This window comes from Gordonia sp. YY1 (assembly GCF_009872315.1).
Taxonomy (GTDB): domain Bacteria; phylum Actinomycetota; class Actinomycetes; order Mycobacteriales; family Mycobacteriaceae; genus Gordonia; species Gordonia amicalis.
The window spans coordinates 158765-216435 of the sequence record NZ_WXYI01000006.1 but is presented as its reverse complement, the minus strand read 5'-3'; the positions used below and the strand labels follow the sequence as shown (position 1 = coordinate 216435).

49 protein-coding genes and 1 tRNA gene (1 of these 50 cut by a window edge) are annotated in these 57671 nt (G+C 68.2%); 27 read left to right on the top strand and 23 right to left on the bottom strand.

Annotation, left to right across the window (positions count from 1 at the left end; all coding sequences use genetic code 11):
• Positions 1 to 211, bottom strand: the beginning of a protein-coding gene (locus BPODLACK_RS11045; protein ID WP_024498108.1) for a DUF6328 family protein. 356 nt of this gene lie to the left of the window's left edge; 211 of the gene's 567 nt are visible here — the first part of the coding sequence; the start codon lies at positions 209 to 211; its stop codon lies beyond the left edge, outside the window.
• A 109-nt stretch (positions 212 to 320) separates the two neighbouring features.
• On the opposite strand from BPODLACK_RS11045, the gene BPODLACK_RS11040 reads away from it, so the two are divergent.
• A complete protein-coding gene (locus BPODLACK_RS11040) occupies positions 321 to 1094 on the top strand; it encodes a DUF427 domain-containing protein (protein WP_159405285.1) in 774 nt (257 codons plus the stop codon).
• 1 nt (position 1095) lies between these two features.
• On the opposite strand, the gene BPODLACK_RS11035 is transcribed toward BPODLACK_RS11040, so the two are convergent.
• A complete protein-coding gene (locus BPODLACK_RS11035) occupies positions 1096 to 1695 on the bottom strand; it encodes a mycothiol-dependent nitroreductase Rv2466c family protein (protein WP_159405284.1) in 600 nt (199 codons plus the stop codon).
• A gap of 43 nt (positions 1696 to 1738) precedes the next feature.
• A complete protein-coding gene (locus BPODLACK_RS11030; protein WP_191835031.1) occupies positions 1739 to 2977 on the bottom strand; it encodes a cytochrome P450 in 1239 nt (412 codons plus the stop codon).
• A 116-nt stretch (positions 2978 to 3093) separates the two neighbouring features.
• Between BPODLACK_RS11030 and BPODLACK_RS11025 the strand changes: the two genes are divergently transcribed.
• Complete coding sequence (locus tag BPODLACK_RS11025) at positions 3094 to 3480, top strand: DUF2784 domain-containing protein (protein WP_159405283.1); 387 nt, start codon at positions 3094 to 3096, stop codon at positions 3478 to 3480.
• A gap of 15 nt (positions 3481 to 3495) precedes the next feature.
• Here the strand turns inward: BPODLACK_RS11025 and BPODLACK_RS11020 are convergent, their stop codons facing one another.
• Positions 3496 to 4776: a lipase family alpha/beta hydrolase gene (locus tag BPODLACK_RS11020; protein WP_159405282.1), complete on the bottom strand. Its 1281-nt coding sequence runs from the start codon at positions 4774 to 4776 to the stop codon at positions 3496 to 3498.
• A 178-nt stretch (positions 4777 to 4954) separates the two neighbouring features.
• Between BPODLACK_RS11020 and BPODLACK_RS11015 the strand changes: the two genes are divergently transcribed.
• A complete protein-coding gene (locus tag BPODLACK_RS11015) occupies positions 4955 to 6364 on the top strand; it encodes a wax ester/triacylglycerol synthase family O-acyltransferase (protein WP_024498114.1) in 1410 nt (469 codons plus the stop codon).
• Positions 6365 to 6610: 246 nt separating this feature from the next.
• A complete protein-coding gene (gene clpB, locus BPODLACK_RS11010; RefSeq protein WP_024498116.1) occupies positions 6611 to 9163 on the top strand; it encodes an ATP-dependent chaperone ClpB in 2553 nt (850 codons plus the stop codon).
• Between the two features lie 267 nt (positions 9164 to 9430).
• On the opposite strand, the gene selB is transcribed toward clpB, so the two are convergent.
• From selB to BPODLACK_RS10990, 4 genes are all read right to left on the bottom strand, one after another.
• Positions 9431 to 11248 carry a selenocysteine-specific translation elongation factor gene (gene selB, locus BPODLACK_RS11005; protein ID WP_159405281.1) on the bottom strand — a complete coding sequence of 606 codons (1818 nt, stop codon included), beginning with the start codon at positions 11246 to 11248 and terminating at the stop codon, positions 9431 to 9433.
• Positions 11245 to 12564: an L-seryl-tRNA(Sec) selenium transferase gene (gene selA / locus BPODLACK_RS11000; RefSeq protein WP_159405280.1), complete on the bottom strand. Its 1320-nt coding sequence runs from the start codon at positions 12562 to 12564 to the stop codon at positions 11245 to 11247. Before selA ends, selB begins: the two co-directional genes overlap by 4 nt.
• 181 nt (positions 12565 to 12745) lie before the next feature.
• Positions 12746 to 12840 (bottom strand) — tRNA-Sec (locus BPODLACK_RS10995).
• Between the two features lie 38 nt (positions 12841 to 12878).
• Positions 12879 to 13169 carry a hypothetical protein gene (locus BPODLACK_RS10990; protein ID WP_024498119.1) on the bottom strand — a complete coding sequence of 97 codons (291 nt, stop codon included), beginning with the start codon at positions 13167 to 13169 and terminating at the stop codon, positions 12879 to 12881.
• A gap of 66 nt (positions 13170 to 13235) precedes the next feature.
• On the opposite strand from BPODLACK_RS10990, the gene selD reads away from it, so the two are divergent.
• Positions 13236 to 14231, top strand: coding sequence for a selenide, water dikinase SelD (gene selD, locus BPODLACK_RS10985; protein WP_159405279.1), 996 nt, complete (start codon positions 13236 to 13238; stop codon positions 14229 to 14231).
• Here selD and nrfD read toward each other — a convergent pair.
• Genes nrfD through fdh form a run of 3 tightly spaced genes read right to left on the bottom strand, consistent with a single transcriptional unit; the run spans position 14218 to position 19832 of the window.
• On the bottom strand, positions 14218 to 15336 hold the full coding sequence (gene nrfD / locus BPODLACK_RS10980) for an NrfD/PsrC family molybdoenzyme membrane anchor subunit (protein ID WP_159405278.1): 1119 nt from the start codon (positions 15334 to 15336) through the stop codon (positions 14218 to 14220). The two genes, selD and nrfD, sit on opposite strands and share 14 nt — an antisense overlap.
• The gene (locus tag BPODLACK_RS10975; protein WP_159405277.1) at positions 15333 to 16526 is read right to left on the bottom strand and encodes a 4Fe-4S dicluster domain-containing protein; all 1194 of its coding nucleotides are present in this window, start codon (positions 16524 to 16526) and stop codon (positions 15333 to 15335) included. The genes nrfD and BPODLACK_RS10975 overlap by 4 nt, the downstream gene beginning before the upstream one ends.
• Entirely contained in the window at positions 16527 to 19832 is a 3306-nt protein-coding gene (fdh, locus tag BPODLACK_RS10970) for a formate dehydrogenase (RefSeq protein WP_236577656.1), read from the bottom strand.
• A 104-nt stretch (positions 19833 to 19936) separates the two neighbouring features.
• On the opposite strand from fdh, the gene BPODLACK_RS10960 reads away from it, so the two are divergent.
• Positions 19937 to 21028 carry a GIY-YIG nuclease family protein gene (locus BPODLACK_RS10960; RefSeq protein ID WP_159405297.1) on the top strand — a complete coding sequence of 364 codons (1092 nt, stop codon included), beginning with the start codon at positions 19937 to 19939 and terminating at the stop codon, positions 21026 to 21028.
• A 151-nt stretch (positions 21029 to 21179) separates the two neighbouring features.
• Here BPODLACK_RS10960 and sigK read toward each other — a convergent pair whose 3' ends face one another.
• Entirely contained in the window at positions 21180 to 21740 is a 561-nt protein-coding gene (gene sigK, locus BPODLACK_RS10955; RefSeq protein WP_159405276.1) for an ECF RNA polymerase sigma factor SigK, read from the bottom strand.
• A gap of 223 nt (positions 21741 to 21963) precedes the next feature.
• On the opposite strand from sigK, the gene BPODLACK_RS10950 reads away from it, so the two are divergent.
• Genes BPODLACK_RS10950 through BPODLACK_RS10935 form a run of 4 tightly spaced genes read left to right on the top strand, consistent with a single transcriptional unit; the run spans position 21964 to position 24654 of the window.
• The gene (locus BPODLACK_RS10950) at positions 21964 to 22557 is read left to right on the top strand and encodes a DNA-3-methyladenine glycosylase I (protein ID WP_006438130.1); all 594 of its coding nucleotides are present in this window, start codon (positions 21964 to 21966) and stop codon (positions 22555 to 22557) included.
• A gap of 29 nt (positions 22558 to 22586) precedes the next feature.
• The gene (locus tag BPODLACK_RS10945) at positions 22587 to 23333 is read left to right on the top strand and encodes a maleate cis-trans isomerase family protein (RefSeq protein ID WP_159405275.1); all 747 of its coding nucleotides are present in this window, start codon (positions 22587 to 22589) and stop codon (positions 23331 to 23333) included.
• Positions 23330 to 23728, top strand: a complete 399-nt coding sequence (locus BPODLACK_RS10940) for a PPOX class F420-dependent oxidoreductase (RefSeq protein ID WP_024498129.1) — start codon at positions 23330 to 23332, stop codon at positions 23726 to 23728. Before BPODLACK_RS10945 ends, BPODLACK_RS10940 begins: the two co-directional genes overlap by 4 nt.
• Before the next feature lie 8 nt (positions 23729 to 23736).
• A complete protein-coding gene (locus BPODLACK_RS10935; protein ID WP_159405296.1) occupies positions 23737 to 24654 on the top strand; it encodes an aminoglycoside phosphotransferase family protein in 918 nt (305 codons plus the stop codon).
• Between the two features lie 3 nt (positions 24655 to 24657).
• Here the strand turns inward: BPODLACK_RS10935 and BPODLACK_RS10930 are convergent, their stop codons facing one another.
• Positions 24658 to 25383 carry a maleate cis-trans isomerase family protein gene (locus tag BPODLACK_RS10930; protein WP_159405274.1) on the bottom strand — a complete coding sequence of 242 codons (726 nt, stop codon included), beginning with the start codon at positions 25381 to 25383 and terminating at the stop codon, positions 24658 to 24660.
• Positions 25384 to 25442: 59 nt separating this feature from the next.
• On the opposite strand from BPODLACK_RS10930, the gene BPODLACK_RS10925 reads away from it, so the two are divergent.
• The 4 genes from BPODLACK_RS10925 to BPODLACK_RS10910 all read left to right on the top strand — a co-directional run bounded on the left by BPODLACK_RS10925 (position 25443) and on the right by BPODLACK_RS10910 (position 29667).
• On the top strand, positions 25443 to 26849 hold the full coding sequence (locus BPODLACK_RS10925; RefSeq protein WP_159405273.1) for an amidase: 1407 nt from the start codon (positions 25443 to 25445) through the stop codon (positions 26847 to 26849).
• Positions 26846 to 27358, top strand: coding sequence for a DUF3830 family protein (locus BPODLACK_RS10920; protein WP_159405272.1), 513 nt, complete (start codon positions 26846 to 26848; stop codon positions 27356 to 27358). Before BPODLACK_RS10925 ends, BPODLACK_RS10920 begins: the two co-directional genes overlap by 4 nt.
• A gap of 10 nt (positions 27359 to 27368) precedes the next feature.
• Complete coding sequence (locus BPODLACK_RS10915) at positions 27369 to 28157, top strand: GntR family transcriptional regulator (RefSeq protein WP_159405271.1); 789 nt, start codon at positions 27369 to 27371, stop codon at positions 28155 to 28157.
• Between the two features lie 124 nt (positions 28158 to 28281).
• On the top strand, positions 28282 to 29667 hold the full coding sequence (locus tag BPODLACK_RS10910; RefSeq protein WP_159405270.1) for an MFS transporter: 1386 nt from the start codon (positions 28282 to 28284) through the stop codon (positions 29665 to 29667).
• 109 nt (positions 29668 to 29776) lie between these two features.
• Here the strand turns inward: BPODLACK_RS10910 and BPODLACK_RS10905 are convergent, their stop codons facing one another.
• From BPODLACK_RS10905 to BPODLACK_RS10880, 6 genes are all read right to left on the bottom strand, one after another.
• Positions 29777 to 30988, bottom strand: a complete 1212-nt coding sequence (locus BPODLACK_RS10905) for a M20 family metallopeptidase (protein WP_159405269.1) — start codon at positions 30986 to 30988, stop codon at positions 29777 to 29779.
• Positions 30985 to 32226 (bottom strand): aminotransferase-like domain-containing protein, encoded by a 1242-nt coding sequence (locus BPODLACK_RS10900; RefSeq protein WP_159405268.1) that lies wholly within the window; start codon positions 32224 to 32226, stop codon positions 30985 to 30987. Before BPODLACK_RS10900 ends, BPODLACK_RS10905 begins: the two co-directional genes overlap by 4 nt.
• Before the next feature lie 255 nt (positions 32227 to 32481).
• A complete protein-coding gene (locus BPODLACK_RS10895) occupies positions 32482 to 33675 on the bottom strand; it encodes a M24 family metallopeptidase (protein ID WP_159405267.1) in 1194 nt (397 codons plus the stop codon).
• Positions 33676 to 33747: 72 nt separating this feature from the next.
• The gene (locus BPODLACK_RS10890; RefSeq protein ID WP_159405266.1) at positions 33748 to 35253 is read right to left on the bottom strand and encodes an NAD-dependent succinate-semialdehyde dehydrogenase; all 1506 of its coding nucleotides are present in this window, start codon (positions 35251 to 35253) and stop codon (positions 33748 to 33750) included.
• The gene (locus BPODLACK_RS10885; RefSeq protein ID WP_159405265.1) at positions 35250 to 38327 is read right to left on the bottom strand and encodes an FAD-binding and (Fe-S)-binding domain-containing protein; all 3078 of its coding nucleotides are present in this window, start codon (positions 38325 to 38327) and stop codon (positions 35250 to 35252) included. Before BPODLACK_RS10885 ends, BPODLACK_RS10890 begins: the two co-directional genes overlap by 4 nt.
• Complete coding sequence (locus BPODLACK_RS10880; protein WP_159405264.1) at positions 38311 to 39618, bottom strand: aspartate aminotransferase family protein; 1308 nt, start codon at positions 39616 to 39618, stop codon at positions 38311 to 38313. Before BPODLACK_RS10880 ends, BPODLACK_RS10885 begins: the two co-directional genes overlap by 17 nt.
• 749 nt (positions 39619 to 40367) lie before the next feature.
• On the opposite strand from BPODLACK_RS10880, the gene BPODLACK_RS10875 reads away from it, so the two are divergent.
• The 4 genes from BPODLACK_RS10875 (at position 40368) to BPODLACK_RS10860 (ending at position 43708) form a co-directional block, all read left to right on the top strand.
• Positions 40368 to 41393 (top strand): D-2-hydroxyacid dehydrogenase, encoded by a 1026-nt coding sequence (locus tag BPODLACK_RS10875; protein WP_159405263.1) that lies wholly within the window; start codon positions 40368 to 40370, stop codon positions 41391 to 41393.
• Positions 41394 to 41430: 37 nt separating this feature from the next.
• Positions 41431 to 42348, top strand: a complete 918-nt coding sequence (locus tag BPODLACK_RS10870; protein ID WP_159405262.1) for a hypothetical protein — start codon at positions 41431 to 41433, stop codon at positions 42346 to 42348.
• 99 nt (positions 42349 to 42447) lie between these two features.
• A complete protein-coding gene (gene pyrE / locus BPODLACK_RS10865) occupies positions 42448 to 43029 on the top strand; it encodes an orotate phosphoribosyltransferase (protein WP_159405261.1) in 582 nt (193 codons plus the stop codon).
• Positions 43022 to 43708, top strand: coding sequence for a TrmH family RNA methyltransferase (locus BPODLACK_RS10860; RefSeq protein WP_159405260.1), 687 nt, complete (start codon positions 43022 to 43024; stop codon positions 43706 to 43708). Before pyrE ends, BPODLACK_RS10860 begins: the two co-directional genes overlap by 8 nt.
• 38 nt (positions 43709 to 43746) lie before the next feature.
• Here BPODLACK_RS10860 and BPODLACK_RS10855 read toward each other — a convergent pair whose 3' ends face one another.
• Positions 43747 to 44478 carry a VTT domain-containing protein gene (locus BPODLACK_RS10855; RefSeq protein WP_006438111.1) on the bottom strand — a complete coding sequence of 244 codons (732 nt, stop codon included), beginning with the start codon at positions 44476 to 44478 and terminating at the stop codon, positions 43747 to 43749.
• 169 nt (positions 44479 to 44647) lie between these two features.
• Here BPODLACK_RS10855 and BPODLACK_RS10850 point away from each other — a divergent pair, with 169 nt between their 5' ends.
• From BPODLACK_RS10850 to fbaA, 3 genes are all read left to right on the top strand, one after another.
• Positions 44648 to 46297 (top strand): GMC oxidoreductase, encoded by a 1650-nt coding sequence (locus BPODLACK_RS10850; RefSeq protein ID WP_159405259.1) that lies wholly within the window; start codon positions 44648 to 44650, stop codon positions 46295 to 46297.
• Positions 46294 to 46746 carry a hypothetical protein gene (locus BPODLACK_RS10845; RefSeq protein ID WP_159405258.1) on the top strand — a complete coding sequence of 151 codons (453 nt, stop codon included), beginning with the start codon at positions 46294 to 46296 and terminating at the stop codon, positions 46744 to 46746. The genes BPODLACK_RS10850 and BPODLACK_RS10845 overlap by 4 nt, the downstream gene beginning before the upstream one ends.
• Positions 46747 to 46915: 169 nt before the next feature.
• A complete protein-coding gene (fbaA, locus tag BPODLACK_RS10840) occupies positions 46916 to 47953 on the top strand; it encodes a class II fructose-bisphosphate aldolase (RefSeq protein WP_006360991.1) in 1038 nt (345 codons plus the stop codon).
• 93 nt (positions 47954 to 48046) lie between these two features.
• Here the strand turns inward: fbaA and BPODLACK_RS10835 are convergent, their stop codons facing one another.
• Together BPODLACK_RS10835 and BPODLACK_RS10830 are read right to left on the bottom strand one after the other, a co-directional pair.
• A complete protein-coding gene (locus tag BPODLACK_RS10835; protein ID WP_159405257.1) occupies positions 48047 to 48367 on the bottom strand; it encodes a hypothetical protein in 321 nt (106 codons plus the stop codon).
• Positions 48364 to 50079 (bottom strand): Rv0361 family membrane protein, encoded by a 1716-nt coding sequence (locus BPODLACK_RS10830; protein WP_316249305.1) that lies wholly within the window; start codon positions 50077 to 50079, stop codon positions 48364 to 48366. Before BPODLACK_RS10830 ends, BPODLACK_RS10835 begins: the two co-directional genes overlap by 4 nt.
• Before the next feature lie 424 nt (positions 50080 to 50503).
• On the opposite strand from BPODLACK_RS10830, the gene BPODLACK_RS10825 reads away from it, so the two are divergent.
• From BPODLACK_RS10825 to BPODLACK_RS10805, 5 genes are all read left to right on the top strand, one after another.
• The gene (locus tag BPODLACK_RS10825; RefSeq protein ID WP_005197899.1) at positions 50504 to 50950 is read left to right on the top strand and encodes a DUF3151 domain-containing protein; all 447 of its coding nucleotides are present in this window, start codon (positions 50504 to 50506) and stop codon (positions 50948 to 50950) included.
• 19 nt (positions 50951 to 50969) lie between these two features.
• Positions 50970 to 52091: an FUSC family protein gene (locus BPODLACK_RS10820; RefSeq protein WP_159405255.1), complete on the top strand. Its 1122-nt coding sequence runs from the start codon at positions 50970 to 50972 to the stop codon at positions 52089 to 52091.
• Between the two features lie 66 nt (positions 52092 to 52157).
• The gene (locus tag BPODLACK_RS10815; protein ID WP_159405254.1) at positions 52158 to 53072 is read left to right on the top strand and encodes a cation diffusion facilitator family transporter; all 915 of its coding nucleotides are present in this window, start codon (positions 52158 to 52160) and stop codon (positions 53070 to 53072) included.
• 48 nt (positions 53073 to 53120) lie between these two features.
• Positions 53121 to 53948 (top strand): polysaccharide deacetylase family protein, encoded by an 828-nt coding sequence (locus tag BPODLACK_RS10810; protein ID WP_159405253.1) that lies wholly within the window; start codon positions 53121 to 53123, stop codon positions 53946 to 53948.
• Between the two features lie 105 nt (positions 53949 to 54053).
• Positions 54054 to 55448: an MFS transporter gene (locus BPODLACK_RS10805; protein ID WP_159405252.1), complete on the top strand. Its 1395-nt coding sequence runs from the start codon at positions 54054 to 54056 to the stop codon at positions 55446 to 55448.
• Between the two features lie 9 nt (positions 55449 to 55457).
• Here the strand turns inward: BPODLACK_RS10805 and BPODLACK_RS10800 are convergent, their stop codons facing one another.
• Complete coding sequence (locus tag BPODLACK_RS10800) at positions 55458 to 56114, bottom strand: hypothetical protein (protein ID WP_159405251.1); 657 nt, start codon at positions 56112 to 56114, stop codon at positions 55458 to 55460.
• Positions 56115 to 56205: 91 nt separating this feature from the next.
• On the opposite strand from BPODLACK_RS10800, the gene BPODLACK_RS10795 reads away from it, so the two are divergent.
• Positions 56206 to 57492 carry an adenylosuccinate synthase gene (locus BPODLACK_RS10795; protein WP_159405250.1) on the top strand — a complete coding sequence of 429 codons (1287 nt, stop codon included), beginning with the start codon at positions 56206 to 56208 and terminating at the stop codon, positions 57490 to 57492.
• Positions 57493 to 57671 lie beyond the last annotated feature (179 nt).

Below are 57671 nucleotides of genomic sequence, written 5' to 3'. Positions count from 1 at the left end.
GGTCCTCGAAGCGGCTCTGGAACGGCATGGTCAGCAGAAACCCGGTCAGGATCTGCACGCCGGTCTGCACGACACGCAGCTCTTGTAGCAGGGAATTCCAGTTGCGGTCGAGGCGCTGGGTCTCGGTTTCGTCGCGTTCAGCGCGGTTCCACGCGGCATCGTCGGCGCCGGGATGTCCGGTGGGAGGTTCGGTGTCCGTTGGATGGGCCACTGTCTCATCCTCGCATCAGCGGGGACGAGAACCGAGTCGGTTGAGCTGCAGTGCCGATTACTTGCCGTGATCCCTGGCAAAAGGCCACGAGGCGGAGGACCATCGGTCCATGGCCACGTCCCTGGATGAAGTCACGAAGTCTCAGGTGGGTTTGCTGCGGTGGACCGACATGCACCGACGGGTCCGCGCGTTTGTCGACGGTCAGGTGGTCGTCGACTCGGCCGAACCGATCCAGGTCTGGGAGCCGTATCGGGTGGTCGGGTGCTACGCGGTGCGAACCGCGGACATCGCCGCCCCACTCGAGCATCACGTACCGACGATGCCGGGCGCTGATCACCCCCCGATCCTGACGCCGGCGCATCCGTTTTCGATGCACACCGCGCCCGGCGCGGCCTACGACATCGGGGCCGACACGCGGACGCTGGTCGGAGCTGGGTTTCGGCTCGACGACCCTGATCTCGCCGACTATGTACTCCTCGACTGGGACGCGTTCGACGAATGGCGCGAGGAAGAACAGATCGCGATGGGTCATGCGCACGACCCGTACAAACGAATCGACTGCCTCGCCACCAGCAGGCACATCGTCGTGCGCATCGGGGACACCGTGCTGGCGGAGAGTCACAACCCGACGCTCCTGCTGGAAACACACCTCCCGGCGCGGCACTACATCCCGCGCGAGGACGTCCGGATGGATGTCCTGCAACGCTCCGACACCGTCACCGTGTGTGCGTACAAAGGTCAGGCGACGTACTGGTCGGCGGTGGTCGGCGACGAGGTCGTTCCCGACGTCGCCTGGACCTACACCGATCCGCTGCCCGACGCCGAACCGGTGCGGGACCTGATCTGCTTCTACGACGAGCGGGTCGACGTGCAGATCGACTGACTCACGCGGTGAAGGTCGGCGGATCGGCCGGCCGTTTCATCTGCGCGAACGTCGTGCCGGCGATGGCGACGAGCGAGGTGTACAGGGTCTCGGCCTCATCGCCGGTCGGGATGTCGGCGAGCACCGGTCCGAAGAAGTAGGTGCCGTCGATGCCGAGGATCGGGCTGCCGCCGTCCTCGCCGAGCGATTCTTGGCTGCGTTCGTGGGACGCGCGCACCGCGTCGTCGAAGGAGGCGTCGTCCATGGCGTCGGCCAGCTCGGCCGGGAGTCCTGCCTCGGCCAGCGCCTCGGCGACGACCGTCGGGGTCACCTCGTCGCCCGCGAAGTGGATACGTCTGCCGAGCGCAGAGTAGAGCGGCTCGATGACGTCGGCGCCGGCCTTGTCGGTGGCGGCCGCGACGACGCGTCCCAGCCGGAGTGCCGTCTCGAGTCGGCGGCGCTGTTCGTCGGAATCCGGCTCCTCGTCCTCGTTCAGGATCGCGAGACTCATGAGGTGCCAGTCGACATCCGCATCGTGGGCGTTCGCGCGGTCGAGGAGCCAACGCGACGCGGCCCAGGCGAAGGGGCATACCGGATCGAAGTAGAAGTCGAAGTGGGTCATGGGGGCGGCGTACCCAATTCGGCCGGGTTCGATACGTGAGGTGTCAGCGGATCGAGTACCGGATCGGCAGGTGCTTGAGCCCGCCGACGAACACCGTCGCGGCCAGTTCGGGTTCGCCGGCCAGCTCGATCGAATCCAGTCGCGGGATCAGTGCGCTGAACAGACTTCGCATCTCCATCCGCGCCAGCGCTGCGCCCAGGCAGAAGTGCACGCCGTAACCGAACGCGAGGTGCTTGTTCGGGAAGCGTCCGACGTCGAAGGTGAACGGGTCGTCGAAGATCTCTTCGTCCCGGTTTCCGGAAGTGTAAGCGAGATAGACGGATTCGCCCTTGGCGATCGGTACGCCACGCACCGAGGTGTCCGCGGCGGCCGTGCGCATGAATTCCTTGACCGGCGTGGTCCAGCGGATCATCTCCTCCACCGCGGTGTCGATGAGTTCGGGGTCGTGGCGGAGGCGGTCGAGTTCGTGGGGGTTCTCGATGAGTGCGCGCAGGCCTCCGGAGATCGCGTCCTTGGTGGTGTCGTGGCCGGCGCTGGCGACGATCACGTAGTAGGAGGCGGTGTCGACGTCGGAGAGGGGCTCGCCGTCGATCCGGCCGTTGGCGATTGCCGATGCCAGGTCGCCGGTGGGATTCGCGCGCCGGGAGGCGGTCAGTTTGCTGAAGTAGTCGAAGAAGTCCAGCAGCGTCGCCATCCGCTCCTCGAGCGTGGTGCCGCGCTGGTACTCCTCGTCGTCGGCGCCGAACATCTCCTGGGTCAGCTGGTGCATCCGGGGGAAGTCCTCTTCGGGTAACCCCAGTAACGACAGGATGACGTACAGCGGAAAGTGGATGGCGATGTCCTCGACGAAATCGCATTCCGGACCGATCTCGGCCATCTTGTCGACGTAGCGTTTCGCCAGTGCGTCCACCTGGACTTGTAGCTCGCGCAACGCCTTCGGCCGGAACCAGTCCTGGCCGATCGCCCGCACCTTCTTGTGGTGGGGGTCGTCCATGTGGATCAGGGTGCGCAACCCCGCTCCGGACTCGAGCTGCGACTTGGCGAAGTCGTCGGCCACTGCGGTCACCAGCACCGGGCGGGGCTCGCTGAGCCAGAGGTTGTTGTCGCGCTCGATGTCCATGATGTCGGCGTGTCTGGTGATCGCGTAGAACGGCCGGTAGGGGGCTTTGTCGACGTAGGCGACCGGGTTGTGCGCCCGGAGGTGGGCCATCGCCGCGTGGAGTCGCGGCTCGTCGGCGTAGGCCGTCGGATCGGCGAATACGTTGGCGGCCTCGTCGGTCATGCTCGTGCTCACCGATGGCGTCCTTCCGTCGAACGGGTGCTTCTCGCTTCGAGTGTCCGATATCGCCGTGTTCCAGATCGGCAGATTGGTGAACCCGACCGATTTACGCTGGACACATGCCCTATCGGGTTCTGGCCGACGGCATAGCGGTCCTGCATCTGCTGTTCCTGCTGTATCTGACGTTCGGTGGGTTCATCGCCTGGCGGTGGCCACGCACCGTCGTGCTCCACCTCGCGGCCGTGGGGTGGGGACTCGCCTCGGTGGGCTTGGGGCTGTGGTGCCCGCTCACCGATGCCGAGAACTGGGCGCGGCATCGTGCCGGCGAAGCGGGGCTGCCCTCGACCGGGTTCATAGACCACTACCTGACCGGGGTGATCTACCCCGATTCTGCCCTCGGCCTGGTGCGCGGGTTGGTCGCTGCCGTGGTCGTTGCGTCGTGGGTGGGGCTGTGGTGGCGGGTCCGGACCCGTCCGCGCCGCCGCAGCGTCGCTGGTTCGCGGTAGAGGAGCCACCTGCAGCTAGCGCGTGTTCGGGCGAGGTGGCGATTCCGGGGGACTCGAGCCCGGCGGTAGCGCACGGCGAGGTCTCAGCAGGGGGAGCATCCACTCGTAGACGGTGTCGTCGTTGAGCAAGGTGAAGTGGTGGGCGCCGCCGATGTGGAACCCGTCGTCGACCTCGAATCCGAGGTGCCGCTTCCGATCTCGGCCACCGCCGCTGTTCGTCATCACCAATCCGTCGCCGACGATACGGCCGAATGGGTGATCGGGTCGTCGGGTCACGGTCGCCGTGACGTAGAGATGCCGCGCGCCCTTCATGAGCGGTGGGTAATCGACCGCGGGCTGTAGAAAGGCCTCCGGGTCGGTGTCGCGCCACTGCTCTTCGGTGACCGTCCCGTGGAACAGGTCGCGGACTCCGGCACTGCGCCGACCGAGCAGCGCGCCGAATGGACGGCTGGTCGGCCACAGGCGCAGGGCCGCCGTCGCCCAGTGAACCCCTCGTGCCAGGGGCGCGCCGAGGTGCGGCGTACCGAGGCACACCGTCTGTCGAACCAGGTGGGGCCAATACGTATCGACGGCGGCGGCCTGATGGCACGCACTCCGGATCACCAGTCCGCCCATCGAGTGGCCGATGAGGGTCAGGTCGGTGACCGGCACCGGCCACGACAACAGCAGGTCGGCGAGCAACTGTGCGAGATCGCGGCCGTTGTCACTGATGTGTCGTCCCGAGTTGTACCGGATCATGACCTCGGTGCTGCCGAGGTCATCGGCCAGGCGTGCGCCGTAGGTGGGTCTGCCGCCGAGCTCCCACGCGAACTCGGTCTCCATGAGGCCGTGCAGGAACACCGTCAGGTGCCCGGTGGCCCGGGGGAAGGCGCCCGCCAGGTCCTCCGGGGTGATCGGAACGATCGCGCCGTCGACACGGACGGCGGTCTCCGGAGCCAGGGGTGACTGCTCAGCGGTCAGCTGATCCCCGATCAAACCGTCGAGGATGCCGATCGCCACGGCGCCGCGCTTGTCCTCGGACGGCACCCCGCCGTGGCGGTAGGCGAGCGACTCGGCCAGGTCGCCGACCACATCGACGGACGAGACGATAGCGGAATAGGTGGACGTGCTGATGGCGTCGTGCATCATCTGGGCGGGACGGACCCGGGGACCCCAAGCGGCGCGCAGGCCGCCGAAGACGGTGTCGGCAATGGATGCGTGCACGGTTGCGATTCCTGTGACAGCTCTGCCCAGCTCGGTTCGGCCCAGGGCCGCGAGTGCGGGCATCTCGCGATCGCGAGGGTGATCTGCCGACATGAGTTCAGTGTACGTTTGTAAACTGATTCCGGGTGCAACGCGTACAGACGGAAGACGCAGTGGACGAAACCGGTTCGTTTCTCGGGGATCGTGCCTATCATCAGCGGGACGATCGACGGTCACGGCCCGGCGTGGCGCCGTTTCCTCGGTGTCGCCTGGCCACGGCGGGAGCACCGGTATGCAGTTGATGGACCCGATGGAGGCGGCCTTGATGAGCGCCGAGACGCTCGTCAACCCGATCCACGTCGCTGCGCTGATGATCTTCTCTCCGCCCGATGATGCGGGGCCGGGCTTTGTCGACGATCTCTATACGCAGGGACTCATCGCCACCGACGCGGTTGATCCGCGGCTGGCACGCCGCCCGCACATCGGCGTCGACACGCTGGGGCTGTGGACGTGGGAACAGGTCGAGGTCAATGTTGTCGATCATGTTCGGCGCCTACACCTCCCGCCTGGAGGCGACGATGCCGAACTGTGGCGTCTGATCGGCGATCTGCACGCGCAGGGGTTGTCACGATCCCGGCCGCTGTGGCAGGCGTACTTGATCGGTGGCCTGTCCGGCGGGCGGTTCGCGTTCTACATCAAGATCCATCACGCGCTGGTCGACGGGGTGGCCGGCATGCAGATGATCGCCGACTCCTTGAGTGGGGACCCGGACAGGCGCGACCTGAAACCCTTCTACGCCGCCAGCGTCCATTCTCCGCGGGTCGCGTCGCCGGCGAAACCGTCATCCGGGCCGCACCCGCTCACGGCCGTCCGGTCGGCCGCGGGTCTCGCGAAGTCGTCGCTGGGGTTTGCCCGAAGCGTCGTCGGTGGGCAGCGCGATCTGCTGGTCGGGGCGCTGCAAGGTAGGGTCGGCCTGCCGTTGAGTGCACCGTTCGTCCGGTTCAACGGCCGAGTGGGCCCGGACCGGGCGGTCGTCGGCGCCACCTTCGAGCTCAGTCGGGTACGGGCGATCCGCGTGGCAGCCGACGTCACCGTCAACGATGTGCTGACCGCGGTCATCTCCGGGGTGTTACGCGATTTGCTCGCCGAGCGGGGCGAACTCCCGAGGCGCTCGCTCGTCGGTCTGTGCCCGATCTCGGTGCGGGTGCTCGACGATCCGGGACAAACCGCGCGCAGCAACGCCTTCGGATTGGAAACATGCTCCCTGGCAACCGATGTCGACGATCCGGTGGAGCGGCTCGCGACGATCCACCGGGCCATGGACTTTGCGAAGAAACAGGTCGCAGCCCACGGCGGGGCTGCATCGCTGGCCTTGGTGGTGCCGAATGTCGCGCAGAGCGTCGTGACCGCGTTGCTGCCTTTCGGTCCCAAGCGGCGCACCGGATACAACCTGCCGATATCCACCCTCCGAGGTCCCGCTGAAGAGATGTACTACAACGGCGCCCGCCTGGACTCGCTGTTCCCGATCTCGACGGTGTTCGCCGGTCTGGGTCTCAACATCACCGTCTACTCGCACGGGGACAAGGTGTCGTTCGGCTGTGTCGCCGGCCGCGAGATGCTGCCAGACGTAGAACCGCTCATCCCGCTGGCGGAGCGTGTGCTGGCCGAACTCGAGACCGCTTACGGGCTCGCGTCGGGCTAGGTGCGGAATCGCGCGATGGTCCATTCCGTGATGGTGGCGCGGGCTTCGCCGCTTCTCGCGATCTTCGCAGGATCCCTGGCCGAAGACCCGGAAGCCGCCTACCAGGCTGCGCAGAGAGCGGGTCCCGATATGACGCAGTTCACATCTATATCGAAGCTGAGCGGAATGTACTCAACTTTGTTGGCGTTGCATCCTCCGTATGGCTCATACTTGAGCCTGTTGGACTAAAGAGAAAGGTGCACGCGAGTGGACAGCTTCACCCCCACCACGAAGACACAGCAGGCATTGAGCGCTGCTGTGCAGGCGGCGGCCAGTGCTGGCAACCCCGATGTGCGACCGGCCCACATCCTGGTGGCGTTGCTCGATCAGTCCGACGGCATCGCGTCGCCACTGCTCAAGGCAGTGGGCGTGGACCCGTCGAGCGTTCGTGCGCAGGCCCAGGGACTGGTCGATCGCATGCCGACGGTGGCCCAGGCCAGTGCGACGCCCCAGCTTTCCCGCGAATCGATCGCGGCCATCAGTGCAGCTCAGCAGCTGGCCGGTGAACTCGACGACGAGTACGTCTCGACCGAGCACGTCGTCGTCGGTCTGGCGACCGGTGACTCCGACGTCGCCAAGTTGCTGCACAACGCCGGCGCGACCCCGCAGGAGTTGCGGGACGCGTTCGTCGCCGTACGCGGCAGCGCCCGGGTCACCTCCGAGGACCCGGAGTCGACCTACCAGGCACTCGAGAAGTACTCGACCGACCTGACCGCGGCGGCCCGCGAAGGCAAGCTCGACCCGGTCATCGGGCGCGACACCGAGATCCGGCGTGTCGTGCAGGTGCTCAGCCGGCGGACCAAGAACAACCCGGTCCTCATCGGTGAGCCCGGCGTCGGCAAGACGGCGATCGTCGAGGGCCTGGCCCAGCGCATCGTCGCCGGCGACGTGCCGGAATCGCTGCGCGGCAAGACCGTCATCTCCCTCGACATGGGTTCGATGGTCGCCGGTGCCAAGTACCGCGGCGAATTCGAGGAGCGGCTCAAGGCCGTGCTCGACGAGATCAAGGGATCGGCCGGACAGGTCATCACCTTCATCGACGAGCTGCACACCATCGTCGGGGCCGGTGCGACCGGCGATTCCGCGATGGACGCCGGCAACATGATCAAGCCGATGCTCGCCCGTGGTGAGCTGCGGCTGGTCGGTGCCACGACCCTCGAGGAGTACCGCAAGTACATCGAGAAGGACGCCGCACTCGAGCGTCGCTTCCAGCAGGTGTACGTCGGCGAACCGTCGGTCGAGGACGCCATCGGTATCCTCCGCGGCCTCAAGGACCGGTATGAGGTGCACCACGGCGTGCGCATCACCGACTCCGCATTGGTCGCTGCGGCAACACTTTCCGACCGCTACATCACCTCGCGATTCCTCCCCGACAAGGCCATCGACCTCGTCGACGAGGCGGCGTCGCGGTTACGGATGGAGATCGACTCGCGCCCCGTCGAGATCGACGAGGTCGAGCGCATCGTCCGCCGGCTGGAGGTCGAAGAGGTTGCGCTGCAGAAGGAAACCGACGCGGCGTCGAAGGAGCGGCTCGAGAAGCTACGCGCCGAACTGGCCGACCAGAAGGAGAAGCTCAACGAGCTCTCCGCGCGGTGGCAGTCGGAGAAGACCGCGATCGACGCGGTACGCGACCTCAAGGAGGAGCTGGATCGTCTTCGCGGCGAGGCCGATCGCGCCGAGCGCGACGGTGACCTCGGGCGCGCGGCCGAGCTGCGGTACGGCCGAATCCCGGGCCTGGAGAAGGAACTCGAGGCCGCACTGGAGAAGACCGGCACCGATCCCGGCCAGGACGTGATGCTGCAGGAGGAGGTCGGACCCGACGACGTGGCGCAGGTCGTGTCGTCGTGGACCGGAATCCCGGCCGGACGCATGCTCGAAGGTGAGACCGCCAAGCTGCTGCGCATGGAAGACGAACTGGGGCAGCGCGTCATCGGTCAGAAGGCCGCTGTCGAGGCCGTCTCCGACGCGGTGCGTCGTGCACGCGCCGGTGTCGCCGACCCGAACCGGCCGCTCGGCTCGTTCATGTTCCTCGGCCCCACCGGTGTCGGCAAGACCGAGCTGGCCAAGGCGCTCGCGGAGTTCCTGTTCGACGACGAGCGGGCGATGGTCCGCATCGACATGAGCGAGTACGGCGAGAAGCACAGCGTCGCAAGGCTCGTCGGTGCTCCCCCCGGTTATGTCGGGTACGAGGCCGGTGGTCAGCTGACCGAGGCCGTGCGTCGTCGCCCGTACACGGTGGTCCTGTTCGACGAGATCGAGAAGGCCCACCCGGACGTGTTCGACGTGCTGCTGCAGGTGCTCGACGAAGGCCGACTCACCGACGGCCAGGGACGGACGGTGGACTTCCGCAACACCATCCTGATCCTGACCTCGAACCTCGGCGCGGGTGGCGACAAGGATCAGGTCATGGCGGCGGTGCGCTCGGCGTTCAAGCCCGAGTTCATCAACCGGCTCGACGACGTGGTGATCTTCGATGCTCTCAGCCCCGAGGAGCTGGTGGCGATCGTCGACATCCAACTCGGACAGCTCAAGAAGCGGCTGGCCCAGCGTCGCCTCGACCTCGAGGTGTCGCCGAAGGCCAAGGAATGGCTCGGCGCACGTGGATTCGATCCGCTGTACGGTGCTCGTCCGCTGCGCCGGCTGGTGCAGCAGGCCATCGGTGACCAGCTCGCCAGGCAGTTGCTGAAGGGAGACATCCGCGACGGCGACATCGTTCCGGTGAACGTCAGTGCCGACGGGGAGTCGTTGGTGCTCGGCTGAGTTCAGATCTAGAGAGGGACCCACCCTTCGGGGTGGGTCCCTTTGTCGTGGTTCCAGTCGACGACTCCGATTACCTGGGCTTCGACGCGGCGCCTCGCTGCGCTCGGTGCCGGCTCAGCCGGCGGTGGGGCGCACGACCGCTCGGTGCCGGCTCAGCCGGCGGTGTGGGCGCACGACCGCTCGGTGCCGGCTCAGCCGGCGGTGGGGGGCACGACCGCTCGGTGCCGGCTCAGCCGGCGGTGTGGCGCACGACCGCTCGGTGCCGGCTCAGCCGGCGGTGGGGCGCACGACCTCTCGGTGCCCGGCGTCGAGGCGGCGGGTCCAACCCCGGGCGTCGAGGTGTTCGAGCAGTGGGATCATCACGCGTCTCGTCGTGGAGAGCGCCTGGCGGGCCTCGCTGGTCGTGAACGGCTGGTCGAGCGCGGCGAGGGTCCGCATGGCCAGCGCCGGCGCGGTCGGCAACAGCACCACGCCGTCGCGTAATCGCAGGATGCGGCCGGTGCGCTCGGCAGCCGCGAGCTCCCTGGTCCCCAGGCCGAGCGCGGAGAGATCGTCCGCCTCGGGAGCGCGGAACGGCTGCTCGGTCAGACGGCGCTCCAGGGCGCTCATCGCTTCGTCGGCGTCACCGAGATCCGGGACATGGCCCGGGATCGAGAGATGGCCGTCGGACGACGCGAGTCCGGCGTCGGCGATCACCGTCGGCAACAGTGCTCCGTCAGGGAGATTCAGCAACGAAGGAACCCCTGACGTCGACAGGCCGGCGGACATGGGCTCACGCTCATGAACTCCGACGACCGCGTCATGCAGGCGCCGGGCCCATGCCGCGCAGGTGGATACGTCGACCCACCACTCGTCGATGACACGAACCCCCGGCGGTGGCGTCTCACCGTCGTGGACGAGGCCGAGCCGATGCAGATCCGGAACGCGCACGGCGCCACGTCGGGCAACCTCTTCCGCGGCGCCGCCGTCTTCACTCATCCCGGCCAGGACGGCGGTCCGGCGAGCTGAGTCGCCGCGGCGACGGAGCCCGGGCGGATCGGGGTGCAGGACGATCCCGCCACCGACGATGCGCTGACCGGGGTTTCGCAACACGAGACGATCACCCCGGGACAGTGGCACGGCACGTGCGAATGTCAGGCGTGCGTGGTCGGAGTCGAAGCGGCGCAGGCGGGCTGTCAGTGCAGCGGTTCCGATGTGGACGACGAGGTGCTCGGGAGCATCGTCGAACGGGACGCCACCGACGCGGCGGATGTCTGCCTCGACCGACGAATGCCAGGCTCCCGGAGTGACGAGAGCGTCTCCACGCGCGAGGGTCTCGACGCCGACACCACGGAGATTGACGGCGACCCGGCTGACCGGCGCCGCGATCGTGAGAGATGTTCCCTCGCTCTGCAATCCGCGGACATCGACCGACCGGTGCCCGTCGGGGCCCACCAGCTCCATGGTGTCACCGACCCCGATCGTGCCCGAAGGCAGCGTGCCGGTGACCACCGTGCCCGCCCCGGTGCGGGTGAAAACGCGGTCGATCCAGAGGCGGACGCGCCCCGACGTCGAAGGAGATGGCGTCTGCGCGAGGACCGTGTCGAGGGTGCGGCGCAGTTCATCGAGGCCACGCCCGGTGGGAGCGGAGGTCACGACCGCCGGCGCCTCGGCCAGTCCGGTCCGGGCCAACTCGGCACGGGCGGTGGCGATCACGTCATCGATGTGATTCTCCTCCGCGCGATCCGCACGCGAGATCACCAACAGCCCGTAGTCGACACCGAGCGCGGCGAGCGCGTCCCGGTGATCGTCGGACTGGGCACTCCAGCCCTCGTCGGCGGCGACGACGAACAGTACGACCGGCGCGGGACCGAGTCCGGCCAGCATGTTGGGGATGAACCGTTCGTGACCGGGGACATCGACGAAGGCGACATCTGCGCCCGATGGCAGTGTCGTCCAGGCGAATCCGAGGTCGATCGTCAGACCGCGGCGTCGTTCCTCCTCCCAGCGGTCCGGCTCGATACCGGTGAGTGCACGCACCAGCGTCGACTTGCCGTGGTCGACGTGCCCCGCGGTGGCCACCACGTACTTCGCGCGAGACCTCACTGGTCGGCCAGCGCCTGCTTGATCGCGGCGAGGACCCTCGCGTCGTCGGCCTCGGGGATGCAACGCAGGTCGACGAGGCAGGCGGACTCGTGTACGCGCGGCAGGACGGCGGGGTCGCCGAGCCGCAACCGCTGCGCGGCGCCCACCGGAAGACGCACCGCCCACCCGGGTACAGGTACACCCGGCGCGCCCCCGCCGCCGACCCGTCCGTCGTGTTCGACGACAGGGAAACCGGTTGCGGCGCCCAGACTCTCAGCTCGAATGCGGAGGCGGTCGGCGTCGGCATGGAGATACTCGTGGACCGGCGGCCGCGGACCGCCGACCGTCGCCTCCATCGCCGCAAGTGCCAGCTTGTCGGCGCGCACAGCGCGAGCCAGCGGGTGTTTGGCCAACCGCTTCACGAGTGCGGCGTCGCCGAGCAGGAGACCGGCCTGCGGTCCGCCGAGGAGTTTGTCGCCGCTGGCGATGACCAGGTCGGCGCCGGCGGTCAGCGCGGTGGTGGCATCCGGCTCGTCGGGGAGGAGGGGATCGGGCTGGAGGAGTCCGCTACCGATGTCGGCGATCACCGGCACGCCGTGGGCCCGGCCCAGGTCGCGCAGTTCGATCAGCGAGGTCTCGCTGGTGAAACCCTCGACGCGGAAGTTGCTCGGATGCACCTTGAGGATGGCGCCGACGTCGTCCCCGGCAACCGCCTCGGCATAGTCGCGGAGATGGGTGCGATTGGTGGTGCCGACCTCGTGCAGGCGCGCGCCGGTGGACGCGATGAGCTCCGTGAGCCGGAATCCCGCGCCGATCTCGATCATCTCGCCACGACTGATGACCACTGCGCGTCCGGCGGCCAGCGCCGTCGTGGCGAGGACCAGAGCTGCCGCACCGTTGTTGACCATCAGGGCGTCGCCCGCCGCGGGGCAGGCCCGCAACAGCGCGGCGCGGGTGGCCGCACCACGTTTGGATCGTTGACCGGTGTGCAGATCGAGTTCCACGTCGACGTAACCCGATGCGGCGACGACCGCGTCGAGTGCCGCTGCCGACAACGGGGCACGGCCGAGGTTGGTGTGAACCACCACGCCGGTGGCGTTGAGGACCGGCCGAGCCGACGAGACCCGGTGGGCGGTCAGTGCCTCGACGACGCGTCGCTCGACGTCGTTGGGCGGGATCACGCCCCGGCGTGCCGCCTCCTGCGCATCCCGGACGACCTCACGAACAGCTGTGTCACCCAGACGCTTTCGTGCCTCGGATACCGCCGGGAGGGCCAGCAGCGCGTCGGTGCGCGGGATGTGTCGGCGTGGGTCGGCGGCTTCGGGGGGCTTCGACACGGCTCCTCGCTACGCTCGGTGCCGGCTCAGCCGGCGGGTTTTCGCTTCGCTCGTTCGGTGCCGGCTCAGCCGGCGGGTTTTCGCTTCGCTCGTTCGGTGCCGGCTCGGCCGGCGGTTTTCGCTTCGCTCGTTCGGTGCCGGCTCGGCCGGCGGTTTTCACTACGGCCCGGTCGGCGGTTTCTGGCGGAGGCGGACGGGAATCGAACCCGCCAGGCCGAGATACTCGACCTCCTCGGTTTTGAAGACCGGGGAGCCCACCAGGACCCGTACGCCTCCGTGCGTCTTACAACCTATCGTGTGGGGTGTCCGGGCGGTCAGTCCTGCTGGTGCGGCCAGTTGCCCTCGGTGATCAGCTCTTCGAAATGGCGGATGAGCTTCGGATTGAGATCGTCTTCGACGGCGCGTCGGAAGTTGTTGTCCCACTTGGCCAGCCATTCCTCATCGCGTTTCATCAGGAAGATCGGCCAGCCGTGGGTGATGTCGAGCTCGTCGAGGTACAGATCGGTCGACCCGTCCTCCCGCATGTACCAGTAGTCGTGGCCCGATTCCCAGAACGCCTGCAGCTCGCCGGCCGTGACGTAGTACTCGCCGTCTGCTTGCCTCATGTGCCCGATGGTAGCGACCGTCGGGCCCGGCACACGGAGAATCGGATCGGCGCTAGTGTCGGCAGGGTGACTGTCAGCAACGATGCCCCTGTCCGACTGACCGGTTACGCCCACGGTGGCGGTTGTGCGTGCAAGATCCCGCCGGGTGAACTCGAGGAGGCGGTCGCCGGGCTGACCGGCCAGGTCGGTGACGACATCATCGTCGGGCTCGACGACGGTGACGACGCCGCGGCGGTCCGTATCCGCGACGACCTCGCCGTGCTGTCCACCGCCGACTTCTTCACCCCGGTCGTCGACGACCCCTTCGAATGGGGCCGTATCGCCGCGGCCAACGCCCTCTCGGACATCTACGCGATGGGTGGGACGCCGGTGGTCGCGATCAACCTCGTCGGCTGGCCACGCGGTGTGCTGCCGATGGACCTGATGACCGAGGTGCTGAGGGGTGGTCTCGCCATCGGCGCCGAGGCCGGATGCCCGGTCATCGGCGGGCACACCATCGACGACCCCGAACCCAAGTACGGCATGGCCGTCACCGGCGTCGCGGCACCGGAGAAGCTGCTGCGCAACGACGCCGCCGAACCCGGACTGCCCATCACCCTCACCAAACCGATCGGCGTCGGGCTCCTCAACAACCGGCACAAGCAGACCGGAGAGGTGTTCGACGAGGCGATCACGCTCATGACCACGCTGAACCGGAAGGCATCGGCAGCTGCCGTCGACGCCGGGGTCCGCGCGGCCACCGACGTCACCGGCTTCGGTTTGCTCGGTCATCTGCACAAGATGTGCCGTGCGTCGGGTGTCGGCGCGGTGCTCGACTGCAGCGCGGTCCCGGCGGTGAGCGGTGCCCGCGAGGCGCTCCGCGACGGCTACGTCTCGGGCGGCACCCGCCGGAACCTCGACTGGGTGCAGCCGTATCTGAGCGCCGACGACGGCGTCTCCGAGGACGACCTGCTGTTCCTCGCCGACGCGCAGACCTCCGGAGGGCTGCTGGTCGTCGGGGAGGTGCCGGGATATCCCGTGATCGGGGAGACCGTCGCCGGGTCGGGGATCAGGATTCGGTGACGGGTGGACCGGTGGTGATCGAGTCGCCGGTGATGCCGGCCGCGCGTCGTGCGGCAAGCCGACGCTTCTGGGGTTCGATGGTGTAGCGCGGGTTCTTCGCGGACTCGATGCCCGCGTCGAAGATGCCGAACCGCGTACACGCCGATGCGGCGAGCAACGCGAGGCCCGATGCGACCGCCACCGGACGCGAACGTCCGCTGACGAGGGCCCCGATGCCGCCCGCGACCGCGAGCCGTTCACTCCACCGCAGGAGCTTGCCCGCTGTCCCGTCGTGCAGGGGTTCGGCGGTCACCGGGTCCATCCGGTGCTCCATGATCCGCATCGCGGTGAGGTCTCCGACGACCCCGAGTGCGGCCAGCGTGCGGGCGGGTCCGGCCTCCGATGTCCGGGTGGTGACCAGTGCCAGACCGCTCGCCGCCAGACTCGCGGAGCTGACGAAGACGAACGGCAGGTCGCGGTGCATGGCGTTCCAGGTCGGCACCGCGGTGTCGGACAGCAGCACCGCGGTGTACACGGCGAGCGGTGGCCCGGCGACGGCGGCGGCCAGCCCGGCCGGTGCCTCGACCGCGCGCAACACCGGGCGCAGCACGCCGAGCGGTAGGCGGGAACGGGTCATCCGGTCGATCTCGCCGACCGCGGCCACACCGAGGGCGCCGCTGAACGCCGAGAGAATCCAGGAGCCGACGCTCATCGGCGAGGTCACCTTGAAGGTGCGCAGCATGTTGTAGAAGCGGTCGGGACGCCCGAGATCGGCCACGAGGGCGATCGCACCGAGGCCCACCGCGCCGAGTCCGCCGAGCCTCGCGTTCCGGCGCAACTCGTCCCGGCCGGTGAGTTGGGCGCCGGCCGCCAGCACCCCCGAACCGCCGGCGACGCCGCCGAGGAACAGGTAGGCGGCCACCTTCTCGTCCCACGGTGGCGGCTTGACGACGGGATGGCCGTAGTACGAGGAGAATTCGGCGTCGGGCACCATCGACATCTCGCGGTTGCCCTCACCCTGGCCGAAGCCGCTGCGCTGCTTGCGCTTTCCGCCACGTCCACGTCCGCGTCCGCGGCGCCGCGGCGGCTCCGGAGGCCGGAAGGAATCGAACTCCGACGACGTCACCGGCCACCTCTCAGGAACGACACCGCGGCCGCGGCCAGCATGCCCACCGCGGCGACGCCGGCCCGTTTGTACATCGACGGGAGATCGGCGGTGCACACGCGCGGATCCGGTGGCAGGCCGTAGACCTCGGGTTCGTCGAGGAGCAGGAACACCGAACCGGTGCCGCCGACACCGTCGTTGGGGTTGGCGCCGTAGAGACGCGCCTCGGTCATGCCCTGCTCGTGGAGTTGGGCGACGCGGCGGTGAGCGTCGGCGACGAGGTCGTCGTGGTCGCCGTATTTGATCGAGGTGGTCGGGCAGGTCTGCGCACAGGCGGGTGTCTCGTCGTCGAGGAGCCGGTCGTAACAGAGCGTGCACTTCTGCGCGACACCACGTTTCGGCACCTCGGGTTGCTCACCCTTGCGTTCGCCGGAACGGGTCGTCGGCGCGGCGGTGCCGTCGGCGCGACGCTCGACGACCCCGAAAGGGCAACCGGCGACACATGTTCCGCACCCGTTGCAGACGTCGTCCTGGATGACCACGGTCCCGAACTCGGTGCGGAACAGTGCTCCGGTGGGGCACACGTCGAGGCAGCCGGCGTGGGTGCAGTGTTTGCAGACGTCCGAGGACATGAGCCAGCGGAACTCGGGGGTGTCCGGTGGCGTGGCTTCGACGGGGCGCCTCGCTGCGCTCGGTGCCGGCTCAGCCGGCAGAGGTGGCGGTGGCGTGGCTTCGACGCGGCGCCTCGCTGCGCTCGGTGCCGGCTCAGCCGGCAGAGGTGGCGGTGGGGTGGCTTCGACGCGGCGCCTCGCTGCGCTCGGTGCCGGCTCAGCCGGCGGTAGGGAGTGCGGGTCGGCCGGCAGAGATGGCGGTGGGGAGTGCGGCTCGGCCGGCGGGAGCGGCATGGACGGCATGCCGAGTCCGACCAGAGCACGCCCAGACTCACGGGCTTCGGCGATGCGGTCGGCGCTCTGTTCGATGAACGCGACGTGGCGCCATGTGCTGGCGCCCAGCGCGACGGTGTTGTCATACGACATGCCGGTCAGTTCGAGGTCGCCGTCGCGGGGATTGGAATTCCATTCCTTGCACGCGACCTCACAGGCCTTGCAGCCGATGCAGATCGAGGTGTCGGTGAAGAACCCTTTGCGGGTCTCGTGCGTGTGCCACCCCACGTCGGAGGTCGGATCGGTCGGTCCGGACAGCTGCCCCATCTACTCCTCCGCCTTTCCGGTGATGTGCTGGTTGTCGGTCTCGATGGTCACCCCGGCACGCTCCTGGTACGCATGTACCAGGTCGATCAGGGCGGCCCCCTGGGGCCGGCGGCCGGCGATCACGTCGCACGAACCGACCTTCGACTCCTGGATCTGCACGTTGGGATCCAGTGTGACCCCGATGAGGTCGTTGGCGGCGTCGCCGCTGACCACGGCGTCGGAGCCGACGCCCCAGTGGTAAGGAAGGCCCACCTGGTGCACCTGGCGGCCGTTGATGGTCAACGGTCTCATCCGGTCGGTGACCAGGACCCGGGCCTCGATGGCGCCGCGCGGTGAGATGATCGTGGCCCATCCCTCGTTGCTCAGTCCGCGCTCGGCGGCGAGTTGCGGCGAGATCTCGCAGAACATCTCCGGTTGCAGCTCCGACAGATACGGCGTCCAGCGACTCATGCCGCCGGCGGTGTGGTGTTCGGTCAGCCGGTAGGTGGTGAACACGAAGGGGTACACGTCCGCGCCGGGCATCTCTCCACTCGGGGCGTCGAGGTTGTCCGCACGCGGGAAGAGCACGCGCGCCGGCGACTGCTGCTGCGGATACAGCGCGTTGACGACCGGGGATTCCTGCGGTTCGTAATGGGTCGGCAGCGGGCCGTCGACGAGTCCGCGCGGCGCGAAGAGCCAGCCCTTGCCGTCGGCCTGCATGATGAACGGGTCGTCGCCGCACAGCGCGTCGACGCCCCCGAGTGTCGGGTCGGGTTGTGCGTCGGGCGGGAGATCGACCGGGAAGTCCGGCACGTCGGGGCCCACCCAGCGGCCCATGTCGGCGTCCCATTCCATGTACCGCTTGCGTTCGCTCCACGGTCTGCCGTCGGGATCGGCGGACGCGCGGTTGTAGAGGATTCGACGATCCGCGGGCCACACCCAGCCCCACTCGTGCTGGGTGATGCCGCCGCCGCCCTGGGGTACGCGTCGTGCCGCCATGTTGTGGGCATCCGCGTACACGCCGGTGTAGATCCAGCAGCCGCCGGCGGTCGAGCCGTCACGCGCCATCTCGGTGTACGACGTCAGGTTCTTGCCGGCATCGGGTCCGGACACGTGGTAGCCGTTGATCTCCGACAGGACCGCCTCGGGTTCGGGGTTGCCGTGTTCGTCGAGCGGATAGTCCCAGGTGAGGTCGAGCAGTGGACGGTCGCGTTCGTCGGCCGAGCCGGCGAGGCGTTCCCGGATGCGTCGGCCGAGTTCGAAGAAGAAGTCCATCTCGCTCTGGCACTGGCCGGGCGGCTCGACGGCCTGATGGCGCCACTGCACCATCCGCTGGGTCTGGGTGAACGAGCCGGCCTTCTCCACGTGGGTGGCGGCGGGCAGGAAGAACACCTCGGTGGCGATGTCCTCGGTGCGCAACTCACCCGAGTCGATCTCCGGCCCCTCTTTCCACCACGTTGCCGACTCGATCATGTTGAGATCGCGGACGACGAGCCACTTCAGGTGGGACATCGCCATCCGTGCCTGGCGGCCGTTGGCCGAGCCGACGGCCGGGTTCTGGCCCAGGACGAAGTAGCCGTCGACCTTGTCGGCGAGCATGTCGACCGTCGTCTGGTAGGTGCCGGCGGGACCCGTCAGGCGAGGCAGATGGTCGTAGCACCAGTCGTTCTCCGGGGTCGCGGCGTCGCCGAACCACGCTTTGAGGAGACTCACCATGTAGTCCTCGGCGTTGGCCCAGTAGCCCTTCTCGTTCTTCGACGTGATCGCCGCGATGTAGTCGTCGAAGGTGTCGTGTTTGCCCGCCGAGGGCATCGGGAGATAGCCGGGCAGCAGGTTGAACAAGGTGGGGATGTCGGTCGAGCCCTGGATGCTGGCGTGACCGCGCAGCGCCATGATGCCGCCACCCGGACGCCCGACGTTGCCGAGCAGGAGCTGCAACACCGAGGCGGCGCGGATGAACTGGGCGCCGAAGGTGTGTTGGGTCCAGCCGGTCGCGTAGCCGAAGCACGTCGTTCGGTCGCGCCCGGAGTTGTCGGTGACCGACCGGGCGAGGTACTCGAAGTCCGCGAGGGAGATGCCGCACATGTCGCGCACCATCTCGGGCGTGTAGCGCGAATAGTGCCGGCGCACGATCTGGAAGACGCTCCGCGGATGCTCCAGCGAGTCGTCGCGCACCGTTGCGCCGTGTTCGAGCGGCGGGCCGCCGGAACCGTGTTCGTGACCGACTGCTCGATCCCCGGCGGAGGGCCCAGCGTCCGGTTCGCCGGGCGACTCGACCGTTTCCGACGCGTGCTCCGATCGGCTCGAACCGCCCGGTTCCTCGTACGCCCACGAACTGGCGTCGTATTCCCCTGTGTCGGGATCGAATCCGGAGAACAAGCCGTCGAGGTCCTCGGTGTCGCGGAAGTCCTCGGAGACCAGCGTCGCGGCATTGGTGTAGGCGACCACGTACTCGCGGAAGTACTTCTCGTGGGTGATCGCGTAGTTGATCAGCGCACCGAGCAGGACGACGTCGGAGCCGGCGCGAATGGAGATGTGCCGGTCGGCCACCGCCGAGGTCCGCGTGAACCGCGGGTCGACATGGATGACCCGCGCACCCCTGGCCTTGGCCTCAGAGACCCACTGGAAACCCACCGGGTGTGCCTCGGCCATGTTGCCACCCATGAGGATGATGCAATCGGCGTTGGCCATGTCCTGCAGTGATTGCGTCGCGCCGCCGCGTCCGAACGAGGCCCCCAGACCGGGAACCGTGGCGGAGTGTCATATGCGCGCCTGATTCTCGATCTGGATCGCACCCGCCGCGGTGAAGAGCTTCTTGATCAGATAGTTCTCTTCGTTGTCGAGGGTGGCGCCGCCGAGCGAGGCGATGCCCATCGTGCGTCGCAGCGGACGACCCTCGTCGTCGTGATCCTGCCAGCCGCGACGCCTCGCCTCCAGGAAACGATCGGCGATCATGTCGATGGCCGTGTCGCGGTCGAGGTCCTGCCATTCGGTCGCGTACGGGGCCCGGTAACGAATCGTGGTCTGGCGCAGCGGGTTGTTGACGAGTTGTTCGCTCGACGCGCCCTTGGGGCACAGTCGTCCGCGCGAGATGGGGGAGTCCGGGTCGCCTTCGATCTGGACGACGCGCTCGTCCTTCACGTACACCTTCTGGCCACACCCGACGGCGCAGAACGGGCACACACTCTGCACCACACGGTCGGCAGTGGCCGTACGCGGCTCGATGGCACGTGTCTTCGCCGACGTGACGGCGGGCCCGCGCCCGAAGACGTCGCCCGACCGCAGCTGGCGGAACACCGGCCATTCGAGGGGACTGAACGCTGGCACGGAACCGAGTCTAACCACCCCACGGGCGACCGTGCTGGCATCATCGCCACCATGAACCGAAAGCCACCCACTCTCCATGTCGTGGGCGGCGTGCGATGAGCAGGATGGATGCCGTCGAACTGCCGGTCGGCGCGCTCGGCGAATTCCTGGAGTCGACGGCCTTCGCCGAGATGCTCGACCCGGCGGACGAGCTCTCCGCGTCACGCGACACGCGGGCGCGCAGGGCCGAGATCGTCGACGTCGTGCGCGCGATCGATGCCAACGCGGGTCGACGTTTCGTCGACCGGGAGCGCGCCGGAGAAGTGATCATCGGTGGCCTGCGCGGCGGCGGACTCGGGGTGCGGCCCACGGTGGTCGACGCGGTCCTGAATCTCCTGCGGCCGGTCGGAGTGGCAGCGCCGGGCGCGCCGGAACCCGTTCCCCTCGAGGTGCAGTCGGTGCTCGGCGTGTACGTCTTCGCGCTGGTCGACCCCCGTGACGCATCGGTGTTCTATGTGGGGGCGGGACGAGGAAATCGGGTTCATCACCACGCTCGTGCCGCGCTCGCCGGCGTCACGCCGGACGCGGGGGAGATGGTGGGGGACGCCGATTCGCCGGACATCCGGTCCGCGACCGAGGAGCGTATCCGAGACATCGACGCCGACGGATTCGGTGTCGAGCACTGGATAGTCCGGCACGGCGACGACGTCGTCGACTCGCCCGAGGAGCTGGCGTCGTACGTGCAGCAGTTCACGGTCGAGTTCGCCGACCTGGCGCGACTCCCGCTGACGAACAGTGCGCCGAACGGCGCGATCTCGCTGGAAGAGATGGTGCTACGCCATGCGGCGCCGCTCGCACCGCCGCTGCCCGAACCATGTGTGCTGATAAAGGTCGACGACTCGGCTCGTCCCGGCGCGGGCGCCGAACAGATCTACGAGGGGGCGCGGAGCGGATGGCGTGCCGGGCCCCATCGCACGGTGCCCGACCTCCCGGTGCTCGTCTTCGCCGACGACATCGTCCGCGCGGTGCATCGCGTCGACTACTGGGAGGCCTACCGGGACGCCGACGGCAATCTCGACCCGAAGCGGTGGGTGTACACCGGCGCACCGGACCCCGAGCTGGAAGAGCGGTATGTGGGTACGAGCCTGCGGGAAGTGCGGGAGCGCCGAGGCGGCAAGTGGAACCACAACGGCTGGCACCCCTACGGCCAGGTGTGATTGAGATCCGGCACAAGGAAACGCCCCGGAAAACCACCCTCCAGGGGTTCGGCGGCGACGATATGACGTCCGTCGGCGCAGGCGTGGAGGGCGCTCTTCCGGGGCGGATCTCTGGGCGATCGTCCCGGTGTGTCTCCGGGGCCGTGGTCGGTCAGCCGACGGCGGCCAGGCCCGGCACCGTCTGGCGCAGACGGATGAGACCGTCGCGGATGCGGGACTTGACCGTGGGCAGCGCGACCCCGAGATGCTCGGACACCTCGCGGTAGGTGAGTCCGTGGAAGTAGGCCAGCTCGATGGCCTGCCGCTGAAGAGGCGTGAGGTTCTCGAGACCGGTGTGGATCAGGCGAGCGATCTCCCGACGCTCCACCGACTCGCTGACCTCGTCGATCTCGCGGCCGGTGTCGGCGATGCCGTAGGCGACGGCGCGCCGGGTCGCGGCAGACTCCGACCGCACCCGGTCCACGGCCCGACGATGCGCCAGCGTCAGAATCCAGGACAGCGCCGAACCCGACCGGGGATCGTAGCTGTCGGCGTTACGCCACACGGCCAGATACGTCTCCTGGGTCGCTTCCTCGCTGTAACCGGGATCGCGCAGTACCCGCAGTGTCATGCCGTACACACGGTCACACGTCGCGTCGTAGAACTGGGCGAAGGCGTCTGAGTCCCCGGTTGCCACACGGGCAAGGAGACTGTTCAGGTCGGATTCATGCATCACGAAACTCCTTGCCGCAGCTGTATTGTCGCGCTTCCGGAGCGGGGATCTGCGACGGTGTCGGAGCGCTCTCGGGGCGATGTGTACAACGCTAGGCGGGCGGCGGCGAGAAGTGACTATCGCGAGACACAACGGGATGCTTTCGCAATCTTTGGTAACGGAATGATAACGGCGGCCATCTGTCGTGACCGTGCCGTAGCCTGCTCGCCACGAGAGGAGGCTCATGTCCGAGGACACCATAGAAGGCCCAGACGGTCGGCGGCGCTGCTTGTGGGCGGGCCGGGAGCCGGAGACCACCTATCACGACACCGAGTGGGGATTCCCGACCACCGACGATACGTCGCTGTTCGAGCGCGTCTGTCTCGAGGGTTTCCAGTCCGGCCTCAGCTGGCGCACGATCCTCCTCAAACGCGAGAACTTCCGGGCCGCGTTCGCCGGCTTCGAGGTCGAGAAGGTGGCGCGCTACACCGATGCCGAAGTCACGCGACTGCTCGGCGATGCGGGCATCATCCGGCATCGCGGCAAGATCGAGGCGGCGATCAACAACGCGCAGCGGGCGGCCGACCTCATCGACGAACACGGTTCGCTCGAGTCGTACTTCTGGGGATACGCCCCGCCGGGCGAGCACGTCCCGGGGTCGATGACGACCTCGCCGGAATCGATCGCGATGTCGAAGGACCTCAAGAAGCGGGGCTGGCGTTTCGTCGGGCCGACCACGATGTTCGCGCTCATGCAGGCCACCGGGATCGTCAACGACCACGCCTACGAATGCGTCATTCGGGACGAGGTGGATGCCGCCCTGCGGCAGCGATTGTAGACAATCCAACAATGTGCCATCATCCCTGCATGAACGCCCAGATCGGCATCGGGATGGTGTGCCCGTTCGACATGGCCCTCGACCGCGAGCTGTGGCGCTGGATGCCGGAGTCGGTCTCGCTCTACTTCACGCGGACCGGCTACATCGACGCGCCCGTCGACGTCGAACTGTGCCGCGATCTCAACAATCACGCGGAGATCTCGGCGGCGGTGAGAGCCGTCTCGGCGGTCGCGCCGCGGGCGTTCGGATACGCGTGCGCCTCCGGCAGCTTCGTCTACGGGATGGCGGGCGCGATGGAGATCTCCAACTGCATGCTCGCCGCCGGAGCCGAGCGGGCGGTCACGACCTCGGAGGCGCTGATCCGGGCGCTGAACACCATGAACGTCGGGACGCTGGCGGTCGCGACGCCGTATACCGCGGCGCTCACCGAACTGCTGTGCGACTTCCTCGCCGAATCCGGGAGAAACGTCGTCGCCCACGCGGGTCTCGGCCGCGATCACGAGATCTGGGCCATCCCGTACCACGTGACGGCGGACCTCATCCGCGCCGCGAACCATCCCGACGCCGACGCCGTCTTCGTCTCCTGTACCAACCTGTGGACCTATGACATCCTCGCCGACCTGGAGTCCGAGCTCGGCAAGCCGGTCCTCTCCGCCAACCAGGTGACCGCCTGGGCGACGCTCTGCGACGCAGGTGTACTCGGCGGTGAGACCACCCCCGCCGACTGGCAGACAACCCGTGCACAGTCGCTGTTCGCCCGTAGCATTGCCGCATGACCTCTGACGCCGTGACGTTCGGCGAGGCGGGTACCGCCAAATACGTGAACCTGACGACCTACCGCAAGGACGGCACCCCGGTGGCGACACCGGTGTGGGCGGTACTCGACGGTGCCCGATTGCTCGTGTGGACCGAAACCGAAGCGTGGAAGGTCAAGCGAATCAGGCGGAATCCGAAGGTCCTGGTTCAGGCCACGGATGCGCGGGGCAAGAAGCTGATCGGCGAGCCGGTCGCCGGCACCGCGGTTGTGCTCGACGCCGAGGGCACCGCACACGTCCGCAAGAAGCTCGGCGAGAAGTACGGGCTGCTCGCGCGGGTACTGATCTTCGCCAGCAAGGTGCGTCGGGGAGAAAGCGGCACCATCGGGATCGCGATCACCGCGGGGGACCAGTAGTCCTCCGGATTCCGCCGGGTCTGGCGCGTCGGACGACGCTCGGCCCGGCCTGGGAGGACTGGCTTCGCCGGTTGCCGGCAACGGCATCGGCACTTCTCGACGACTGGGAACTCCGTCGCGACGGCGCCGAGCTGTGGCACGGGTCCGAGTCGCTCGTGATCCCGGTGACCGACCGGGACGGCCGTCGGGCCGTTCTGAAGGTCGCCTTCGACGGCGACGACGAGGGCGCACAAGAAGCACTGGGACTGCAGCACTGGGCCGGTCGTGGTGCGGTGCGGATGCTGCGCGCCGACCCTCGGCGACGCGCCCTGCTCCTGGAGCGGCTGGACCGGACCGACCTCACCTCCGTCGACGACGACGCGGCGTGCCGGATCGTCGCCGACTTATACGGCGTCCTGCACATACCTGCTCCCGGACGGATGACGCTGCTCACCGCCCACCTCGAGCGGTGGCTCGCCGGCCTGCAGACCATGCCCCGGGATGCGCCGGTCCCGAGAAGGTTTGTGGAACAGGCTCTCTCACTCGGCCGGGACTTTCTCTCCGACGATTCCACGGTCGGTGTCGTCGTGCACGGCGACCTCCACCACGAGAATGTGCTGGCGGCGCCGTCCGGGGAGCAGGCGTGGCTGGTGATCGATCCGAAACCCATGTCGGGGGACCCGCACTACGAACCCGCCCCGATGCTGTGGAATCGCCTCGACCGCCGACAAGGCGACCCGCGGTACGTGATCCGGTCCCGCTTCTACACGATCGTCGACGACGCCGGCCTCGACCCGGACCGGGCGCGCGACTGGGTCATCGTCCGGATGATCCTGAACGCGCACTGGGCGATCGAGGACGCGGAGAAGGCGTCGCGTGCCCTCACCGCCGACGACCGCGAGTGGATCACCACCTGCATCACGGTGGTCAAGGCCGTCCTCGACTGACCCTCACCGACCGAACAGTGTTCCCAGATCCGTTGTGGCCGCGGTCATCCCGGCGAGCCGGAGGCCTTGCCAGGCGGTGACCTGGTTGGCCGTCAGGACCGGCTTCCCGAACTTCTCCTCGAGTCCGGTGATCCATATCGCGGTGTGCAGTGCGGTATCCGGGATCAGGATCGCCTGCGCGTCCGGGTGATCCGCGGCGGCGATCATGTCGAAGAGGCCGTCACCCTCGAGGATGCCGGCCTCGGCGGCGGTCTCGATGTCGCTGGCGCGCAGGCTGACGACTTCGATGCCGCCGTCGGCGAGGAATCCGAAGAAGCGTGACGCCAGGGGATCGGGGTAGGTGGCAGCGATCGCAACCCGCGACAGTCCGAGGTGACGGCACGCATCGACGAAGGCCAGGGAGGTCGACGACGCGGGCCGGTCGGCAAGCGCGGCGATGCCGGCGACCTGGCGTCGGGCGCCGTCGAGACCGAAGACGAAGCTTCCCGACGTGCACGCCCACATCACCGACGCCGGCTGATCCGCCAGGGCCCGACGCACGCCCTCGGCGAGACGGTCCTGTTCGCCGACGGCGGCCATCGCGTCGACGGTGTGGTCGTCGGATTCGATCTCGGTGATGGTCACCGGCAGTCGGACCGCGGCACCCGCGGCCACGAGCGCCGACTCGATCAACTCGTAGTCGTCCTCGGCGGCATGGCCGGGATACAGCATCGCGATGGTGGTTGTCACTCGCACACCTCCCAGGTAGATTGTCAACAATCTACCAATCGCGACCGACGAGGGGGCGTATGTCGGACACGGCACGCTGGCTCAGCGCGATCGAACTGGCCGATGCCTACCGTACGGGTGAGCTGACGCCCGAGGCGGTGGCGGTCGAGCTGCTCGATGCCGTCGACGAGGTCGACCCGTCCGTCAACGCATTCTGCCTCGTCGATCGGGACTCGACCCTCGCCGCCGCTCGGGCGAGCACCGCGCGGTTCCGTGCGGGAACGCCCCTGGGGCCGCTCGACGGTGTGCCCGTCACCATCAAGGACCTGTTGCTCACCAGCGGCTGGCCGACGCTGCGCGGCTCGCTGATGATCGAGCCGGATCAGATGGTCTGGGACACCGATGCCCCCGCGGTGGCGCGACTTCGCGAGGCCGGCGCGGTGATGCTGGGCAAGGTCACCACGCCGGAGTTCGGCTGGAAAGGCGTCACCGACAGCCCACGCACCGGCATCACCCGTAACCCGTGGAACGCATCTCGGACATCCGGTGGGTCGAGCGGCGGTAGTGCCGCGGCGCTGGCGGCCGGACTGGGTCCGCTGTCGGTGGGCACCGACGGTGGGGGATCGATCCGCATACCGGCGGCCTATTGCGGGGTGGTCGGATTCAAGGCGACGCTCGGACGGGTGCCGATGTATCCGCCGAGCCCGTTCGCCCCGGTCGCACACGTCGGTCCGATGACGAGGACGGTCGGGGACTGTGCGCTGCTCCTCGACGTCCTGAGTGGGCACGATCCGCGGGACTGGTCGGCACTGGCAACCCCGACCGACAGTGCCGCCGCCGCGATCGCCGATGCCCGGGATCTCTCCGATATGCGAGTCGGCTACAGTGCCGATCTTGGTTTCGGTTCGAATGACCCTGGCGTGCAGGCGAATACGGACCGTGTTGTGTCGGTGCTCGAACAACTCGGCGCGACGGTGGAGAAGGTCGATCTGGAGTGGGACGACCCCGCGTGGGCCTATCACATCATCTGGTACGCGGGTGCCGAGGTGGTGGTGCGGGCACTCGGACCGGCCGCGGAGGAGAAGGTCGATCCGCTGCTACTCGAGGCGCTCGAACGTCATCGGGACCTCACGGCCGGTGACTTCGTGAGCGCGAACGCCCTGCGCATGGAGATGGGGACCAGTATGGGCCTCTTCCACGAGGAGTTCGACGTCCTCGTCACACCGTCGATGCCCGGGGTCGCCTTCGAGGCGGGACGAACCGTGCCCGAGGGGTCGGCGTCGCCGGACTGGACGTCGTGGACGCCGTACACCTATCCGTTCAACCTCACCGGGCAGCCGGCGGTCACCGTGCCCAGTGGATTCGTCGACGGTCTGCCGACCGGAGCGCAGTTCGTCGCTGCGCGACACCGCGATACGACCGTGCTGCGGGTCGCGGCCGCCTACGAGGCGGCCGCCGGCTTCACGATGCTGGGGGATCGTCCGTGACCGAACGCGCCGACCGATTCATCACCGTGACACTCGAGAAGCGCGGAGTGACCGCGGTGGCGCGGATGCTCGACGCCGAGGCCCCGCGGACGGCCGCGGCGGTATGGAACGCGTTACCGCTGGGTGGCCAGGTCTTCCACGGCAAGTTCGCGCGCAATGAGATCTACACGCTGCTACCGGCATTCGCGCCGGTGGAACCGGGTGCCGAGAACACTACCATCACGCCGATTCCGGGTGACCTGTGCTACTTCACGTTCGACGGTGTGCTCGACAACCCGGCCTATGGCTACGACCTGGACACCGCCCCCTCCGAGCGCCGGTTGCTGATCGACCTGGCCGTGTTCTACGGCCGGAACAATCTGCTGGTCAACGGCGATGTCGGCTGGGTCCCCGGCAACGTCTTCGCCACGATCACCGAAGGGCTGAGAGAATTCGCGGCTGCGTGCAACGACGTCTGGATGGGCGGCGCGCGTGGTGAAACGCTGACCTATTCGCGCCTTTCGCGGTAAGAAAGAAGGAATGACGGTGACGATCAAGGTGGATGGGGACAACCCGGGCACAGACGGCCCGGGAGGTCGACGAACCGTGTCTCACCAGGGAAAGCAACCAAGTTCGACGCGCCGTCGTGTTCTCACCCCGTTGGTACAGGAGTCGACACCGGCGATCATCGCGCGTAAGTTGCACAATGCCATTGCGAACGGTGACTTCCCGCCCGGGTCGCAGTTGACGGAGTCGGGTCTCGCCGCAGACCTGGGCGTCAGCCGCGGCCCGTTGCGTGAGGCGATGCAACGTCTCACCGCGGAAGGTCTGCTGGTCAGCCACCGCAACCGAGGCCTGTTCGTCGTCTCGATGGAGGACGACGACATCCGCGACATGTACGTCGCGCGTACGGCGGTGGAACGTGCTGCCGTGCAACAGGTCATCGCGCACCGCGAATCGGAGGCGGTGGCCGCGCTGAACGAGGCGGTGGAGGCCATGCGCGCGTTCATCGACGAACCGAACGGCGCCGGGATGGCAGAGGCGGACATGGGATTTCACCAAACACTGGTGGAACTCGCGGAAAGCCGGCGGCTTTCGCGTCTCCACGAGACGATTCTCGTGGAGACACGAATGTGCCTGCGAGCCATGCGAGGAACATACTCATCGGGAAAGGAACGGATCGACGAACATCAGGCGTTGGTGGACGCCATCGCTGCGGGGGATTCTGCGAAGGCAGATGCACTGATGATCGAGCACATGGCCGACGGGCTGCGCCGATTGATCGGTGACGGCGACCACGCCGACGATCTCACCGCGTCCGGGAGCTGAGCGCTCGCGGTTCGAATGTCCACGGGTGGTGAAAGAGCCGCCACCGTGCACAGGGTCCACCGACACGGAGATGACCTAGCGAGGGCCGGCGGTACGGGCCCCCGACGACATTCAGGAAGCGCAGATGAGCGACACGACACCAGCGGATACTTATGAGCGGCTCGCCCCGGACCCGGAGTCACCCGAGGGCAGGAAACTACTCCACAAGGCCATCGGTGCCTCGGCCATCGGAAACGCCACCGAGTGGTACGACTACGGCGTCTACGCCGCGGCCTCGGCCTATCTGACCCAGGCGTTCTTCCCCGGTGATTTCGGAACCATCGGCACCATGCTGGGCTTTGCGGTCTCGTTCGTGCTGCGCCCGCTGGGCGGCATGATCTGGGGACCGATCGGCGACCGTATCGGCCGCAAATCGGTTCTCGCCATGACGATCCTGCTCATCTCGGGCGCGACCGCGCTCATCGGCCTGCTACCCACGCATGCGTCGATCGGTGTGTGGGCGCCCATCCTGCTGATCCTGCTCCGCGTGATCCAGGGCTTCTCGACCGGTGGTGAATACGGCGGGGCCGCAACGTTCATGGCCGAGTACGCCCCGGACAACAAGCGCGGCAAGTACGGTTCCTTCCTCGAGTTCGGCACCCTCGCCGGTTTCTGCGGCGGCACCGCATTCGTCCTGCTTCTGCAGCTGGGGCTCACCGAGTCGCAGATGGACCAGTGGGGCTGGCGCATCCCGTTCCTGTTCGCCCTGCCGATGGGCCTGATCGGCCTGTACCTGCGGTCGCAGATGGACGACACCCCGGTGTTCCAGGAACTGGAGCAGGAGAACGAGATCACCGGGACGCCGTGGACGCGTTTCAAGGATCTGATCGTCAACTATCGGCGACCGATCCTGACGATGTTCGGCATGGTCATCGCGCTCAACGTCGCCAACTACACGCTGCTGGCGTATCAGCCGACCTATCTCCAGAACACGATCAACCTGTCCGAGACCTCGGCGAGTGTCGTCAACCTGATCGGGCAGCTCGTGATGATGTTGCTCATCCCGTTCTTCGGCTGGTGGTCGGATTCGACCGGACGCAAGCCCATGTGGTGGGGATCGCTCACCGGACTGTTCGTCCTCGCCTTACCGCTGTACTGGCTCATGGGTCAGGGATTCGCCTGGGCCATAGTCGCATTCGTCATCCTGGGGGTGCTCTACATTCCACAGCTGGCCACCATCTCGGCGACCTTCCCGGCGATGTTCCCGACGCAGGTCCGGTATGCGGGCTTCGCGATCTCCTACAACGTCGCGACCGCCGCCTTCGGTGGTACGGCACCGCTGGTCAACGACGCCGTCGTCGAGAACACCGACTGGAACCTCTTCCCGGCTGCGTACATGATGGGTGCCTGCGCCATCGGCATGATCGCTCTGCTGTTCCTGAAGGAGACCGCGGGGTGCTCGATCCGCGGGACCGAGATCCCCAGCAAGGAGAACGACTTCCACGAGTTGCAGAAGACGCCGGTGGGTTGATCGGTGATCGGGGGGCTTCGACGCGGCGCCTCGCTGCGCTCGGTGCCGGCTCAGCCGGCGGTGGTCGGTGCCTCGCTGCGCTCGGTGCCGGCTCAGCCGGCGGGGGGCCCTAGCCCAGCAACCTCAGCCCGGCGAGCGTGTACGCCTTTGCCGCAGTGACCAGATCTGCGATGGCGACCGACTCGTCGGGCTGATGTGCGTCGGTGTTGATGTTGCCCGGTCCCAGCACGATCGTCGGGATGCCCAGGTCGCGGCTGACGAAGCCGCCGTCGCAGGCGGCGCTCCATCCGCCGACGGAGGTCGCGGCCCCGGCATCGGTGACCGAGCCGACGGCGGCGCTGACGAGCGGATGGTCGGCGGCGGTTGCGAAACCCGGCATCTCCATGGTGACGCGGACATCGACGATGATGCCGTCGGTGTCGATCTTGCTGTCCCGGATGGTCTTTCGGAGATTTTCGGCGATGGCGAGCGGGTCCTCGTCGGGCATCAGGCGACGGTCGATGCCGAGTGAGCAGGTCGGCGCGACGACCGAGATGCCCTGGCCGCCGTGGATGGTGCCGACATTCCAGGTGCCGCAGCCGAGGAGATCGTCGAGGGTTTCGGCGAGGTGGTCGTGATCGGTGCGGATGATCTCGACGATCGCCGCCGCTGCGTCGATGGCATTGCGTCCGTCGGCCGGCCGGCCGGAGTGCGCGGCGCGCCCGGTCACCTCGATCTCGATGTACGACGCCCCCCGGCACCCGCGGACGATCTGCATGTCCGTCGGCTCGGCGACGATGCAACCGAGGAAGTCGTGATCGGCGGGTCGGCCGACGAAGTCACGCACGCCGATACCGTGCTCCTCCTCGTCGACCGTGCAGACCAGGCGCACAGGACCGGAGAGTTCGATGCCGAATTCCCGTGCCCGCGAGAGCACGGTCATGGCCGCCACGACGGATGCGATCCCGCCCTTCATGTCGGTGGTGCCGCGTCCGACGAGGCGTCCGTCACGAGTCCGCACGGTATACGGGTCGGCGGTCCAGTTGGGGCCGGCGGGCACGACGTCGGAGTGGCCGAGGAACATCAGTCCCGGTCCGTCGCCGCCGGGGAGGGTGGCGATCAGGTTGGGCCGCCCGACGGCGACCTCGTGGGTGTCGACGGCGAGCCCGAGGGCACGACACGCCTTTTCCAGGACCTCAACGGCCAAAGCCTCGGTGCCGCCCGGATTCTCACTCGGTGCCTCCACCAGCGCGGTGGTGAGCGCGGTGATCGCGGCCTCGTCGATCAGATCGACGAGCGACTGCTCGGCCGGACTCAGCTCAGGTTCGTGTTCACCGCTCACCGGGCCATCTTCTCAAGACTCGACGTGAGGCGTCGAATGCCTTCGTCGATCCGTTCCGGCGTGCTCGACGCGAAGCACAGGCGCATCGAGTTCCGGAACCGGCCGCCCGGCGACAGTGCCGGGCCCGGGATGAACGCGACGCCGTCGGCCAGTGCGATCTCGAACAGCTCGCGGGTGTCGATCTCGGCGAACTCCTCGCGCAGCGTGACCCACAGGAAGAAGCCACCCTCCGGGTCGGTGGTGACCACGCGGTCGCCGAGGTGACGCTCGATGGAGTCGAGCATGGCGTCCTTGCGTTCGCGATACAGCGAGCGAATGCCGGCGAGGTGGTCCTCGAGACCGCCGCGCGCGATGTACTCGGCGACGATGTGCTGGTTGGGCACGTTGGTGCAGGTGTCCATGGCCTGCTTGCCGTTGATGAGCAGTTGCCGCAGTGACGGGTCGGCGTCGACCCAGCCGACGCGCCACCCCGGCGCCAGGATCTTGGAGAAGGTCCGGACCGAGAAGATCAGGGGATCGCCGGGGCTCAGCGTCTGGAAGGTCGGGATGTCGGTGCCGGCGAAACGGAGCAGCCCGTACGGGTCGTCGTCGATGACCACCGCACCCCAGGTGTGCGCCAGGCGCAGCAGTTCGCGGCGTCGTTCCTCCGACATCGTGACGCCCGAGGGGTTCTGGAACGTGGGGATCGTGTAGATCGCCTTGGGGGTCTTGTGGGTGTGCGCGACCAGATCTGCGAGCTGATCGACCTGCATGCCGTCGTCGTCGACGGGCACCTCGAGGAGCTGGGCCCCGTAGGAGAGGGCGGTCGCGCTGCCGTTGGTGTAGGTCGGGGATTCGACGATGACGAGGTCGCCGGGATCGACGAAGAGCTTGCAGGCCAGGTCGAGGCCCTGCATGCCTCCGGTGGTGATCACCAGACGATCGTGGGTCGACGGGTCGGGTGTGGTCGCGAGGTAGTCGACGAGCAGTTGGAGCAGCCGGGGCTCGCCCTCGGTGGCGCCATAGGTGAACGACGTGTGATCCAGGATCTCGCCGGCGATCTGCCGGAACTCGTCGGCGGGAACGGCCTCGTCGGCCGGGGAGCCCATCGCGAAGCGCACGATGTCGTGGGACTGTGCGGCCAGCAGTGAGGTCGACGAGTCGATCATCGACCCGACCAGATCCTTCGTCCGCCCGGCAAGGGGGAGCGTGGGACCGGAATGACGCACGTCGTTCACGGTTTCGGTCGTTGTGGTCATGTCATGCACCTCGTCTCACCAGGCCTTCGTGGCTCGTCGCTTGCGCTCCTCGCACCTCAGGCAGCGGTTGGGTTGTCGTGCGGTTCTCGTATGTCGGGCAGCGGTTGGGTTGTCGTGCGGTCCTCGCACCTCAGGCAGCGGTTGGGTTGTCGTGCGGTTCTCGTATGTCGGGCAGCGGTTGGGTTGTCGTGCGGTTCTCGTATGTCGGGCAGCGGTTGGGTTGTCCTGTGTTCCTTGTTCTTCAGGTGGCGGCGGTCATTTCTGGATCAGTTCCCGCGGGAACGACGTGAAGCACTCGACGCCGGTGGGGCTCACCCGCACCGACTCGGAGAGCTCGAAACCGTAGTTGTCCATCCACATTCCGCAGACGATGTGGAAGGTCATGTTGGTCTCGAGGACGGTCTCGTCCTCGGTGCGGATGCTGATGGTGCGCTCACCCCAGTCCGGCGGATACCCGATGCCGATCGAATAGCCGAGACGTGAGGGCTTCTCGAGGCCGTACTTGGCGAGGGTCCAGTTCCAGGTGGAGGCGAGTTCGCGGGTCGCCACTCCCGGCCTGATCGCCTCGAGGACGTTGTTCAAGCCTTCGGCGGTCGCCTTCGCGACGTAGTCGAGTTCCTTGTGCGGCGTACCCAGCGACACGGTCCGCGCGAGCGGGCAGTGGTATCGGTTGTGCGCGCCGGTCAGTTCGATGACCACCGCTTCGTCCTCGACGAAGGTGCCCTGATGCCAGGTCAGGTGGGGGGTGTCGGCTGCTGCACCGGTCGGCATCATCGGCACGATCGCCGGATAGTCGCCACCATAGTCCGGTGTCCCGGTGATCTGTGCCTGCGAGATCGCCGCGGCCGCATCGCATTGCCGCACACCGATCTCGATGGTGTCGATGGCCGCACGCATGGCCTCCGAACACACCATCCCGGCCTGCCGCATCAACTGGACCTCGGCTTCGGACTTCACCGATCGCACCCAGTTGACGAGTTCGAAGTTGTCGACGAGCTTCCACTCCGGGATCGCGTTGTGCAACGCCCGATATGCCTTGGGGGAGAAGAAGTGCGAATCCATCTCCAGGCCGACCGAACCCCCGCGGGACGCGGGGGCGATGGCGTGTCGTTGCCGGAGCGACCACGCCACCCAGTCGAAGGGATGAACGTGCGGCCGGTGCACGTAGCTCTCCGGGTACCCGACGATCTGGTCGTCCGACAACCACGTCGTGCGGTGTGCGCCACGGGCATCCATCTCCCGGGCGTAGAAGACCATCTCGCCCTCGATCGGGACGAACAGCATCTGCGGGGTGTAGAACGACCACGCGTTGTACCCGATCAGATAGAAGATGTTGGCCGGATCGGTGACGATGATCGCCGACAACCCCTGACGGTCCATGAGTTCGCGGACGCGTGTCAGGCGCTGTTCGTACTCGCTGTCGGTGAACAGCTGAGTACCGAGGTACATGGGCTTCCTGCTCCTTGCTCACACGTCGGTGGTCGGGTGCCGGATGGTCGTTCCGGGCAATGGATCTCCGGATCAGTGACGGATCGGGGTCGCCGTGTACTTCATGTCGAGGAACTCCTCGATGCCCACGCGGCCGCCCTCACGGCCGAGGCCGGATTCCTTGACACCACCGAACGGAGCGGCCGGATTCGACACGATGCCGGTGTTCACCCCGACCATACCGGCTTCGAGCGCAACCGACAGGCGAGCGCAGCGGTCGACGTCCTGGCTGAAGAAGTACGCGACGAGGCCCCACGCGGTGTCGTTGGCGAGTGAGATCACCTCGTCGTCCGCGGCCGGGTCGAGGGGATTGTCGGCGTCGCCGAACGGGATGATCGCCGCGACCGGGCCGAAGATCTCGTTGCGCACCAGGTCGGCGTCGAGTCCGACCCCGGTCAGCACCGTGGGCGGGTAGAAGTAGCCGGGACCTTCGGTGGCCTGCCCACCGCACGCGACCGTGGCGCCCTTGGACACCGCGTCGTCGACGAGCGAGGAGACCTTCGCAACGGCCTTCGGCTCGACGAGGGGCCCGACCTGCGTGCCCTCGGCTGCGCCGTCGCCGACCTTCAGAGCGGCCATCTTCGCCGTGAACGCCTCGGTGAACTCGTCGATCACGCTGCGATGCACGAAGACCCGGTTTGCCGCGGTGCACGCCTGACCGGTGTTGCGCATCTTGGCCAGCATGAGACCGTCGACGGCACGGGCGATGTCGGCGTCGGCGCACACGATGAACGGGGCATTGCCGCCGAGCTCCATCGAGGTGCGCATGACGGTCCCGGCGGCCTGCCGCAGCAACGTCTTCCCGACCTCGGTCGATCCGGTGAAGCTGACCTTGCGGGCGAGTCCGCTGTCCATCCATTCGGTGACCACCGTCGACGGATTCGTGGTGGTCACGACGTTGAGCACGCCGGCGGGCAGACCCGCCTCGACGAGGATGTCCGCCAGCAGGAGGGTGGTCAGCGGGGTGAGCTCCGCGGGCTTGAGGACCATCGTGCAACCGGCGGCGACGGCAGGCCCGATCTTGCGGGTCCCCATGGCCAGCGGGAAGTTCCACGGTGTGATCAGGATGCACGGACCGACCGGCTGCCTGCTCACCACGATGCGATGGCCGCCGTCGCCGGTGGTGGTGTGGTCACCGCCGATCCGGACGGCCTCCTCGGCGAACCACCGGAAGAACTCGGCGCCGTAGGCGACCTCGCCCTTGGCCTCCGCCAGCGGCTTGCCCATCTCGGCGGTCATCACGGAGGCGATCTCGTCGACCCGGTCCATGATGAGTTCGTATGCGCGGTAGAGGATCTCGCTGCGACGGCGCGGTGAGGTGGCCGCCCACTCGGCCTGATGCGCGGCCGCGGTCTCGAGTGCGCGGCGGGCGTCGGTGGCGTCGGCGTCGGCGACCCGGGCGAGCACCTCGCCGGTCGCCGGGTTGAGCACGTCGAACCGGTCGCCCGCGGCGGCCGGAACCCATTCACCGTCGATGAACAGGTCGGTGCGGATGGACGAGATGGCGTCGGGGACCTGGTGGGTGGCGATGGCCGTCATGGTCGGGCTCTCCTCGGTTCTTCGGTGGTCTGTCGGGGTTCTGATGTGGCGGTGAGCAGTTCGGCGAGGTGGACACCGCGGACCTCGCGTGCGCCGGCGAGTCCGTCGTCGACCGTGGCGAGGTGTTCCACCGCCATCGCGCAACTGAATCCGTCGGTGATGACGGGACGATGCGGGTCGTCGCGCAGCGCCGGGGCGAGCCCGTTCTCCGCGACGGCCATGCTGACCTCGTAGTGTCCCTTCTCGAAACCGAAGTTACCTGCCACGCCACAGCATCCGTCGGCGGAGTGCACGGTGACACCGAGCGCTTCGAGAGCGGCGGTGCCGGTGCGGGCGCCGAAGACCGCGTACTCGTGGCAGTGGGTCTGGAGGGTGACCTCGTCGGGTAGCGCCGGCGGTCGCCATCCCGCGTCGAGCAGGGTCGGGAGGTATGCGGCGAAACTCCGGACCCGCGCCGCCACGCGACGAGCGCTGTCGGTGGGGACGAGTTCGGGCAGGTCCTTGGCCAGTGCGGCAGCACAACTCGGCTCCGGCACCACGATGGGACGGTCGGTGCCGTCGTCGAGAGTCGCAGCGGTGCGTCGAAGTGTCCGGCGGGCCTTGTCCAGCTGGCCGGTGGAGATCCAGGTGAGCCCGCAGCAGTTGTCGGCCGAACAGCCCACCTGGTCACCCGTCGCGCCGAGTACCTCGGTGACCGCCGATGCGACCTGGGGGCGGAAGGCGCGGGTGAAGGAGTCGACGAACAGGATCACCTGCGAGGTCGGGGACACCGGCGCGAGTGCGTCGAGATGGGTCCTACGGACGCGGCGGGTCGAGAACGACGGCATCGTCCGGCGCGGATCGATGCCGCCCGCGCGTGCGGCGAGACCGCTGATCTTCGACGACAGCGCGCGATTGACCAGTGGTGCCGCGATCCCCGCCGCCGCCAGCCACGCCGGCATCCAGCCCAGCGAGTAATGCGACAGCGGGCGGATGCGGCGACGGTAGTGATGGTGGAGGAACTCCGACTTGTAGGTCGCCATGTCGACGCCGGTCGGGCAGTCCGTCGAACATGCCTTGCAGGACAGGCACAGTTCGAGGGCTTCGGCGACCTCGGGGGATCGCCATCCGTCGTCGATCGACGGCGCGGTGCGCACCATGTCCTGCAGGACACGGGCACGACCCCGCGTGGAGTCCTTCTCATCGCGGGTCGCCCGATAGCTCGGGCACATGACACCGGTGGTGTCGGCCCGGCACCGGCCGACGCCGATACAGCCCTGAACTGCATGGACGAAGGGGTCCAGGAGCGGCAGGTCGGTAGAACCAGCCCGGAGATGCGCCCCTGAGGGAGTCGTCGAGGACGTGGTGTCGTCGACGCCGCTGCTGAGGGCGGATTTCGGGGGCTTGTTTCGGGAACCGTGGCCGAGGTGGAACGCGGTGGGCCAGGCCCGGCGCGGGACATCGGCGAGAGCGAGGTCGGCGGTGATCGACGGTGGGTCGATGATGCTGCCCGGGTTGAGGGTCCCGGCCGGGTCCCAGATCGACTTGAACCGCGCGAAGGCCGCCATCATCGCGGGTGAGTACATGATCGGGAGCAACGCCGAGCGGGCGCGTCCGTCGCCGTGCTCCCCGGACAGCGAACCGCCATGACGGACAACCAGTTCGGCGGCCGCGGTGCAGAAGTGCTCCATCACGGCGCGTCCCTCGGGCGTGCGCAGGTCGAACGTGATGCGCACGTGCATGCACCCGGCGCCGAAGTGGCCGTACATCACGCCGGTCAGGCGGTGATGGTCGAGCAGTTCGGCGAAGTCGTCGAGGTAGTCGGCCAGGCGCTCGGGGGCGACCGCCGCGTCCTCCCAGCCGGGCCAGGATTCGTAGTTCCCGCCGATGCTCTCGTCGTCGGGGTCGGCCAGTCGGGACGACAGTCCGGCGCCGTCCTCACGGACGCGCCACAGGGCCCTGCGCCGCACCGGGTCGTCGACGACGGTGGCGCCGATCATCCGGCCCTGCCCACGCAGGTGGTCGAGGAGGCGCTTCGCGGTCGCGGGGACGTCGTCTTCCCCTTGCGCCGCAGCGCTTTCGGAGTCGACGTCGATGAACAACCAGGCCGAACCCTCGGGGAGTCCGGCGACGGTGTCCCGGCCGCGGCGCGCGGCCATCGTCGCGACGATCTTCCGGTCGATGCCCTCGATGGCCGACGGCGAGAACGGGAGGATCGCGGGTACGTCGCGAGCGGCGTCCGACGGGGAGTGATAGGCGACGCAGAGCAGGAGCTGGGAGGTCGCGACCGGAACGAGCCGCACCTTGGCCGACACCACGATTGCGCATGTCCCCTCGCTGCCGACGAGTGCACGCGCGACGTCGAAACCGTTCTCCGGCAACAGTCGTGCGAGGTGGTAACCCGAGACCTGACGCGGGATGGTCTCGAGTTCCGTGCGCAGGATCGCCAGATTGGCGGCGGCGAGATCACCGAGGGAGGCACTGATCTCGGCTGCGCGGGCGACCGCGGCGGCGTCGCCGGGGTCGGTGGCGTACAACCCGTCCCGGGTCGCGGTGAGCAGGACACCGTCCGCGGTGACGAGGTGGAGCTCGATGACGTGGTCACTGGTACGTCCGTACCGGACCGAGTGGTTACCGCAGGCGTCGTTGCCGATCGCGCCGCCGAGTGTCGCCCGCGACGCCGACGAGGGGTCGGGTGCGAAGGTGAGCCGGCCGCCGGTCGCTGCACGGGCACGTGCCGCCAGCGTGGTCAGCACGATGCCCGAACCGGCCACCGCGCTGGAGGTCTCGGCGTCGATCGACAGCACACGGTCGAGGTGACGGGACAGGTCGATGACGACGCCATCGCCGATGGCGTTGCCCGCCATCGATGTACCGCCACCGCGCACGACGACCGGGACTCCCAGGTCGTGACAGCGGGCCACGATGGTGGCGACCTCACGCGCGGACCGCGGGAACGTCACGGCCAGCGGCGGGATGCGGTAATTCGAGGCGTCGTAGGAGTATTCGGCCAAGCGTCGAGGCGACGCGTCGGCATCGATGCCGAGGTCGGTGAGTTCGACCGCGATGTCCACCGGCCTAACCCAGTGCGGCATGCAACGCTGCGCCGAACCGTGCGACGCCGAGGTCGATCTCGTCGGCGGTCACGACAAGGGCCGGGATGAGTCGGACGACGTTGGCCGAGGGTCCGCAGGTCAGCGTCAACAGACCCTGGGCCGTGGTGGCCTGCTGCACCGCGACGGCGGCAGCGGCGTCGGGCACGGTGTTGCCCGCGGCGTCGGTGGTGATGAACTCGATGCCCGCCATCAGACCGAGTCCGCGGACGTCGCCGACGCCCGGGAATCGTGCACACACCTCACGCAGGCCGGCGAGCATCTGCTCGCCGCGCACGCGGGCGTTCTCCACGAGTCCCTCGGCCTCGATGACCTCGAGGGTCGCGATGGCAGCCGCCGCGGCCACGGCATTGCCGCCGTATGTACCGCCCTGCGAGCCCGGCCACGCCTTGCTCATCAGCTCGGTCGGCGCGGCGATCGCCGAGATCGGGAAACCGGAGGCCAGGCCCTTTGCGGTGATGATGATGTCGGGAGTCAATCCCTCGGCGTGCTGGTGGCCCCAGAACCTGCCCGTGCGACCGAAGCCGGCCTGCACCTCGTCGAGGATGAGCAGGATGCCGTGTCGGTCGGCGCGTTCGCGCAGCCCTTGGAGGAAGCGAGGCGGAGTCGGCAGGTAACCGCCGTCGCCGAGGACGGGTTCGATGAGGAACGCGGCGGTGTCGTTGGGGGCGACGCGCGACTGCAGGAGGTAGTCGAGCTCGCGCAGCGCGAAGTCGACGGCGGTGTCGGTGTCCCAGCCGTAGCGGAAGGCATAGGGGAACGGCGCCATGTGGACGCCGCTCATCAACGGGGAGAAGCCGGCCGAGAATCGCGTCCCCGCCGTGGTCAGGCTCGCCGCGGCCACCGTGCGGCCGTGGAATCCGCCCTGGAAGACGATGATGTTCGGCTTGGCGGTCGCCATCCGGGCGAGACGAATCGCGGCTTCGACAGCTTCCGAACCGGAGTTGGCGTAGAAGACAGAGTCCAGGCCCGCCGGGAGGACCGCACCGAGACGTTCGGTCAGCTCCAGCAGCGGCGGATGCAGAACGGTCGTGTACTGGGCGTGGATCACCTTGGCGCACTGGGCCTGTGCGGCCGCGACCACATGCGGGTGGCAGTGACCGGTGCTGGTGACCCCGATGCCCGTGGTGAAGTCGAGGTAGTCGCGGCCGTCGGTGCCGTGAATCCAGGACCCCAGGGCATGGTCGACGACGACGGGCGTCGCCTGTTTGAGCGCAGGACTGAGCGAGGCGGTCTGATGGGTGCGGGTGGGGGAGTCAACGCCGGCAGTCATGGGTACACCGTGACGGGAGATCGTACGATTGTCAACAATGTGACAGTCAGCGGTGGTGGGGGTCCTTTCGATACGGCTCCTCGCTGCGCTCGTCGCCTACTCAAGGAGCGGGAGGGCTCCGTTGTCAACCGGAGGTCCGGCTTGGAGGTTGAGCCGGTAGCGAGCGGAGCGAGCCACCGCGTCGAAACCTCGCGCCACGCTGGTTGAGCCGGTAGCGAGCGGAGCGAGCCACCGCGTCGAAACCTCGCGCCACGTTGGTTGAGCCGGTAGCGAGCGGAGCGAGCCACCGCGTCGAAACCTTGAGCCGGTCGGTGGGGTGTGGTGGCGGGCGGGTTTCGACGCGACGCCTCGCTTCGCTCGGTGTCGGCTCAACCGGCATTGGGGTTGCTCGGTGTGTGAGTTTCGGCGCGTCGCCTCGCTTCGCTCGGTGTCGGCTCAACCGGCATTGGGGTTGATCGGTGTGCAAGTTTCGACGCGACGCCTCGCTTCGCTCGGTGTCGGCTCAACCGGCATTGGGGTTGTTCGGTGTGTAAGTTTCGACGCCTCGCTTCGCTCGGTGTCGGCTCAACCGGCGTGGGGTTGCTCGGTGTGTGAGTTTCGGCGCGACGCCTCGCTTCGCTCGGTGTCGGCTCAACCGGCGGGGGGTTGCTCGGTGTGGCAGTTTGGTGTCTCGGCTCGTGCCTACTCAAGGAGCGGGGAGTGCGTCGTCCACTCGACGAGTGCAGAGGGATCGGGGTTACGGTGGCCGTATGAGCACCCGACGACCGGTCCTCGCGCTCCTCGGTGCCCCAGGTGTCGCGCCGCCGCCGAACCTCGACCAACTCGCCGACCTCGCCGAGATACGTCATTGCGTGGCAGACGATCTCGCGCAAGTCCTACCCGGTGCGGACGTGTTGGTGTTGTGGGACTTCTTCTCTCGCGCGCTCGCCGACAACTGGGGTGACGCGACGTCGGCGCTGCGCTGGGTGCACGTCTGCGCGGCCGGGGTCGACTCGTTGCTCTTCGACGAGTTGACCGCCTCTGACGTGGTGGTGACCAACGCGCACGGGGTCTTCGACCGGCCCATCGCGGAATTCGTTCTTGCCTCGATCCTCGCGCGCGACAAGCGTTTACACGAGTCGATGGCCCTGCAGCGCGATCATGTCTGGAAGCATCGCGAGACGGTCGGCACGTCTCGGGGTTCGGTCCTCGTGATCGGCACCGGCGGGATCGGTCGTGCCACCGCGCAACTACTCCGTGCGGTGGGGATGCGGGTCGTCGGTGGAGGGCGGACCGCGCGGGAGTCCGACCCCGACTTCGGTCGGGTCATCCCCACCGCCGAGCTCGCCGATCACGTCGGCGACTTCGACAACGTCGTCACCATCGCGCCGCTGACCTCGCAGACCGCTGGGATGATCGACGCTCGAGTGCTCGCGGCGATGAAGCCGGGAGCGCACCTGATCAACGTCGGCCGCGGGGAGCTCGTCGACGAGCCGGCGCTCGTCGAGGCGTTGCGCGCGGGGCACCTCGGGGCGGCCTCGCTCGACGTGTTCGCCACCGAACCGTTGCCCGCCGACAGTGAGCTGTGGGATCTTCCCGGTGTCGCGATCTCGGCGCACATGAGCGGCGATGCCCTCGGCTGGCGCGAGGCGCTGGCCGAACAGATCCTCGACAACCTGCGCAGATATGTCGGCCTGGAGGCTTCTGCGGACGGTGCCGCGCTCGCCGAGACGCTGGTCAACGTCGTCGACAAAGAACGCGGCTACGTAACGGCCACACTTCGACAGGGCGGATGACGTCGCCGCGGCCCTGCCGATAGTAGGCTGTAGCGCGATGACCACCGTCTATTTCCTGATCGCCGCCGTGGCACTCGCGGGTGCGGGCGTCCTGTTGTGGCTCGACCGGCAGCGGTCGAGCGTCGCGCGACACCAGCGTGCGGTCTGGGGGGACGAGCACGAGTTCAAGTTCCGCGAGACGGACACCAAGCTGCGCAAGGTGTTTCGCCGGGCGACGATGAACGTCCCCGATCATGTCGAGGTCCGCGACGTCGCGTACGGCCGCTACGGCGGCGTGGAGACCGTCGTCTTCGATCTCGCCGAGACCGCGACCGTGATCGCCGTCCGCCGCTCCTCGCCCTCGCCCGTCGTTGTGGACCTGCGTCACGAGGATGTGCTGGCTCCGGCCGAGGAGGACGTCGAACTCCTCGGTGCGATGGGGCCGCGAGTCATGTTCTCCAACAACCTCGACGTCGCGCGCCGTGTCTGCGACCGGCGGATGGTCGCGCTGGCCAACAAAGCCCCGGCGTTCGTCGAAGTGCTGTGGAACGAGGGCAACTGGGCGCTCGGTTCGCTGCCGTTGACCAACGACCCCGCGACACTCAACACCGGCCTCGAGGTGGTTCGTCGTTTCGCCGACCTGCTGCGTGTTCTCCCGCCGGTGCGCGAACCCGAGGACTCGCCGGACCCTCGCGATCCACACGGACCCACGCGCGCCGAACTCGCCGACGAGAAGACCGAGTCGATGCGCGACAAGCGTCGTCGCCAGGCTGCGGCGGCTCCCGCTACGGAGGCTTCTGCGGCAGCCAGGCCGAGCGCGCCGCCGGTCCGCAAACCGCCGGCGACAGGTGCAGCGCAGACGACGACCGGCCGGGGCATGGCCCCGATGCCCGTCCGCGGTTCCGGCTCGCGGAAGCCGGAGGATTCGCGTCGCCCAGACGACACGGGCGATCGCTCCAACCGTCACCGCAGCTGATCCGACAGGGCTGATCTGACGGTGTCGCGGACACCGTAGGGTAATCGTCATCCAGTGCACACCGGCCCACGGCCGGCGAGTTCGAGAGTGAGTAGTCGCATGTCCTCGTCAATCCCGGTTTCCGACGACACGCCACCCCAGGTCGACTCGGCGGGCCGGGCACGACTCGCCGAACTGGTCCGCGAACTCGCCGTCGTGCACGGCAAGGTGACGCTCTCCTCCGGTAAGGAGGCCGACTACTACGTCGACCTGCGCCGCGCCACCCTGCATCACGAGGCCTCTCGGCTGATCGGCCGGCTGATGCGCGAGCTCACGGCCGACTGGGATTACGTCGCCGTGGGCGGATTGACGCTCGGCGCCGACCCGGTCGCGACCTCGATCATGCACGCCGACGGCCGCGACATCGACGCCTTCGTCGTGCGCAAGGCCGCCAAGGCCCACGGTATGCAGCGTCGGATCGAAGGACCCGACATCGTCGGCCGCAATGTGCTCGTCGTCGAAGACACCAGCACCACGGGTGCTTCGCCGTCGACCGCGGTGGAGGCCGTGCGCGAGATCGGCGGCAACGTCGTCGGTGTCGCCACCGTCGTCGACCGTGCGACCGGTGCGGACGCCGTCATCACCGGGCTGGGCGTGCCCTACCGCTCGCTGCTCGGGCTGAGCGATCTCGGCCTTGCCTGACGCGCTCGACCCAGACGCCGGGGTCGCCGGTCCCACCGAGTGGGTCACCGGACCGCCGGTGGGTGTAGGCGCGTGGTCCGTCGAACATCCCGACGAGCCGATCCCGGACGACGAGCGCCTCGACCCCGAACTGCTGGCGAACGGGGACACCCGCAACGTCGTCGACGCGTACCGGTACTGGAAGCGCGAGGCGATCGTCGCCGACATCGACTCGCGTCGCCACCCACTACACGTGGCGATCGAGAACTTCGCCCATGACGCCAATATCGGCACTGTGGTGCGCACCGCGAACGCCTTCGCCGTCGCGGCGGTCCACATCGTCGGGCGTCGTCGATGGAACCGTCGTGGTGCGATGGTCACCGACCGCTACCAGCACCTCATGCACCACGACACGGTCGGGGACCTGATCGACTGGGCTCGGGGCGAGGGGCTGGCCGTGGTGGCGGTGGACAACACCCCTGGGTCACGGCCACTGGAGACCGTGGAACTCCCGCGCGAGTGTGTGCTGCTGTTCGGCCAGGAAGGTCCGGGCGTGAGCGACGACGCGCAGCGGCAGGCGGACATGACGGTGTCGATCGCCCAGTTCGGATCGACCCGCAGCATCAATGCGGGTGTCGCGGCCGGGATCGCGATGCACGCGTGGGTACGCCAGCACGCCGACCTCGGTGACGCCTGGTAGCGGACCTCGATACCGGTTCGCGCCTCCGCAGTGGGGGCCTACTCGGCCGGCGGGGTGGTGGCCGGGTCCTTCGACGGGGCCAGCGGCTCCTCCTCGACGACACCCTTGCGCGACCGCAGGATGCGCTTGACGATCTCCGAGATGATCGGCAGCACCGACACCAGCACGATGATGATGAAGATGTAGTCGACGTTGTCGCGGATGAACTCGATCTGCCCGAGGAAGTATCCGAGCAGTGTCACACCCACGCCCCAGGCCACCGCGCCGACGATGTTGTAGGTCAGGAAGACGGCGTACCGCATGCGGGCAGCGCCGGCGACCAGCGGTGCATAGGTCCGGACGATCGGGACGAAGCGGGCCAGGATGATCGTGACCGGGCCGTGCTTCTCGAAGAACTCGTGGGCCTCGTCGATGTAGGCCTGTTTGAGGACCTTCGCGTTCGGTGTGAACAAGGTGTAGCCGAGTTTCTTGCCGATCCAATACCCCACCTGGTCGCCCAGGAACGCAGCGATCGGGATGGTGACCAGCAGCACCCACAGCGGCGCGAAGGGCTCGATCTCCGCCGACTTCGCCGCGACGATCAGGCCTGCGGTGAAGAGCAGGGAATCGCCCGGGAGTAGCGGGAACAGGAGCCCCGACTCGATGAATACCACCAGCAGCAGACCCGCCAGCATCCAGGTGCCGAACGAGTTGAGCAGGTTGACCGGATCCAGGAATCCCGGCAGAAGAGCCAGGTTGGTGGTCGTGGTGGCAAGTGCTGAGTCGATCACGGGATCCCAGAGTACCCACGAATGCGACCTGGGCAGAATCTCGCGAAATCGACGACGACGAATCGCGCCGGGATCGGGAGCGGGGCGTGCGACCGGTTCGGCGGCACGAGACGACTTCACCGGATGGTCCCGCCCCGCCATCCCGACCGGTCCGAACTAAGCTCTTCGCATGACGTCCGGTTCGTCGAACGACCCCTCCCAGCACCCCTCCGCAGACCCCGACGACACCGCGGACGTGATCGTGGTGGGCAGCGGGTTCGGTGGCGCCGTCTCGGCATTGCGGCTGGCCGAGCAGGGTCGGCGCGTGCTGGTGCTCGAACAGGGTCGTCGGCACTCGCCCGAGGATCTCCTCGCCGCCCGCACCGACCCGCGCAAGTACCTGTGGATGCCGGAGCTGGGGCTGAAGGGCTTCTTCTGGCAGCGGGTGCTGCGACACGTCGGCATCATCGGCGGCGCCGGTGTGGGAGGCGGCAGCATCGTGTGGGCCGGCGTACTCCTGGAACCCAAAGAGGAGTTCTTCACCGACCCCGCCTGGCCCGAGGTGGCCGACGGATGGCGCGCCCAGCTGACCGCGCACTACCGCACCGCCGCCCGCATGCTCGGACGCGAGACGACGCGGTTCGTCGGCGAGATGGACCGCCACCTCGAGACCACCGCGGAGAAGATGGGCGCAGGACAGACATACGGCCCCACGCCCATGGCGATCTGGTTCGGTGCGCCCGGTGAGGAGGGCGTCACCGTCCCCGACCCGTTCTTCGACGGCGAAGGCCCGGATCGCACCGGGTGCCGGCTCTGCGGAGCCTGCCTGATCGGCTGCCCGTACGGCAGCAAGAACACCCTGGACCTGAACTATCTGTGGCTCGCCGAGCGCCGGGGAGTCCGGATCAGCCCGGACACCCGCGTCGAGACCGTGGCCGCGATGCCGGAGGGCGGATACGAGGTCCGCACCGCCGACGGTGAGGTCCTGCGCGCGGCCGAGGTGGTGCTGGCCGCGGGCGTGCTGGGCACGGTCGAGTTGCTGTTCCGCTCCCGCGAGCAGGGGCTGCTGCCGCACGTCTCGCCCCGATTGGGTCACGGGGTGCGCACCAACTCGGAGGCCATCACCGCGGTTCTCGCCGACGATCCGAACGCCGATCTCACCCGAGGCCCGACCATCTCCAGCGAGTTCTATCCGGACGAGGCCACGCACGTCACCCAGAACCGGTACGTCGGCGGTTGGCACATGCGTCTGCAGCTCGGCCCGCTGATCGATGGTGAGGTCCCTTCCCGGCGACGGCGCGCGGCGCTGGCGGAGCTCGGCCGCCACCCGTTCCGGCAGCTCCGGCTGATGACCGCGCGCAACTTCATCGAGCGCCTGAGCGTGTTCACGGTGATGCAGAACGTGGAGAACGAGATCCGCCTGGTGATGGACCGCTCCCCGGTCACGCCGTGGCGGCGCGTCCTGCGGTCTCGAACCGGTGGGGCCGCCCCGGCCCCGAGCTACCTGCCGCAGGCCAATGAGGTGGCCCGGCGATTCGCCGAATCGGTGGGCGGCCGGCCGCTCAACCTGCTGCTGGAGAGCGTGGGCGGCAAGTCCATCACCGCACACGTCCTCGGCGGGGCCGCGATGGGGACCGACGCCTCCGACGGCGTGATCGACACCGACCACCAGGTGTTCGGCCATCCCGGCCTGTACGTGGTGGACGGCTCGTCGATCCCGGCGAACGTGGGTGTCAACCCCAGCCTGACCATCACCGCCATGGCCGAGCGGTTCGCCGCCCGCTACAGTGCCCGCCGGACCTCGTCACCCGACCACACCTCGAGCATCGGAGCACAGTGATCACCACCCTGCCCACGTCCCTGGGGCGCCTGCGCACCCTGTTCTCGGAGACGTCGCCCCCGACCACGCTGCCCGCCCCCGGCGACTACCTCATCACCTTCGTGGGACCGGCCCCTCTGAAGGCGGTGGCGCCGCGGGCGATCGCGCTCGGCGGGATGCGGGGCTGGCGCGGGAAGCGGTTCGCCGCCGATGGTGACGCCGTCAACCTGGTCGACGACGCCGACGGCTCCCTCCGCGAGCTGATGCCCATGCAGGTGACGCTCGAGCCCTCATGGCTCGACGGCCGGCCGGTCATCGTGTGTTCATACGGGCAGGACGGACCGATGCCGTGGCGGTGGGTCCGTGACGAGTTCCGGGCACTCGACGACCGCCGGCTGCTCGGGCTGACCTTCGCCGGCGGCCGGTGGTCCGCGCGGATGGCCGCGCCGTTGCTGCTCACCCGCGCCTGAGCCGAGGACGGTGCAGGTCCGGGCGCGAATCCGGGCGCACCCGCAACTGTGGCACCTGCCATACTGAGGGAAGTCCGGCCGCGGGAAGTCCGGCTGCTCGCCACGGAGAACAACCGACGGCGAGAGAACCCGAACACCAGAGCACATCAACACCCTGGAGGATTCGTCGATGCCCATTGCAACCCCGGAGCAGTACGCCGAGATGTTCGACAAGGCGAAGAAGGGTGGTTACGCATTCCCCGCGATCAACTGCACCTCGTCGTCGACCATCAACGCCGCGATCAAGGGCTTCGCCGACGCCGGCAGTGACGGCATCATCCAGTTCTCGACCGGCGGTGCCGAGTTCGGTTCGGGCCAGGGCGTCAAGGACATGGTGACCGGCGCCGTCGCACTGGCCGAGTTCGCGCACGTCGTCGCCGCCAAGTACGACGTCCTCATCGGCCTGCACACCGACCACTGCCCCAAGGACAAGCTGGACACCTATGTGCGCCCGCTGCTCCAGATCTCGCAGGAGCGCGTCGACGCCGGCCGCAACCCGCTGTTCCAGTCGCACATGTGGGACGGCAGCGCCGTGCCGCTCGACGAGAACCTCGAGATCGCCAAGGAACTCCTCGCCAAGGCGGGCGCCGCCAACATCATCCTGGAGATCGAGATCGGCGTGGTCGGCGGTGAAGAGGACGGCGTCGAGAACGAGATCAACGACAAGCTGTTCACCACCCCCGAGGACTTCGAGAAGACCATCGAGGCCCTCGGTGCCAGCGACTCGGGCAACCGCTACCTGCTCGCCGCGACCTTCGGCAACGTTCACGGCGTCTACAAGCCGGGCAACGTCAAGCTGCGTCCCGACGTGCTGAACACCGGGCAGGAGGTCGCCGCCAAGAAGCTGGGTCTGGCCGACGGCGCGAAGCCCTTCGACTTCGTCTTCCACGGCGGCTCGGGCTCGCTGAAGAGCGAGATCGACGAGGCGCTGAGCTACGGCGTGGTGAAGATGAACGTCGACACCGACACCCAGTACGCCTACACCCGTCCCGTTGCCGGCCACATGTTCGGCAACTACGACGGCGTCCTCAAGGTCGACGGCGACGTGGGCAACAAGAAGGTCTACGACCCGCGCAGCTGGTCCAAGAAGGCCGAGGCGAGCATGAGCGAGCGCGTCGTCGAGGCCTGCAACGACCTCAAGTCGAACGGCAAGTCGCTGACTGCCTGATCGTCTGACACACGATTCTGCCCGCACCCGGAAGGGTGCGGGCAGAACTGTTCTCCGGGGTCGAGGGGAGAGGTGAGGCGGCCGCAACCGGCGTCAGGAGGTCAGCAACCCGACCATCACCGCAACCGCCAGTGCGATCATCACGAGCGCGGCGACGACGACCGCCGGATCGGTGCGCGAACCTGACCCGGTGCGGGAACGCGCATCGGTGTCCCCGAGATGTGCCGGCCGGATACGCCGCGACGGGCCGCCCGAAACCGGCGGCGGCGTGGGTCGTCGAGGAGTGAAGTAGGCCGGGACGTCCGAGGACTGCTCCCCGGACTCCGGCCGGCCTTCCTGCCGGTCCGATCGCGGGGCGTGGGGCGGCGGAGGGGATGTGGTCGACGGGGGACCCCACCCCTGACCGCCGGTCACGTGGGGTTACACACCTTCCAGGCATCACCGTCGCGCTGCAGGTTCAGCGTCACGGTCTCGGGTGTCTCCGGCGAGCTCGTGTGCACCGCGACGACCTCGACCACTGCCAGGTCGCCGCCCTCGACGACCCGGACGGCGTTGATCGCCTGCGTCTGGACGAGCTCGTTGCGGGCCTTCTGCGCGTCGTAGGTCTTCTGGTAGGCGGCGTCGTCGAAGTCCGTGTAGAAGGCGTGCAGCTCGCCACACGTCACCGACCGCAGGGTCTCGAGATCGCCCTCGTACAGCGCGGTTGTGTAGTCCAGCGCCACCTCGGCGGCCTCGTCGGCCGGCGGGGTCGCCGTCATGTTCTGGTAGGCGAAGATGCCGCCGATGGCCGCCACGATCACCACGAGGAGCGCGACGACGGCGATCAGCGGACCCTTGCCGCGTTTCTTGGTGGTCTTCGACGGCTTGCTGCCGGGGATGACCTGAGGCTGGTGGGTCGTGGTCGTCCACTCGCCGGTCGACGACGGGGCGACCGCGGGCTCCGGGACGGTGTCGGTGCGCTCATCCGTCGCCGGCGACTTCGTGCCCGCAGCGGTCGCACCGGCAGCCGCGGCCCCGGCGGCCGCCGCCGGGATGACCTTCGTGGCGGCGTCCGAGTCGGACTCGTCTTCGGGCACGTCCTCCGACGCGGCGCTCGACTCATCAGAGTCTTCGGCAGTCGGCGGCAGCACGATCGCCTCGGTGGGTGCCTCGCCGGACGGCGCCTCTTCGTCGGTCGCGGTGTCCTCGGCTCCGGTGTCCTCGGTTCCGGTGGCCTCGACCTCGACGGGCTCGTCCGACGCGGCCTCGTCCTGGACCTCCGTCTCGGTGGGTTCGGCGGTCTCGGTGAGCTCCGCGGTCTCGGCGGCAGCGTCTCCGGCGGGCTCGGTGGCGGCCTCGTCGGATTCGGTGTTCTCGTCTTCGGTTGCCGCAGTGGAGGTTTCGGCTTCCCCGTCAGCGGCTGCGTCCACCGCTTCGGGTTCGCCGGTCTCGTCCTCGACGGAGGTGTCCTCGTCGGACTCGTCGGTGCTCGACACGGCAGCACCGGCGGCTGCTGAGCCCGCTGCGACGGCGGCGACGGTGGCGCCAGACTCGTCGGCGTCCTCCGCTTCCCGGGTCTCCGATGCACCGGACTCAGCCGACTTCTCTGTGCCCGGCTTCTCTTGGTCAGACTCCTCTGCGCCCGACACCTCTGCGCCCGGCACGGCGGACTCGTCGTCGTCCGCTGTGGTGGCCTCCGCCTCCGCCGCAGACGCGCTCGCCGGGTTTTCGACGGCTTCGGCTTCGGTTTCGGTCTCGGGCGCCGCAGTCGCGTCGATGTCGTCGAGATCCTCGAGTTCGCTCGGGTCGGGAAGGTCCTCGCGGCGGATCACGGTGGTCTTCGAATCGCTCGGACCCAGACGGGCGGGCTTGCTCGTCGGCGCGGCCGGGGTCTCTTCACCGCTCGTGCCCGCATCATCGGCTCCGAGCGGATCGATCGTGTCCAGATCCTCGAGATCCTCGGGTGACGGGAGATTGTCCCGACTGATCACCTGGGTGGCGCCGTCGATCCCGCGTCCGCCCTTCGGCTTCGGTGCCTTCGCAGGGCGGGGCGCGTCAGTAGCGTCGGTGCCGGTGGCCGCCGCCCCGTCGGCCTTGTTTCCGTCGGCCTGGTTCTCGGCGGTGTCGTTCTGGGTGGGATCGTCCACGGTTGGCTCGTGGCCCTCTCTGCTGGTGCTCCGGTTCCCGGCGTCCTCGCCGGTCGGAACATTATCCGGGGTGGTGTCTGCGATGTCCGTGTGAGACCCGGAATCCTGGCCGGACTCCCTCTTCGGCCCGGGAGGACTCAACGGGTCGGTGCCCGGTGTGTGGCCGGTCCGCCGCGCGCGACGTTCGTCCCGGACCTGGCGCAGCGTCGAGAGTGCCTTGGTGACAGCAGTTCTCGGCCCCTCTGATCGAGCCATCGACTGATCACCCCGCATTCTTGCCCATCGCATGGTTTCGGTCCGGCCGCCGAGTGACTCGGTGACAGGACCGATTGCGTCATTCACCCTAGCGAATCGCCGGCCGGTCGAGCACTAGGGCGTTCGGTCGATACGGTCGCCTCCGCGGTCACGATGCTTGAATGGGTACATGACGTCATTCGGAGATCTCCTCGGCCCGCAACCGGTTCTGCTCACCGGCGACGACGACGCCGAGTCGGACCTGCTCAACGGGGCTGTCCCCGCCGAGGTCGCGGCCGCCCATCCCACGGCCTCCATTGCGTGGGCATACCTCGCCGAGGCGGCGCTCGAGACCTCGACGGCTGCCGGTGAGGCGGGTGACACCGGCGCGGTGATCGCGGCCTACGCCTACGCCCGGACCGGCTACCACCGCGGCCTCGACCAGCTGCGCCGTCACGGATGGAAGGGCTTCGGTCCCGTCCCGTGGAGCCACGAACCCAACCGCGGCTTCCTGCGGTGCGTCGGCGCGCTCGCGCGCGCCGCCGAATTGATCGGCGAGGAGGACGAGCATCTGCGTTGCCTCGACCTCCTCAACGACAGCGACCCCCGGGCGGCCGCCGAGCTCGGCCTGGTCTGAGCGACCCGCGACCCGTCGAATGCCGGCAGCCGCGAGCGGTTCGTATCCGCGCCGGGTCTACGACTCCCTGCCCGGGACCGTCAGACGACGCCTTCGGCGTCTGAAGATATCTCTCGTCCCGATCGTCCAGTGCGCGCTGGCCGCCGGGGTGGCGTGGTGGATCGCCATCCACGTCTTCGCACATCCGGACCCGTTCTTCGCACCCATCGCGGCTGTCATCTCGCTGGGACTCGGTCTCGGACGCCGATGGCGTCGATCGGTCGAACTCGTCGGCGGTGTGGCGATCGGCATCCTCGTCGGCGACCTCTTCATCGGGGTGGTCGGTGAGGGCGCCTGGCAGATCATGGTCGTCGTCGTCCTGGCCATGTCGCTGGCTGTCGTGCTCGACGACGGTCTGCTGATCCCCATGCAGGCGGCGTCGTCGGCCGTCCTGGTCGCGACCCTGCTGCCGCCCGGCGGTGTCGCCGGGTTCCACCGCGCGATCGACGCGCTGATCGGCGGGGTTGTCGGGATAGTGGTGGCTGCGTTGTTCCCGGTCAACCCGGCCAATCGGGCGCGGGAGGACGCAGCGGGCGTCTTGCTCACCATCCGAAACGCGGCGCGGTCGGTCGCCGCGGGTCTGCGCGACGGGGATGCGGAGACGATAGCCGCGGCGCTCGAGGCCGCACGCGGGACGCAGACGGCCATCAACAACATGCGCACCGACATGACCGGCGGCCGGGAGGTCACCCGGATCTCGCCGCTGTACTGGGGTTCGCGTGACCGTCTCGACCGGCTCGTGAGAACCGCGGACCCGATCGACAACGCGGTCCGCAACTTCCGGATCATCGCCCGTCGGTCCCTGGCCGTCACCCAGCGCGGTGAGCGGGTCCAGCCGGCGATCATCGAGATCATCGAGGACGTGGGCGGAGCGTTCGAGGTTCTCCGGGAGATGATGCTGGCCGACCCCGGTGAGGACCCCGACCCCGTGGAGGCCGCGCGCGTCATCCGCTCGATCGTGCGCAAGGCGCCCACCGACCTGGCCGTGAACAGCCATCTCTCGGAAGCCGCGCTGCTCGCAGAGGTCCGCTCGTTGCTCGTCGACCTGCTGATGATCGCGGGGTTGCGCCGGTCGTCGGCTCTGGCGACCCTGCGGAGCTGAGGCCGCCCGCCGGGCACGGTGGGCTGTTGCCACATATGCGAACTTGTGCATATATTGACCGCCATCATGGGTCATTCACATTCGCATTCCCACACCCCCGGGACCGGTGCCGCGGGGGAGCGGCGGCTGTGGCCGATGGTGCTGGCGGTGGCTCTCATCGGCGGGTTCTTCGTGGTGGAACTCGTCACCGGCATCGTGGTGAACTCCCTCGCCCTGATCGCCGACGCCGGGCACATGCTCACCGACGTGGTCGCGCTGATCATGGGGCTGATCGCGTTGCTCCTGGGCCGGCACGGCCGTACCACGGACACCCGCAGCTTCGGGTGGCATCGCGCCGAGGTGTTCACGGCCGTCGCCAACGCGGTCCTGCTCATCGGGGTCGCGGCCTTCGTCCTGTTCGAGGCCATCGAGCGCATCGGCAACGATCCTCAGGTTCCCGGCCTCACGCTGATCGTCGTGGCACTGCTGGGTCTGGCGGTGAACCTCGTCGTCATGCTCCTGCTCCGCGCAGATGCGCAGGAGTCCATTGCCGTCCGCGGCGCCTACCTCGAGGTCCTGGCCGATGCGGTCGGCAGCGTCGGGGTCCTGATCGCCGGCATCGTCGCGCTGACCACCGGGTGGGGTTACGCCGACATCGTGGTCGCGGTCCTCATCGCCCTGTGGGTGGTGCCGCGGGCACTCCGGCTCGCCATCGACGCGCTGCGCATCCTCAATCAGCAGGCGCCCGCGCACGTCGACGTGGAGGCGCTGCGTGCCGACCTCGCCGGTATCCCCATCGTCGATGACGTCCACGACCTGCATGTCTGGACCCTGACCACCGGGATGGACGTGGCCACGGTGCATCTCGGCAGCAGCCGCCCGAACGCCGAGGTGCTCCCGGCGGCGCAGGCCGTCCTGGCCCGTCACGGACTCGAACACGCCACCGTTCAGGTGGACCCGAACGACGATCAGCGACGATGTCGTGACGAGATGACGTGGTGAGCCCGCGTCGCTGAACCCACAATGTCGGTTATGCCTTAAATTCCCGGCATGGAACGACGCGACTTCCTCGCGGTCCTCGCGGCCGGCACGGTGGGGGCCCTGAGCGCGAGCACCGTGACGGGGTGCGCCTCGCCGGTCCCGGCCGCCGAGATCACCCCGTCCGGCACTCCGCTTACGCTGCCCACCTCGCCGGCCGGCCCGCCCACGCCGGCCTTGTCCCGTGCCAGACTGCTCCCGCCGGCCGTGGGAACCCGTCGCCCGCTGCCCGCCGAGCCGATCACGCGACTGCCGGGCAAGGGCAGGCACATCGCCCTCACGGTCGACGACGGCGCCAGCTCCGAGGTCATCGGGGCCTACGTGGAGTTCGCCCGTGACACCGGTGCGCGGTTCACGTTCTTCGTGACCGGATCGTTCGACGGGTGGACCGATCACCGCGCCGAGCTGGCCCCGCTCGTCGAATCCGGGCAGATCCAGCTCGGCAACCACACCTGGACCCATCCCGCTCTCACCGAACTCTCGGCCAAGGGGATCGCCGACGAACTCGGACGGACGAAGCGGTTCCTGAAGAAGAACTTCGGCGTCGACGGCACGCCGTACTACCGACCACCCTTCGGCTACCGCAACGCGGCGGTCGACGCGGTGGCCGCCGACCTCGGCTACACCATGCCGACGCTCTGGTACGGCTCTCTCTCGGACTCCGGCCTGATCACCGAGAGGTACCTCGTGCAGTGCGCACGCAAGTACTTCCGGCCGCAGACCGTCGTGATCGGCCACGCGAACCACGACCCCGTCACCAAGGTCTATCCCGAGCTGGTCGAGATCATCCGCCGCCGGAAGCTGCGCATGGTGACGCTCGACGACTATTTCGCGTCCTGACCGCCACGACAGCGGACCCCGCCGATGCAAGCCGGGCGGGGACTTGCGCTCACGCTGATTCGTAGTCGTCGACACCAGGCGCCTCGCCGCTACCGTGAGCCGGTCATGGCCTCATCTCTGCGGACTTCCGCCTCCCCCACGGTTCACGAGACCGACGCCGAGCGCCGCAAGCGACTCCGTACGGTCGTGGCCGCGAGTCTCCTCGGCACGACGGTCGAGTGGTACGACTTCTTCCTCTACGCGACCGCCGCGAGTCTGGTGTTCAACACGCTGTTCTTCCCCGACCAGAGTTCTTTCGTCGGGACGCTGCTGTCGTTCGCGACATTCGCGGTCGGATTCGTCGTGCGACCGATCGGCGGAGTGATCTTCGGGCACATCGGCGACCGGATCGGACGCAAACGCACCCTCGCGATCACGATGGTCATGATGGGCGTCGCCACCGCGCTGATGGGTGTGCTGCCCACGGCCGCGTCGGTCGGCGTGATCGCCCCGATCCTGCTGTTGCTGCTGCGCATCGTGCAGGGTTTCGCGCTGGGCGGGGAGTGGGCCGGCGCCGTCCTGCTGTCGGTGGAGCACAGCCCGAACGGCAGAAGAGGTCTCTTCGGCAGCATCCCGCAGATCGGGCTCGCCCTCGGTCTCGCGCTGGGCACGGGCGTGTTCGCACTGCTCCAGGTGGCGCTCGACGACGACGCGTTCCTGACCTACGGCTGGCGAATCGCCTTCCTCGTGAGCATCGTGCTCGTCGTCATCGGATTCGTGGTGAGGCTGAAGGTCGACGAGACCCCGGCGTTCGCCGAGGTGGCCGAACTCGCCCAGAAGTCGACGGCACCGATCCGCGAGGTCGTGCTCCCGCCGAACACCCGCAACACCGTGCTCGGACTGCTCGCCCGCTGGGGTGAGGGGTCGGCATTCAACACCTGGGGCGTGTTCGCGATCGCGTACGCGACGAGCGAACTCGACATGGAGAAGGTTCCGGTCCTGGTGGCCGTGACCATCGCCTCGCTGGTGATGGCCGTGCTGCTCCCGGTGTCCGGGCTCCTCACCGACCGGTACGGCGCCAAACCGGTCTACCTCGCCGGTATGACCGCCTACGGGCTGTCCGTCTATCCCGTGTTCGCGCTCTTCGGCACCGAGAACCTCGTCTGGTTCACCGTCGCCCTGGTGATCGTGTTCGGCCTGGTCCACGCTCTCTTCTACGGTGCCCAGGGCACGTTGTTCGCGAGTCTGTACCCGACGCAGGTCCGCTACACGGGTCTGTCGGTGGTCTACCAGTTCTCCGGTATCTACGCCTCCGGGCTGACCCCGCTGATCCTGACCGCACTCATCGGTGCGGCCTCCGGGTCGCCGTGGGCGGCCGCCGGCTACCTGGTGCTGACCGCGGTGATCAGCGTCGTGGCCTCCTCGTTGATCCGTCGCGAGGACCTGCACCTGACCACCGGGAAGGACGCCGTCGCCGAGTCCGCCGGAGATCCCACGCAGACGCCGGTCCCGGTCGGCTGAGCCGGCCCGTCAGGGGCGTACGAGCAGCAGATCGGTGACGTGGCGGTAGAACGTCGACCGCTTCAGTACGCGCTCGTTCACGACGCCCTCGCGTTCCACCACGATGTTGGTGCCGCCCGTCTGCACCGCCCGGCCGGCGACCCACCGTCCCGGCAGCAGCCAACGCTCGACCTGGGCGCGCAGACCGGGAGCCTCGAGGGTGGGTTCGATGAGGACCGAACGCACCTCGCCGTCGAAGAGTCGTTCGCTGTCGACGTAGGACTCGCCGTGCAGTTTGGCGCCCTCGGCGCCGAGATGACGGGCACTGCCGAAGATGACCGTCGCGGCGTCGTCGCGGATGAGCGGCACCGGGCTCGCGGTGCCGTTCTCAGCCAGCTGACGGGCGGCCGGCCCGTGTGGGAGGCGGTACCGGCGCGTCGCCGGGGTGCCTTCTGCCGAGACGTATGCGACTTCCACGTCGAGACGTTCGGTGGCCATGAGGGCGGCCACGACCTGCCCGAGGAAGGTGTCGTTCTCCTCGGCGACGGTGGGTGCGAACCGTTCGGCGACACGGGGTTCGACGATGAGGCGGGTGACGGCCGCATCGGACAGGGCGTCGGTCACGGCGGCACGGATCGTCTTCTTGTCGTCGGCGCGACCGGCTTGGGTGATCAGGGCGAAAGGCACGCGGATAGGGTATCGGGGGCTTCGACACAGTAGTGTTGGTGAGGTTTGTTCTGATCAGTTCAAGCGCGCCACACGAAGGAGTACCTGAATCATGGCCGCGATCGTGCTTATCGGCGCCCAGTGGGGCGACGAGGGCAAAGGGAAGGCCACCGACCTGCTCGGCGGCCAGATCAACTGGGTTGTCCGGTATCAGGGCGGCAACAATGCCGGCCACACCGTCGTACTCCCGTCAGGTGAGACCTTCGCCCTGCACCTCATCCCGTCGGGCATCCTGACCCCCGGCGTGCAGAACGTGATCGGCAACGGCGTCGTCGTCGACCCGGGTGTGTTGCTCACCGAGCTGGGCGGACTCGAGGACCGCGATGTCGACACCTCCGGCCTCCTGATCTCGGCCGACGCGCACCTGTTGATGCCGTATCACGTGGCCATCGACAAGGTCACCGAGCGCTTCCTCGGCAACAAGAAGATCGGCACCACCGGCCGCGGCATCGGTCCCTGCTATCAGGACAAGATCGCCCGCGTGGGTGTCCGGGTCGCCGACGTCCTCGACGAGAAGATCCTCGCCCAGAAGGTCGAGGCCGCGCTCGAACTGAAGAACCAGATCCTGGTCAAGATCTACAACCGCAAGGCTCTCGATCCGGCGCAGGTCGTCGACGAGGTGCTCGGTCAGGCCGAAGGATTCAAGCACCGGATCGCCGACACCCGGCTGCTGCTCAACCAGGCGCTCGAACGCGACGAGACGGTGCTCCTCGAAGGATCGCAGGGCACGCTGCTCGACGTCGATCACGGCACCTATCCGTATGTGACCTCGTCGAATCCGACTGCGGGCGGCGCTGCTGTCGGTGCGGGTATCGGCCCCAACAAGATCACCACCGTCCTGGGCATCCTGAAGGCGTACACCACGCGCGTCGGCTCGGGCCCGTTCCCGACCGAACTCTTCGACGAGCACGGTGCCTACCTGGCCAAGACCGGTGGCGAGGTGGGCGTGACCACCGGCCGCGCCCGACGCTGCGGCTGGTTCGATGCGGTGATCGCGCGATATGCGACCCGAGTCAACGGCATCACCGACTACTTCCTCACCAAGCTCGATGTGCTGTCGAGCCTCGACACCGTGCCGATCTGTGTGGCCTACGAGGTCGACGGCGAGCGCATCGAGGACATGCCGATGACCCAGACCGGGTTCCACCACGCCAAACCCATCTACGAAGAGATGCCCGGCTGGTGGGAGGACATCTCCCAGTGCAAGACCTTCGAGGATCTGCCCAAGAACGCGCAGAACTACATCCTGCGACTCGAAGAGCTGTCCGGTGCGCACGTGTCGTGCATCGGTGTCGGACCGGGCCGCGACCAGACGATCGTTCGTCGCGCCATCGTCTGACCTTCGATACGCCCCTCCGCAAGCTCCGGGGCTACTCGGGGCTCCGATGTCAAGCGGTGGTCGGGGTTGCTGGCTGAGCCGCCGCGTCGAAATCTCGCGCCATGCTGGTTGGGTCGGTGGGTGGGTGTGGCAACCGGGTTTCGACGCGACGCCTCGCGTTGCTCGGTGTCGGCTCAACC

Excerpts from the sequence above, each read along its gene's own strand:
- BPODLACK_RS10810 (WP_159405253.1), top strand. The coding sequence starts at position 53,121 with ATGGAACGACGCGACTTCCTCGCGGTCCTCGCGGCCGGCACGGTGGGG.
- BPODLACK_RS10950 (WP_006438130.1), top strand. The coding sequence starts at position 21,964 with ATGTCCGAGGACACCATAGAAGGCCCAGACGGTCGGCGGCGCTGCTTG.
- BPODLACK_RS10880 (WP_159405264.1), bottom strand. The coding sequence starts at position 39,618 with ATGACTGCCGGCGTTGACTCCCCCACCCGCACCCATCAGACCGCCTCG.
- BPODLACK_RS10820 (WP_159405255.1), top strand. The coding sequence starts at position 50,970 with ATGCCGGCAGCCGCGAGCGGTTCGTATCCGCGCCGGGTCTACGACTCC.
- BPODLACK_RS10890 (WP_159405266.1), bottom strand. The coding sequence starts at position 35,253 with ATGACGGCCATCGCCACCCACCAGGTCCCCGACGCCATCTCGTCCATC.
- BPODLACK_RS10885 (WP_159405265.1), bottom strand. The coding sequence starts at position 38,327 with ATGCCGCACTGGGTTAGGCCGGTGGACATCGCGGTCGAACTCACCGAC.
- BPODLACK_RS10960 (WP_159405297.1), top strand. The coding sequence starts at position 19,937 with ATGGATGCCGTCGAACTGCCGGTCGGCGCGCTCGGCGAATTCCTGGAG.
- BPODLACK_RS11020 (WP_159405282.1), bottom strand. The coding sequence starts at position 4,776 with ATGTCGGCAGATCACCCTCGCGATCGCGAGATGCCCGCACTCGCGGCC.
- BPODLACK_RS10940 (WP_024498129.1), top strand. The coding sequence starts at position 23,330 with ATGACCTCTGACGCCGTGACGTTCGGCGAGGCGGGTACCGCCAAATAC.
- BPODLACK_RS10875 (WP_159405263.1), top strand. The coding sequence starts at position 40,368 with ATGAGCACCCGACGACCGGTCCTCGCGCTCCTCGGTGCCCCAGGTGTC.
- BPODLACK_RS11040 (WP_159405285.1), top strand. The coding sequence starts at position 321 with ATGGCCACGTCCCTGGATGAAGTCACGAAGTCTCAGGTGGGTTTGCTG.
- pyrE (WP_159405261.1), top strand. The coding sequence starts at position 42,448 with ATGTCCTCGTCAATCCCGGTTTCCGACGACACGCCACCCCAGGTCGAC.
- sigK (WP_159405276.1), bottom strand. The coding sequence starts at position 21,740 with ATGCATGAATCCGACCTGAACAGTCTCCTTGCCCGTGTGGCAACCGGG.
- BPODLACK_RS10825 (WP_005197899.1), top strand. The coding sequence starts at position 50,504 with ATGACGTCATTCGGAGATCTCCTCGGCCCGCAACCGGTTCTGCTCACC.
- BPODLACK_RS10795 (WP_159405250.1), top strand. The coding sequence starts at position 56,206 with ATGGCCGCGATCGTGCTTATCGGCGCCCAGTGGGGCGACGAGGGCAAA.
- BPODLACK_RS10925 (WP_159405273.1), top strand. The coding sequence starts at position 25,443 with ATGTCGGACACGGCACGCTGGCTCAGCGCGATCGAACTGGCCGATGCC.
- BPODLACK_RS10990 (WP_024498119.1), bottom strand. The coding sequence starts at position 13,169 with ATGAGGCAAGCAGACGGCGAGTACTACGTCACGGCCGGCGAGCTGCAG.
- BPODLACK_RS11015 (WP_024498114.1), top strand. The coding sequence starts at position 4,955 with ATGCAGTTGATGGACCCGATGGAGGCGGCCTTGATGAGCGCCGAGACG.
- BPODLACK_RS11035 (WP_159405284.1), bottom strand. The coding sequence starts at position 1,695 with ATGACCCACTTCGACTTCTACTTCGATCCGGTATGCCCCTTCGCCTGG.
- BPODLACK_RS11025 (WP_159405283.1), top strand. The coding sequence starts at position 3,094 with ATGCCCTATCGGGTTCTGGCCGACGGCATAGCGGTCCTGCATCTGCTG.
- BPODLACK_RS10895 (WP_159405267.1), bottom strand. The coding sequence starts at position 33,675 with ATGTACCTCGGTACTCAGCTGTTCACCGACAGCGAGTACGAACAGCGC.
- BPODLACK_RS10805 (WP_159405252.1), top strand. The coding sequence starts at position 54,054 with ATGGCCTCATCTCTGCGGACTTCCGCCTCCCCCACGGTTCACGAGACC.
- BPODLACK_RS10910 (WP_159405270.1), top strand. The coding sequence starts at position 28,282 with ATGAGCGACACGACACCAGCGGATACTTATGAGCGGCTCGCCCCGGAC.
- BPODLACK_RS10900 (WP_159405268.1), bottom strand. The coding sequence starts at position 32,226 with ATGACCACAACGACCGAAACCGTGAACGACGTGCGTCATTCCGGTCCC.
- BPODLACK_RS10975 (WP_159405277.1), bottom strand. The coding sequence starts at position 16,526 with ATGGGGCAGCTGTCCGGACCGACCGATCCGACCTCCGACGTGGGGTGG.
- BPODLACK_RS11030 (WP_191835031.1), bottom strand. The coding sequence starts at position 2,977 with ATGACCGACGAGGCCGCCAACGTATTCGCCGATCCGACGGCCTACGCC.
- BPODLACK_RS10850 (WP_159405259.1), top strand. The coding sequence starts at position 44,648 with ATGACGTCCGGTTCGTCGAACGACCCCTCCCAGCACCCCTCCGCAGAC.
- fbaA (WP_006360991.1), top strand. The coding sequence starts at position 46,916 with ATGCCCATTGCAACCCCGGAGCAGTACGCCGAGATGTTCGACAAGGCG.
- BPODLACK_RS10870 (WP_159405262.1), top strand. The coding sequence starts at position 41,431 with ATGACCACCGTCTATTTCCTGATCGCCGCCGTGGCACTCGCGGGTGCG.
- BPODLACK_RS10915 (WP_159405271.1), top strand. The coding sequence starts at position 27,369 with ATGACGGTGACGATCAAGGTGGATGGGGACAACCCGGGCACAGACGGC.
- BPODLACK_RS10945 (WP_159405275.1), top strand. The coding sequence starts at position 22,587 with ATGAACGCCCAGATCGGCATCGGGATGGTGTGCCCGTTCGACATGGCC.
- BPODLACK_RS10815 (WP_159405254.1), top strand. The coding sequence starts at position 52,158 with ATGGGTCATTCACATTCGCATTCCCACACCCCCGGGACCGGTGCCGCG.